53 protein-coding genes (2 of these 53 running past the window's edge) are annotated in these 56780 nt (G+C 71.9%); 14 read left to right on the top strand and 39 right to left on the bottom strand.

What is annotated here, in order from left to right; all coding sequences use genetic code 11:
* The 5 genes from ffh to ABZV93_RS14580 all read right to left on the bottom strand — a co-directional run.
* Positions 1–648, bottom strand: partial view of a signal recognition particle protein gene (gene ffh / locus ABZV93_RS14600; RefSeq protein WP_354935114.1) — the beginning only. It extends 975 nt beyond the left edge of the window; the window shows 648 of its 1623 coding nt (coding positions 1–648); it begins with the start codon at positions 646–648; the stop codon falls past the left edge of the window.
* 128 nt (positions 649–776) lie between these two features.
* Positions 777–3164 carry a [protein-PII] uridylyltransferase gene (locus ABZV93_RS14595; protein ID WP_354935112.1) on the bottom strand — a complete coding sequence of 796 codons (2388 nt, stop codon included), beginning with the start codon at positions 3162–3164 and terminating at the stop codon, positions 777–779.
* A gap of 34 nt (positions 3165–3198) precedes the next feature.
* Positions 3199–3537, bottom strand: coding sequence for a P-II family nitrogen regulator (locus tag ABZV93_RS14590; protein ID WP_092883188.1), 339 nt, complete (start codon positions 3535–3537; stop codon positions 3199–3201).
* On the bottom strand, positions 3534–4991 hold the full coding sequence (locus ABZV93_RS14585; RefSeq protein WP_354935109.1) for an ammonium transporter: 1458 nt from the start codon (positions 4989–4991) through the stop codon (positions 3534–3536). The genes ABZV93_RS14590 and ABZV93_RS14585 overlap by 4 nt, the downstream gene beginning before the upstream one ends.
* A 220-nt stretch (positions 4992–5211) precedes the next feature.
* A complete protein-coding gene (locus ABZV93_RS14580) occupies positions 5212–6663 on the bottom strand; it encodes an anthranilate synthase component I family protein (RefSeq protein WP_354935106.1) in 1452 nt (483 codons plus the stop codon).
* A 223-nt stretch (positions 6664–6886) separates the two neighbouring features.
* Here ABZV93_RS14580 and ABZV93_RS14575 point away from each other — a divergent pair, with 223 nt between their 5' ends.
* From ABZV93_RS14575 to ABZV93_RS14565, 3 genes are read left to right on the top strand one after another with little or no spacing between them, the layout of a single operon-like run.
* A complete protein-coding gene (locus ABZV93_RS14575; protein ID WP_354935103.1) occupies positions 6887–7636 on the top strand; it encodes a GAF and ANTAR domain-containing protein in 750 nt (249 codons plus the stop codon).
* An 11-nt stretch (positions 7637–7647) separates the two neighbouring features.
* Complete coding sequence (locus ABZV93_RS14570; protein WP_354935100.1) at positions 7648–8412, top strand: GAF and ANTAR domain-containing protein; 765 nt, start codon at positions 7648–7650, stop codon at positions 8410–8412.
* A 47-nt stretch (positions 8413–8459) separates the two neighbouring features.
* On the top strand, positions 8460–9179 hold the full coding sequence (locus ABZV93_RS14565) for a GAF and ANTAR domain-containing protein (protein ID WP_354935097.1): 720 nt from the start codon (positions 8460–8462) through the stop codon (positions 9177–9179).
* 30 nt (positions 9180–9209) lie between these two features.
* On the opposite strand, the gene trxA is transcribed toward ABZV93_RS14565, so the two are convergent.
* The 6 genes from trxA to ABZV93_RS14535 all read right to left on the bottom strand — a co-directional run bounded on the left by trxA (position 9210) and on the right by ABZV93_RS14535 (position 15993).
* On the bottom strand, positions 9210–9587 hold the full coding sequence (gene trxA / locus ABZV93_RS14560; protein WP_354935094.1) for a thioredoxin: 378 nt from the start codon (positions 9585–9587) through the stop codon (positions 9210–9212).
* The gene (locus ABZV93_RS14555; RefSeq protein ID WP_354935091.1) at positions 9578–9979 is read right to left on the bottom strand and encodes a MerR family transcriptional regulator; all 402 of its coding nucleotides are present in this window, start codon (positions 9977–9979) and stop codon (positions 9578–9580) included. The genes trxA and ABZV93_RS14555 overlap by 10 nt, the downstream gene beginning before the upstream one ends.
* Before the next feature lie 94 nt (positions 9980–10073).
* Positions 10074–11738 carry a gamma-glutamyltransferase gene (gene ggt / locus ABZV93_RS14550; protein WP_354935088.1) on the bottom strand — a complete coding sequence of 555 codons (1665 nt, stop codon included), beginning with the start codon at positions 11736–11738 and terminating at the stop codon, positions 10074–10076.
* Positions 11735–13549 (bottom strand): ABC transporter substrate-binding protein, encoded by a 1815-nt coding sequence (locus tag ABZV93_RS14545; RefSeq protein WP_354935085.1) that lies wholly within the window; start codon positions 13547–13549, stop codon positions 11735–11737. Before ABZV93_RS14545 ends, ggt begins: the two co-directional genes overlap by 4 nt.
* Before the next feature lie 102 nt (positions 13550–13651).
* On the bottom strand, positions 13652–14989 hold the full coding sequence (locus tag ABZV93_RS14540) for an aspartate aminotransferase family protein (protein ID WP_354935082.1): 1338 nt from the start codon (positions 14987–14989) through the stop codon (positions 13652–13654).
* Positions 14986–15993, bottom strand: coding sequence for an SDR family NAD(P)-dependent oxidoreductase (locus ABZV93_RS14535; protein WP_354935079.1), 1008 nt, complete (start codon positions 15991–15993; stop codon positions 14986–14988). The genes ABZV93_RS14540 and ABZV93_RS14535 overlap by 4 nt, the downstream gene beginning before the upstream one ends.
* A gap of 64 nt (positions 15994–16057) precedes the next feature.
* Between ABZV93_RS14535 and ABZV93_RS14530 the strand changes: the two genes are divergently transcribed.
* Complete coding sequence (locus ABZV93_RS14530) at positions 16058–16630, top strand: TetR/AcrR family transcriptional regulator (RefSeq protein ID WP_354935076.1); 573 nt, start codon at positions 16058–16060, stop codon at positions 16628–16630.
* A 22-nt stretch (positions 16631–16652) separates the two neighbouring features.
* On the opposite strand, the gene ABZV93_RS14525 is transcribed toward ABZV93_RS14530, so the two are convergent.
* The 4 genes from ABZV93_RS14525 to ABZV93_RS14510 are packed head-to-tail and all read right to left on the bottom strand — an operon-like array spanning position 16653 to position 20852.
* Positions 16653–17435 (bottom strand): GNAT family N-acetyltransferase, encoded by a 783-nt coding sequence (locus ABZV93_RS14525; protein WP_354935074.1) that lies wholly within the window; start codon positions 17433–17435, stop codon positions 16653–16655.
* 9 nt (positions 17436–17444) lie between these two features.
* Positions 17445–18632, bottom strand: a complete 1188-nt coding sequence (gene ftsY / locus ABZV93_RS14520) for a signal recognition particle-docking protein FtsY (protein WP_354935071.1) — start codon at positions 18630–18632, stop codon at positions 17445–17447.
* 50 nt (positions 18633–18682) lie between these two features.
* Positions 18683–20116, bottom strand: coding sequence for an ATP-binding protein (locus tag ABZV93_RS14515; RefSeq protein ID WP_354935068.1), 1434 nt, complete (start codon positions 20114–20116; stop codon positions 18683–18685).
* A 55-nt stretch (positions 20117–20171) separates the two neighbouring features.
* The gene (locus tag ABZV93_RS14510; RefSeq protein ID WP_354935065.1) at positions 20172–20852 is read right to left on the bottom strand and encodes a response regulator transcription factor; all 681 of its coding nucleotides are present in this window, start codon (positions 20850–20852) and stop codon (positions 20172–20174) included.
* Between the two features lie 189 nt (positions 20853–21041).
* Here ABZV93_RS14510 and ABZV93_RS14505 point away from each other — a divergent pair, with 189 nt between their 5' ends.
* From ABZV93_RS14505 to ABZV93_RS14495, 3 genes are read left to right on the top strand one after another with little or no spacing between them, the layout of a single operon-like run.
* Positions 21042–22202, top strand: coding sequence for a hypothetical protein (locus ABZV93_RS14505; RefSeq protein ID WP_354935062.1), 1161 nt, complete (start codon positions 21042–21044; stop codon positions 22200–22202).
* A gap of 34 nt (positions 22203–22236) precedes the next feature.
* The gene (locus ABZV93_RS14500; protein WP_354935059.1) at positions 22237–23226 is read left to right on the top strand and encodes an ABC transporter ATP-binding protein; all 990 of its coding nucleotides are present in this window, start codon (positions 22237–22239) and stop codon (positions 23224–23226) included.
* Positions 23213–24088, top strand: coding sequence for an ABC transporter permease (locus ABZV93_RS14495; RefSeq protein WP_354935056.1), 876 nt, complete (start codon positions 23213–23215; stop codon positions 24086–24088). The genes ABZV93_RS14500 and ABZV93_RS14495 overlap by 14 nt, the downstream gene beginning before the upstream one ends.
* Positions 24089–24111: 23 nt before the next feature.
* Here ABZV93_RS14495 and ABZV93_RS14490 read toward each other — a convergent pair whose 3' ends face one another.
* On the bottom strand, positions 24112–26142 hold the full coding sequence (locus tag ABZV93_RS14490; RefSeq protein WP_354935053.1) for an HNH endonuclease: 2031 nt from the start codon (positions 26140–26142) through the stop codon (positions 24112–24114).
* A gap of 192 nt (positions 26143–26334) precedes the next feature.
* On the opposite strand from ABZV93_RS14490, the gene ABZV93_RS14485 reads away from it, so the two are divergent.
* Positions 26335–27066 carry an alpha/beta hydrolase gene (locus ABZV93_RS14485; protein ID WP_354935050.1) on the top strand — a complete coding sequence of 244 codons (732 nt, stop codon included), beginning with the start codon at positions 26335–26337 and terminating at the stop codon, positions 27064–27066.
* Between the two features lie 27 nt (positions 27067–27093).
* Here ABZV93_RS14485 and ABZV93_RS14480 read toward each other — a convergent pair whose 3' ends face one another.
* From ABZV93_RS14480 to ABZV93_RS14465, 4 genes are all read right to left on the bottom strand, one after another.
* Positions 27094–28101, bottom strand: coding sequence for an adenylosuccinate synthetase (locus ABZV93_RS14480; RefSeq protein WP_354935047.1), 1008 nt, complete (start codon positions 28099–28101; stop codon positions 27094–27096).
* A gap of 108 nt (positions 28102–28209) precedes the next feature.
* The gene (locus ABZV93_RS14475) at positions 28210–29058 is read right to left on the bottom strand and encodes a helix-turn-helix domain-containing protein (RefSeq protein WP_354935044.1); all 849 of its coding nucleotides are present in this window, start codon (positions 29056–29058) and stop codon (positions 28210–28212) included.
* Between the two features lie 272 nt (positions 29059–29330).
* Positions 29331–29900, bottom strand: coding sequence for a methylated-DNA--[protein]-cysteine S-methyltransferase (locus ABZV93_RS14470; RefSeq protein ID WP_354935041.1), 570 nt, complete (start codon positions 29898–29900; stop codon positions 29331–29333).
* A gap of 173 nt (positions 29901–30073) precedes the next feature.
* Entirely contained in the window at positions 30074–31039 is a 966-nt protein-coding gene (locus tag ABZV93_RS14465; protein ID WP_354935038.1) for an LLM class F420-dependent oxidoreductase, read from the bottom strand.
* 176 nt (positions 31040–31215) lie between these two features.
* Between ABZV93_RS14465 and ABZV93_RS14460 the strand changes: the two genes are divergently transcribed.
* On the top strand, positions 31216–32103 hold the full coding sequence (locus ABZV93_RS14460) for a dihydrodipicolinate synthase family protein (protein ID WP_354935035.1): 888 nt from the start codon (positions 31216–31218) through the stop codon (positions 32101–32103).
* Here the strand turns inward: ABZV93_RS14460 and cydC are convergent.
* The 5 genes from cydC to ABZV93_RS14435 form a co-directional block, all read right to left on the bottom strand.
* Entirely contained in the window at positions 32090–33745 is a 1656-nt protein-coding gene (cydC, locus tag ABZV93_RS14455) for a thiol reductant ABC exporter subunit CydC (RefSeq protein WP_354935032.1), read from the bottom strand. The two genes, ABZV93_RS14460 and cydC, sit on opposite strands and share 14 nt — an antisense overlap.
* Positions 33746–33758: 13 nt before the next feature.
* Positions 33759–35501: a thiol reductant ABC exporter subunit CydD gene (gene cydD / locus ABZV93_RS14450; RefSeq protein WP_354935029.1), complete on the bottom strand. Its 1743-nt coding sequence runs from the start codon at positions 35499–35501 to the stop codon at positions 33759–33761.
* Positions 35498–36484, bottom strand: a complete 987-nt coding sequence (cydB, locus tag ABZV93_RS14445) for a cytochrome d ubiquinol oxidase subunit II (protein ID WP_354935028.1) — start codon at positions 36482–36484, stop codon at positions 35498–35500. Before cydB ends, cydD begins: the two co-directional genes overlap by 4 nt.
* A 41-nt stretch (positions 36485–36525) precedes the next feature.
* Positions 36526–37971 (bottom strand): cytochrome ubiquinol oxidase subunit I, encoded by a 1446-nt coding sequence (locus ABZV93_RS14440; protein ID WP_354935025.1) that lies wholly within the window; start codon positions 37969–37971, stop codon positions 36526–36528.
* Between the two features lie 106 nt (positions 37972–38077).
* Positions 38078–39199 (bottom strand): acyltransferase family protein, encoded by a 1122-nt coding sequence (locus tag ABZV93_RS14435; RefSeq protein WP_354935022.1) that lies wholly within the window; start codon positions 39197–39199, stop codon positions 38078–38080.
* Positions 39200–39338: 139 nt separating this feature from the next.
* On the opposite strand from ABZV93_RS14435, the gene ABZV93_RS14430 reads away from it, so the two are divergent.
* Both ABZV93_RS14430 and ABZV93_RS14425 read left to right on the top strand, forming a co-directional pair.
* Positions 39339–39743: a BlaI/MecI/CopY family transcriptional regulator gene (locus ABZV93_RS14430; RefSeq protein ID WP_354935019.1), complete on the top strand. Its 405-nt coding sequence runs from the start codon at positions 39339–39341 to the stop codon at positions 39741–39743.
* A gap of 2 nt (positions 39744–39745) precedes the next feature.
* The gene (locus ABZV93_RS14425; RefSeq protein WP_354935016.1) at positions 39746–40645 is read left to right on the top strand and encodes a M56 family metallopeptidase; all 900 of its coding nucleotides are present in this window, start codon (positions 39746–39748) and stop codon (positions 40643–40645) included.
* Positions 40646–40658: 13 nt separating this feature from the next.
* Here ABZV93_RS14425 and ABZV93_RS14420 read toward each other — a convergent pair whose 3' ends face one another.
* The 12 genes from ABZV93_RS14420 to recG all read right to left on the bottom strand — a co-directional run bounded on the left by ABZV93_RS14420 (position 40659) and on the right by recG (position 53432).
* Positions 40659–40847, bottom strand: a complete 189-nt coding sequence (locus ABZV93_RS14420; RefSeq protein WP_354935013.1) for a hypothetical protein — start codon at positions 40845–40847, stop codon at positions 40659–40661.
* Positions 40848–41041: 194 nt separating this feature from the next.
* Positions 41042–42139 carry an iron-siderophore ABC transporter substrate-binding protein gene (locus ABZV93_RS14415; RefSeq protein WP_354935010.1) on the bottom strand — a complete coding sequence of 366 codons (1098 nt, stop codon included), beginning with the start codon at positions 42137–42139 and terminating at the stop codon, positions 41042–41044.
* A 94-nt stretch (positions 42140–42233) separates the two neighbouring features.
* On the bottom strand, positions 42234–45794 hold the full coding sequence (smc, locus tag ABZV93_RS14410) for a chromosome segregation protein SMC (RefSeq protein ID WP_354935007.1): 3561 nt from the start codon (positions 45792–45794) through the stop codon (positions 42234–42236).
* Between the two features lie 280 nt (positions 45795–46074).
* Positions 46075–46272, bottom strand: a complete 198-nt coding sequence (locus ABZV93_RS14405; protein ID WP_354935004.1) for a hypothetical protein — start codon at positions 46270–46272, stop codon at positions 46075–46077.
* A 288-nt stretch (positions 46273–46560) separates the two neighbouring features.
* Complete coding sequence (gene mutM, locus ABZV93_RS14400) at positions 46561–47418, bottom strand: bifunctional DNA-formamidopyrimidine glycosylase/DNA-(apurinic or apyrimidinic site) lyase (protein WP_354935001.1); 858 nt, start codon at positions 47416–47418, stop codon at positions 46561–46563.
* Between the two features lie 15 nt (positions 47419–47433).
* Positions 47434–48198, bottom strand: a complete 765-nt coding sequence (rnc, locus tag ABZV93_RS14395) for a ribonuclease III (RefSeq protein WP_354934998.1) — start codon at positions 48196–48198, stop codon at positions 47434–47436.
* 16 nt (positions 48199–48214) lie between these two features.
* Positions 48215–48406, bottom strand: coding sequence for a 50S ribosomal protein L32 (gene rpmF, locus ABZV93_RS14390; protein ID WP_092656213.1), 192 nt, complete (start codon positions 48404–48406; stop codon positions 48215–48217).
* Positions 48407–48410: 4 nt separating this feature from the next.
* The gene (locus ABZV93_RS14385) at positions 48411–48968 is read right to left on the bottom strand and encodes a DUF177 domain-containing protein (RefSeq protein ID WP_354935660.1); all 558 of its coding nucleotides are present in this window, start codon (positions 48966–48968) and stop codon (positions 48411–48413) included.
* 244 nt (positions 48969–49212) lie between these two features.
* Positions 49213–49872, bottom strand: a complete 660-nt coding sequence (locus ABZV93_RS14380; protein ID WP_354934995.1) for a hypothetical protein — start codon at positions 49870–49872, stop codon at positions 49213–49215.
* 79 nt (positions 49873–49951) lie between these two features.
* Entirely contained in the window at positions 49952–50437 is a 486-nt protein-coding gene (gene coaD / locus ABZV93_RS14375) for a pantetheine-phosphate adenylyltransferase (protein WP_354934992.1), read from the bottom strand.
* Positions 50438–50507: 70 nt separating this feature from the next.
* Positions 50508–51116 (bottom strand): 16S rRNA (guanine(966)-N(2))-methyltransferase RsmD, encoded by a 609-nt coding sequence (gene rsmD, locus ABZV93_RS14370; protein ID WP_354934990.1) that lies wholly within the window; start codon positions 51114–51116, stop codon positions 50508–50510.
* A 114-nt stretch (positions 51117–51230) separates the two neighbouring features.
* On the bottom strand, positions 51231–53432 hold the full coding sequence (gene recG, locus ABZV93_RS14365; RefSeq protein ID WP_354935657.1) for an ATP-dependent DNA helicase RecG: 2202 nt from the start codon (positions 53430–53432) through the stop codon (positions 51231–51233).
* Between the two features lie 204 nt (positions 53433–53636).
* Here recG and rpmB point away from each other — a divergent pair, with 204 nt between their 5' ends.
* Positions 53637–53822, top strand: coding sequence for a 50S ribosomal protein L28 (rpmB, locus tag ABZV93_RS14360; protein WP_092656217.1), 186 nt, complete (start codon positions 53637–53639; stop codon positions 53820–53822).
* Between the two features lie 143 nt (positions 53823–53965).
* On the opposite strand, the gene ABZV93_RS14355 is transcribed toward rpmB, so the two are convergent.
* Positions 53966–54994 (bottom strand): thiamine-phosphate kinase, encoded by a 1029-nt coding sequence (locus ABZV93_RS14355; protein ID WP_354935654.1) that lies wholly within the window; start codon positions 54992–54994, stop codon positions 53966–53968.
* Between the two features lie 371 nt (positions 54995–55365).
* On the opposite strand from ABZV93_RS14355, the gene ABZV93_RS14350 reads away from it, so the two are divergent.
* Both ABZV93_RS14350 and ABZV93_RS14345 read left to right on the top strand, forming a co-directional pair.
* A complete protein-coding gene (locus tag ABZV93_RS14350) occupies positions 55366–55599 on the top strand; it encodes an Lrp/AsnC ligand binding domain-containing protein (RefSeq protein ID WP_092656218.1) in 234 nt (77 codons plus the stop codon).
* Between the two features lie 17 nt (positions 55600–55616).
* Entirely contained in the window at positions 55617–56072 is a 456-nt protein-coding gene (locus ABZV93_RS14345) for a DUF3515 domain-containing protein (protein ID WP_354934986.1), read from the top strand.
* 159 nt (positions 56073–56231) lie between these two features.
* On the opposite strand, the gene ABZV93_RS14340 is transcribed toward ABZV93_RS14345, so the two are convergent.
* Positions 56232–56780: the 3' portion of a D-alanine--D-alanine ligase family protein gene (locus tag ABZV93_RS14340; RefSeq protein WP_354935651.1), read on the bottom strand. Its footprint extends 546 nt past the window's final position; 549 of the gene's 1095 nt are visible here — the last part of the coding sequence; the start codon falls outside the window, past its right edge; the stop codon is at positions 56232–56234.

The following is a 56780-nucleotide window of genomic DNA, read 5'->3' as shown; positions in this document are numbered from 1 at the left end:
GGGCGAGACCGCGTCCCGGATGTCGGCGGCCTGCTGCATCATCTCGGCGTCGATGCCGAGCCGGCCCGCGGTGTCGACGATCACCACGTCGTAGAGCTTGGAGCGGGCGTGCTCGATGCTGCGCCGCGCGACGTCGACCGGGTCGCCCACGCCGCTGCCGGGCTCGGGTGCGAAGACCTCGACCCCGGCGCGCTGGCCGACGACCTGCAACTGCTCGACGGCGTTGGGGCGCTGCAGGTCGGCGGCGACCAGCAGCGGGGTGTGGCCCTGGCCCTTCAGCCAGAGGCCGAGCTTGCCCGCGAGCGTGGTCTTACCAGCACCCTGCAGACCGGCCAGCATGATGACGGTCGGCGGGGTCTTGGCGTACCGCAGCCGGCGGGTGTCGCCGCCGAGGATCTCGATGAGCTCCTCGTTGACGATCTTGATGACCTGCTCGGCCGGGTTGAGGGCCTGGTGGACCGCGGCTCCCCGCGCCCGCTCCTTGAGCTGCGCGATGAAGGCACGCACGACCGGCAGCGCGACGTCGGCCTCCAGCAGCGCGATCCGGATCTCCCGCGCACTGGTGTCGATGTCGTCGTCGGTGAGCCGGCCCTTGCCGCGGAGCCGCTTGAACGTCGCCTCGAGGCGATCCTGAAGGGTGGCGAACACGGTGGCAGTCTGGTCCTCGTTAGACGTGGTGGGGTCCTGGCCAGGGTAGCCGTCCGGGCGCCCGCGGTCGGCGGCGCCGGAGGTTTGGCGTCGATCTCACCCGGTTTCGGTAGGTCGCCCCCACTGTGTCACCGGTTGTTGCCGCTGTCATCCGGGCCGGGGTCCAGGGCCGTACGCACCGACTCGGCCACCCCCGCCGCCACGGACTCCTCCAGCGGCCCGCCCAGGGGCCGGGTCAGGTAGAAGACGTCCACCGCGTTGTCCGCCCAGGTGCTCACGTGTGCCGACCGGACCGAGCATCCGGTCGCGGCCACCGCCGCGCAGATCTGGTGGAACAACCCCGGCCGGTCATGTGCACGTACTTCCAGCACCGTGGCGGCGGCCGACGCGCCGGGCTCGACCCGCACGTCGGCCGGGCCGTGCGCCGACCGCGCGGCGTGCGCGTCGTCCATCCTGGCCACCCGCGGTGTCACCCGGTCGCGGCCGGACAGCGCGGCGTCCAGCCGTTCGCGCAGCACGGCGGGGTCGGGCGGCTCCCCCGCGACGATCCAGATCGACACGCCCACGTCGCCCGCTGCCTGGGCCTCGGTGTGAACGGACGCCGAGCGCACCGACAGCCGGGCCAGGGCCAGTACGCCCGCGACGGTGGCGAGGGAGCCGACCCGGCCGGGCGCGACGACGGTGATCCGGAACGGCTCCCCCTCGACTTCGGGCGGCTCCACCACGACACCGGGCACGTGTTCCCGGGCGAGCTCCCGCTGCCACTGGGCGAGCGGGCCCGGCGCCGGCACCTGGCCGCGTTCGAGGTGGCGGCGTACGTGGTCGACGAGCCGGCCGACCAGTGCGGCCCGCCACGGCGTCCACGCCGCCGAACCGGTGGCCCGGGCGTCCGCCTCGGTCAGCGCGGCCAGCAGGTCGAGGGTGTCCGCGTCGCCCACCACGGCGGTGACCTGCCGGATCGTGGTCGGGTCGTCGAGGTCGCGGCGGGTCGCGGTGTCGGCGAGGAGCAGGTGGTGGCGGACGAGCAGCACGAGCGTGGCGGTGTCGGCCTGGTCGAACCCCCACCTCGGGGCCAGCCGGGCGGCGATCTCCGCACCGAGAACGCTGTGGTCGCCGCGGTCGCCGCGGTCGCCGCGTCCGCCCTTGCCGAGGTCGTGCAGCAGCGCGCCGACCAGCAGCAGGTCCGGCCGGTAGACCCGGCGGACCAGCCTGGAGGCCTCCACACAGGTGTCCAGCAGGTGGCGGTCGACGGTGTGCCGGTGCACCGGGGAGTACTGCGGCGCGCACCGCACCCGGTCCCACTCCGGCACCAGGTCGTTCACCAGCCCGGCCTGGTCGCAGGTCTCCCACACCGCGAGCAGGTCCGGCCCGGTGCCGAGCAGCGCGGTGAACAACCGGCGGGCCTCCGCGGGCCACGGCGTCGGCAGCGTGCCGGGGGTGCTCCCCAGCCGGTCGGCGGTGTGGGGCGCCAGCAGCAGGCCGTGGTCGGCCGCCGCGTACGCCGCCCGCAGCGGCAGCAGCGGATCGCTGCCGAGGCGTGCCTCGGGGGCCAGTACGACCTCGCCGTCGACGGCGGCGACACCGGGTGCCAGCGGGGTGAGGGCGGGGCCGGGACGCGGGCGGATACGGCTGCCGCGCCGGCTCGATCGGCCGGCCAGGGCCCGTCCGGCCCGTCGCCAGGCGACGTCGGCGGTGTGGCTCATCGTGCGGCCGAGGTGGTAGACGTACCGCAGCAGGGCGTCCCGGTCGGGCAGCCCGCATCCGGCCGCCACGTCCGCCTGCAGGTCGGCGCGCAGCCGGTCGGTCGGCCGCCGGCCGCCGACCTCGTGCAGCACGTCGCGGACGTCGAGCAGGCCCGACCGCAGCCGGGCGACGTTCGCCTGCGGTACGTCCACCAGCCAGGTGGCGGCCAGCGCCCGCATGACGACACCGTCACGCAGCCCGCCGCGTGCCTCCTTCAGGTCCGGCTCCAGCAGGGCCGCGATCTCACCGACCCGGGCGGCGCGTTCGCGGCAGCTTCGCTCCAGCTCCGGAAGCCGGCGCGGCGCGGTCCGTCGCCATCCGGCGAGCAGCGTGGTCCGGAGCTGGATGGTCAGTGCGGCGTCGCCGGCCACGTGCCGGGCGTCCAGCAGGGACAGGGCGGTACGCAGGTCGCCGGCGGCCGCCTCGGAGGTCTCGGCGACGGTGCGCACGCTGTGGTCGAGGGCCACCCGGTCGTCCCACAGCGGATACCACAGGCGTTCGGCGATCGCGGCGACGTCGGGACAGCGGTCGTCGTACAGCAGGAGGACGTCGAGGTCGCTGGCGGCGGACAGTTCCTCCCGGCCGTAGCCGCCGAGCGCGACGACCGACACCCCGCCGGCGTTGGGCGGGGTGTCGAGGTCTTCGAGGGCGCCGGCGAGCAGCGACCGCAGCCGCTCGTCGGCCGCCCGGGTGCGTGCGGCCCGCGAGCGGCCGACCTGGGTCAGCCGCTCGCGGGCCGATGGCGCCAGCGAGGACGCGGGTGAAAGTGGCATCCGGCAGGTTCCCGTAGCGAGCCGCCGTGGGCCGCTACAGCGCCTCCGGCCCGTGCTCGCCGGTTCGTACCCGCACCACGGTCTCCACCGGGACGACCCACACCTTGCCGTCCCCGATCTTGCCGGTGTGTGCGCTCTTGGCCACGACGTCGACGATGTCGTCCACGTCGGCGTCGTCGACCACGATCTCCACCCGGACCTTGGGCACCAGGTCCACTTCGTACTCCGCGCCCCGGTAGACCTCGGTGTGTCCCTTCTGACGCCCGTACCCGCTCGCCTCGGTGACCGTCATGCCGGAGACTCCGAACGTCTCCAGGGCCGCGCGTACCTCGTCCAACCGGTGTGGCTTGATGACGGCGGTCACCAGCTTCATCGGGTCCAGCTCCCTTCCTTCTCCTCGGCCGGCGCGTCCGCCGGCCCGTCCTCTGCGTCCTGACCCGACTCCTCCGACGCCGGCTCCTCAGACCCCGACTCCTCCGACGCCGACTTCTCCGGCGCCGGCGACTCGACGACGCGGGCGCCGTGCTCGGTACGCGTCGTCGCGCTCCGGGAGAGGGCGTGGGTGCGTGAACCGCCGCCGATGGTGCTGAAGTCGTACGCGGTCTCCGCGTGCTCGGTGAGGTCGATGCCGCTCACCTCGTCATCCTCACTGATCCGGAAGCCCATCGTCTTGTCGATGACCTTCCCGATGACGTACGTCAGCCCGAAGGAGTACGCGAGCACCGCCACCGCCGCCACCGTCTGGCGCCACAACTGGTCGAACCCGCCCCCGTAGAACAGGCCGTTCACCCCGGCCGGCGCCGCCGCGGAGGCAACGAAGCCGATGATCAGCGTGCCCGCCAGGCCGCCGACGAGGTGGACGCCCACCACGTCGAGGGAGTCGTCGAAACCGAACTTCGTCTTCAGCCCGACGGCCAGCGCACACAGCACACCCGCGGCCAGGCCGACCAGGATCGCGCCCAGCGGCGTGACCGACGCACACGCCGGGGTGATCGCCACCAGACCGGCGACCGCACCGGACGCCGCGCCGAGGGTGGTGGGCTTGCCGTCCCGGATCTTCTCCACCAGGATCCAGGCGAGCAGGGCGGCGGCCGTGGCCACCTGGGTGTTGATGAACGCCACACCCGCGGTGCCGTTGGCCGACAGCGCCGACCCCGCGTTGAACCCGAACCATCCGAACCACAGCAGGCCCGCCCCCAGCAGGACCAGCGGAAGGTTGTGCGGCCGCATCGGGTCCCGGCGCCAGCCGACCCGGCGGCCGAGGACCAGTGCCAGCGCGAGACCCGCCGCGCCGGCGTTGATGTGCACGGCGGTGCCGCCGGCGAAGTCGAGCGCCTTCAGCTTGTCGGCGATCCAGCCGCCGTTGCCGTTGTCGAAGAAGAAGACCCAGTGGGCGACCGGGAAGTAGACGATGGTCGCCCACGCGACGATGAACACGATCCACGCGCTGAACTTCGTACGGTCGGCGATCGCACCGGAGATCAGCGCCACCGTGATGATGGCGAACATCGCCTGGAACGCCACGAACACCGTCGTCGGAATCGTGCCGGACAAGGACTTCTCGCCGATCAGGCCCTCCAGGCCGAAGTCGCCGAGCCCGCCGATCAGCCCCCCGCCGACGTCCTTGGAGAACGCCAGCGAGTAGCCGTAGAGCACCCAGAGAATGCTCACGACGCCGATCGCGGCGAAGTTCATCATGAGCATGTTGAGAACGCCCTTGGCCCGGACCATGCCGCCGTAGAACAGCGCCAGTCCGGGTGTCATCAGTAGTACAAGTGCGGCACTGGCCAACACCCATGCGGTGTCGCCGGCACTGAGCTGGGGCATCGCGTCTCCTCCTGTGGAGATCCGAAGCTGTGCGCTGGGGGGGCTTCGGGAGCCCGGCCGACCGGAGTCGGCAGCGGCAACGGCGCCGCCTTCGAGCGAGCTCACGAGGATGCGGCAAGACTTGTCGGGGCGTGTTTCGTGAGCGGGAGTGCGATGTTTCGGGCCGATGACGGAGCCGGGCGCGAGTGTGAATTCCGTGTGAACGTGGGGACGGATCCCCTCACTCCTCACATGGAGGTACGACCAGTGCGCGCAGCGGGACGGCGGCCTTGACCAGCATCTCGTCCCATTCGTCCGCCGGGTCCGAGTCCAGCACGATCGCCCCGCCCGCGCCGACGGTGAGCCGTCCGCGGTGGATCACGGCAGTCCGGATCACCACGCTCAGGTCGGCGGTGCCGGCCAGCCCGAAGTGGCCGAGCGCCCCGGAGTAGATGCCGCGCGCCCGGGTCTCCAGCCGGTCGAGGATGCGCATCGTGGACAGCTTCGGCGCACCGGTCATCGAGCCGGGCGGGAAACAGGCCCGGGCGGCGCGCACCGCGGTCACGTCGGCCCGCAGCCGGCCGCGCACCGTGGAGACGAGCTGGTGGACGGTGGCGTAGGACTCCACCGAGCAGAACGCGGGTACGCCGATGCTGCCCGGCTCGCACACCCGGCCCAGGTCGTTGCGGACGAGGTCCACGATCATCAGGTTCTCCGCCTGCGCCTTGGTACTCGCCGACAGCTCCTTGCGGGCCAGGTCGTCGGCCGCCGGGTCGTCGCCGCGGGGCGAGGTGCCCTTGATCGGCCGGGACTCGGCGTACCCCTGGGCGTCCACCCGAAGGAAGCGTTCCGGCGACGCGGACAGGACGTGGACGTCGTCCAGGCGCAGGTAGGCGGCGTACGGCGCGGGGTTGCGGCGGCGCAGCCGGCAGTACGCCTCGAAGGCTTCGGCCGTCTCACCCGCCCCGCCCGCGAAGGGCAGCTCCGCCGTGTCGGTGAGGCAGATCTCGTAGCTGTCACCGGCCCGCAGCCGGTCCAGGCAGTGCCGTACGTCGCGCAGGTAGGTCTCCCGCGGACGTGCCAGCCAGGGTTCGGGATCGGGCTCCGGGCCCCCGTCCAGCACCGCGTCGTTTGGCTTCTCCGGGGCACTCGAGGTGAGGCCCGCGAGCCTGGCGGCCGCGGTGTCCAGCCAGCATGCGGGAGTCTCCGCGGTGCCGAGCTCGACCACCCAGGCGCGTCCGGCGACGTGGTCCAGGGCGAGGTATCTCGTCGCCGCCAGCCAGTACGCGTCCGGCAGCTCCGACCGGTGCGGTGAGGGCGCACCGTCATGGGCCCTCAGTTCGTAGCCGAAGTAGCCGACGTAGCCGCAGGCGAGATCGGCGGGCAGCCCCGCCGGGACGTCGGTTCGCCGGTCGGCAAGCCGGCGTTCGAGCCGTTCGTAGATGGTGGTCGTACCCGGCGCGACCGACGGCGCCGGAACGCGGTCGGTGAGGATGTCGGCGTGCGGGCCGGCACACTCACCGAGGACGGAGTACCTCGCGGATCCGCCGGCCATCGGGCTGATCTCGCTCATGGCGCTCATGGCACTGTCCAGCCAGTAGGCGTAGCGACTGGCACCGAAGAGGGCGCGGAACGCCTGCTCGGCGTCCGGCATGGCCGGCAGCTCCCGGCAGCGCAGCACCCACCTCGTCACCCGGCTCAGCGTAGGCCGCCGGCACCGGGCCACTGTCAACCCGGCCTGGACAGCCGCGTCGACTCCCATGCCCAACCTCTGTCAATGCCGGGTTTCACCCGCTCGGCGTACCGGGAGACGATGTGCCCGTTCGGTGAGGCCCTGCTGCCCTGTTCGGCCGAACGATCACCGGCATAGCGTCGCTGGTGGAGTCGTCCGGAAGGCATGTCCTCGGGAAGACATGATGGCCGAGTACGAGGAGCTGGCCCGGGAGCTCAGCAGACTCGTGGCGCAGAACGGACCGCACGCGCCGCGGCGGATCTGCGAGGCCGTCGTGGCCTCGTCGCTGGCCGACGGCGCGGCGGTGACGTTGATCAGCGACCCGGATCGGCAGGAGCCGATCTGTGCCACCGACGAGATCGCCACCCGCCTGGACGAGCTGCAGTTCAGCCTCGCCGAGGGGCCCTGCCTGGACGCCCACAGTCTCGGCCACCCGGTGCTCGTGTCCGACATAGCCGATCCCGCGGACACCCGATGGCCGGGGTTCGCCGACGGGGCCCGTGCCACACACGCCCGGGCGCTGTACGCGCTGCCGATGCGGATCGGGGGCGCCAGGCTGGGGATCCTGGACCTGTACCGGCTGGCGCACGGGCCGCTGTCCCGGGACGAGCTGACGATCGCGCTGCGGGCCGCGGACGCGGCGACCTGGGCGGTGCTCAATCCCAGTGCCGGGGGCCGGACGGCTCCACCGGAGCTGCTGGAGGAACTCATCGGCGGAGGGCTGGCGCGGGCGGAGGTTCATCAGGCCACCGGGATGGTCGCCGTCCAGCTGAACGTTCCGGTCGCCACGGCGTTGGCACGGCTACGGGCCCACGCCTTCGCCGAGGACCGGCCGCTGATCGACGTGGCCCGCGACGTGGTGGCACGCAGGCTGGCCCTCGATCCGGGCGATGACACCGACCCCGAAATCGACACCGACACCGACCTGGGCTGACGGTGATCATCATGACGACCACACCCACCCGAGGCGAAGGACCCACCCGAGGCGAGAACGCCTTTCCGGTGCAGTTCGCGGACCTCACCGAATCACTGGTCCACGACTACGACCCGATCGAACTGCTCGACCGGGTGACGGCGATGTGCGTCGACCTGCTGCCGGTGCAGGCGGCCGGGGTGATGCTCGCCGACCAGTGGGGAGCGCTGGGCACCATCGCCTCGTCCAGTGAACAGATGCATCTGCTGGAACTGCTGCAGCTGCAGACCGACCACGGTCCCTGCCTGGAGTGCTTCCGCACCGGCGAGCCGCTCAACACCGTCGACCTCGGCGGGCCGGACGCGAGCAGGTGGCCGGAGTTCGCCGAGCGGGCCACCGCCGCCGGGTTCCGGGGGATCGCGGCCATGCCGATGCGGCTGCGCGGTGACCTGATCGGTGCGCTGAACCTGCTCAGCGAGCAACCGGTGCCGCTGTCGCCGTACCAGCACCGGGTCGGCCAGGCACTCGCCGACCTGGCCACGATCGCGGTCGTCCACGAACGCACCCTGCGCCGCCCGGAGCTTCCGGTCGAGCAGCGGCTCGCGGTGCTCAACCAGCGCGTGATCATCGAGCAGGCCACCGGCATGATCGCCCAGCACGGCGGCTACGACATGGCCGAGGCGTACGCCGTACTGCGCCGGCGCGCGCGGGAGACCGGCCGGCGCCTCACCGACCTGGCCACCGCCCTGGTCGAGGGACAGCTCGCCGTCTCCGAGGCCGACCCACCCGCGACGTAGTGACCGGGCCCGCGGCGGGCTCACCCGACAATCGAGGCAGGTGACACATGCCGCTGGACCGCCTGCGACTGATCGACGAGCTGGCCGCGATCGTGACCGACGCCGATCGGGTCACCGAACTCCCCCAGCGCGTGTGCGACACCGTCGTGGACCTGCTGCCGATCGACGGCGTGGGACTGTCCCTGATGAACTCCGGCATCGCCGGCGGCCGCACCCTGCTGGGCGCCAGCAACGACGTCGGCGCGGAGATCGAGGAGCTGCAGTACAGGCTGGGTGAGGGCCCTTGTGTGTCGGCGTTCCACGACAACCAACCGGTCCTGGTCCCGGACCTGCAGTCGGCGGAGGCGACCGTTCGCTGGCCGATGTTCACCCGCGAGATAGCACCCATGGGAGTGCGGGCGATCTTCGCCATGCCGCTGCGGGTCGGCACCGCAAGTCTGGGGGTGCTGGACTTCCATCGCGTCCACCCCGGTCCGTTGCTGGAGGTCATCGAGGCACTTCTGGTGGCCGACGCCGTGGCGGTCGTGCTGTTCAACTACCAGCTCCGGCAACAGCAGACGGACACCCTGCCCGACCTGTACGAACTGTCCCGGCTGCAGCACGAGTTGGTCCACCTCGCGATCGGGATGGTCTCCGGCCAGCTCGACATCCCCAACGAGCAGGCCATCGACCTGCTGCGTGCCTACGCCTACGAACACGGCGAACGCCTCAACGACGTCGCCGAGCAGGTCGTGGAACGCCGCCTGCGCCTGACCCTCGACACCTGAGGGGAGGGCCAGGCGCTCGGCCGCCGTGGGCTAGGCGGGTGAGAGCACGTCCTCCAGCTCGGTCAGCAGCCGCGCCTTCGAGCGCGCGCCGACCAGCGACTTCACCATCTCCCCGCCGCGGTAGACCTGCATCGTCGGTACGGCCATGACATGGGTGGCCATCCCGGTCTGCGGGTTCTCGTCGTAGTTGATCTTGACCACCCGGAGGCGGTCGGCGTACTCCCCGGCGATCTGCTCGAGCACCGGCCCGAGCATCCGGCACGGCCCGCACCAGGTCGCCCAGAACTCCACCAGCACGGGCAGATCACTGCCCAGCACCCGGTCGGCGAAGGTCGCGTCGGTGACCGCCTCGAGTTCCTTGCCGGCGGACGGGCAGGACGCGCGGGAGGGGTTGTCGTTCAGCAGCATGTCGAATCTCCAACGGTGTGGTCGATCTGGGCGGAGGCCCTCCGCTGCACGGCGGTCGCCAACTGCGCCTGGATCTGGTCGCGTACGGCGCCCAGCCGGGTGAGGCAGTCGTCGATCTCGGCGAGCTTGGCGCGGTAGACCTGCACGGAGTGGGGGCACACGTCGCCGGCCTCGTGCCCGGACCGCAGGCACTCCACGAACGGCCGCGTCTCCTCCAGCGAGAACCCGATCGCCAGCAGGGACCGGATCTCCTCGACGATCCGCCGGTCGGTGTCGCCGTAGTCGCGGTAGCCGTTCGCCGCCCGCCGGGCCGCCAGCAGCCCCTGCGACTCGTAGTACCGCAACGCCCGCGTGGTCGTGCCGGTTCGTTCGGCAAGCTCTCCGATGCGCATCTGGCCTCCTCGACCACCGAACCTAAACCTTGACGTCGGCGTCAACGCCAGCGCGCGGCCGGAGATTTCCGCGGCAGTTCGGCTCCTGCGGGGTCTAAAGGCCCAGGGCGGATCCTTCGGTACGCGGGTCACTGCCGCCGGTGAGCACACCGGTCACCGGGTCGCGGGCGATCACCTGGGCTCCGCTCTCCGCGCTCCAGTCGCCGCCGACCGCCACGTCGTGCCCGCGCTCGGCCAGCGCCGCGGCGTACTCCGCGCCGGCCCGGCCCTCCAGGGTCAGCGTGAACCTGCCGTCCTCCCCTGCCGACGGGGAGCTGATCCACAGCGGCTGCTCGACCGTCTGCTGCGGGTCCAAGCCGTGGTCGAGCAGCCCGGTGATCACCTGGAGGTTCCACTGGGGCTGGCGGTCACCGCCCGGCGTGCCGCCGACGACGCTCATCCGGCCCTGCTGGTCGGCGATCAGGTAGCAGTTGAGCGTGTGCATCGGCTTCTTGCCGGGCGCGAAGACGTTGGGCGAGGCCTCGTCGAGGGAGAACGCCTGGCAGCGGTTGTTGAGCAGGACCCCGGTGTCCCCGGCCACCAGGCCGCTGCCGAAGTTGGCCGCCACGGACTGGATCAACGAGACCATCATGCCGTCACGGTCGGTGACGCACAGGTAGGTGGTGTGGCCGGGATCGAACGCGCCGGCGGGCACGTCGTGGCGGGCCTGCCGCCCGATCAGGCCGGCCCGCTCGGTCGCCCAGTCCTTGGACAGCAGCCGCTCGGTCGGCGAGGCGACGAACGCCGCGTCGCCGCAGCAGTGGGCGTACCGATCGGCGAACGCCAGCTTGGTCGCCTCGACCAGGAGATGGGTACGTTCTGGTGAGGCGGCGCCCATGCCGGCGAGGTCGAAGTGTTCGGCGATGTTCAGCGCCTCCAGCATCACCAGCCCCTGGCTGGGCAGGCAGGTCTGGAACACCCGGTGGCCCCGGTACGTCGTGGACAGCGGAGCCGACACGTCGGTGTGGTGGTCCTTGAAGTCCGCCGCCGACAGTGCACCGCCGGCCTGCGCCATGAACGCGCCGATCCGCTCGGCGATCTCGCCCTGGTAGAAGACCTCGGGGCCGTTCGCGGCGACCTGCTCGAGGGTGCGCGCAAGGTCGGCCTGCGCGAGCACACTGCCCGGCACTGGCGGCCTGCCGTCGGGAAGGAACACCCGCGCCGAGGTCGGCGCAGCGGCCAGCAGGTCGGCGAACTTCGTGATGAAGCCCACCAGCACCGGCGAGACCGGATGCCCGTACGCATAGCCGATCGCGGGCCGGGCGAGGTCGGCGAACGTCCGGGTGCCGTGGCGCTCGAGCAACGTGAACCAGCCGTGCACCGCGCCGGGCACCGTCACCGACAGCGGGCCTCGCCCCGGCAGGTGGACCCCGTCGCCGGCGGCCCGCATCGACGCAGGACTCGCCGCACGGGGCGCGATTCCGCTGCCCTGGAAGGACGTCACGGTGCCATCGGGACCGGTCGCCGCGGGGTCGTGCACCAGCGCGAACAGGTCTCCGCCCAGCCCGCACATCTCCGGCATCACCACCGCCGCCACCAGCGCCGAGGCCACCGCGGCGTCCACGGCGTTGCCGCCGTCGGCGAGCACCCGCTGCCCGGTGCCGGTCACCAGCGGATGGGCCGAGGCCACCATCCCGCCCTCGGCGAACACCGGGGCGATCCGGCGGCGGGACCAGGGGAAGCCGGTGGTTTCCGTGGTCCCCGTGGTTTCCGTGCTCATCGTGCTCCCTTCTCGGGCCGGAGTCGTCCGGCGTACAGCAGCATGATCGTGAAGTTGTCGGCGTACGGCGAGTTCTGCAGCAGCGGGTCGCTGTCGGGCGGCCACGCGGTGACCCGGACCCCTTCCAGGGCAGGGTTGTTGCCGTGCCGTTCGAACAGCGGGATCATCGGCAGCAACTCGTTGAAGGCCAGGCCGAGAGTGGTGACGGTGGCCCGCTGCGCCGCCTCGTCGAGCCCCTCACCCGCCTGGATCACCAGCCGCTGCAGGTCCACGCGGCCGCGCACCTTCGTGGCCTGCCGCAACGCGAACCCCATCCCCCTGCCACCCTGGTTCGCCGCCACCGGGATGTTGTGGATGAACAGGTCCTGCACGAAGGCGAAGTGCGGATGCGGGTGCGCCGAGGTGCCCCACGACTGGATGGCCAGGGAGAAGTTGCCCTTGTCCACGTCGATCGGCTGCTGGGACTCGGTGACTCCGCGCGGGGTGACCCTGATGCCGAAGTCGGACAGCTGACGGGCGGCGTTCTCACCGGAGGCCGACCAGTCGGCGTACTCCGCGGGGAAGGTGATCTCGTACTCCGCGGGCTTTCCCTGCGGTGTCAACCACCGCTTGCCCTGACGGCGCCATCCCGCTCCGGTCAGCAGCCCGGCCGCCTTGTCCTGGTCGAACTCGTAGGGGTCCAGCCGATCGCGGTCGGCCGCGGACATCCACTGGGGTACGAGGTTGTCGGAGAACCCCGCCAGGTAACGCACGCCACGGCCGGACCTTGCCAACGACACCTTGCCGTTGAGGTCCCGGTCGATCGCGTGCGCGACCGCCCGCCGGGCCGCCGGGTCGGCGAACTCCCGCAGCCGCGCGAGGTTGAACAGCAGCGCGGGCCCGGAGTAGACCGGCGGCCGGATGATCCGGAAGCCCTTCCTGACAAGCTGCTTCTCGGTCGCCACCGGAAAGCCGTGGGTGGCGTAGTCGAGCCTCTTCGCGAGCACGACCGGAGTGATCGTGGTCGTCTCGCCGTTGTGGACGATCACCTTGTCGAAGGCGATCCTGTCCGCGGCGTACCCGTGGGGGTTCTTCACCAACGTCAGCTGGGCGTTGGTGATGGTGTCGTAGCTGTAGTCGAACGGGCCGGACACGACCGCACGTTCGGGCCGGAACGCCTGGAACTCCTCGTTCAACTGCTTGCCCTCGGGGGTGTCCAGGTCCTTGCCGGAGCCGAAGAGCCGCTGCGCGCGGCGCGCCCACGGACCGTAGGTGGCGTCCGCGTGCAGGTGCTGTCGGAGCACGTAGCGTTCCACCACGGTCGAGGGCTTCTTCATGGTGAGCACGACCGTGCGCTCGTCGGGCGCGCTGACGTCGTCGAGGTAGTCCCAGAGCGAGTTCCGCATGATCCGCAGGCACCAGAAGGTGGTCACCGCGTCCTTGCTGGTGATCGGCCTGCCGTCACTCCACTTCAGCCCGGACCGTAGCGTGCAGGTGAAGGTGCGGGCCGCCTCGTCGACGTGCCACTTCTCCAGCAGCATCGGTTCCCACTTCTGTTCCTTCCACCGGTACATCGCGCCCGGCGCGAGGATCAGGTCGAGGTAGAAGTGGTCACCGAGGATGGCATCGGTCACGCCGTCCATCAGGTTGAAGTGGCCCTTGGGCGGCACCTGGTACGCCGTACCGCCGTGGAACTCCGTGGGCGCACCGGCCGCACCCGGATCGCCGCCCTGCCGGCATCCGGCCAGCGCCCAGGCACCGGCACCGGCTCCCATCGCGGCCAGGACGTCCCGCCGGGTCAGCTGTGGAGCGCTCGAAAAGTGTGAGGGCATCTGCCGATTGTCCAGGCGGTACGCGACGGCTGGATAGCGTCGGGCAGCCCGCAGTCCTCGATAGGACAGGAGTTTCCGGATCCGGATGACCGGCGTGTTACATCAGACCAGTGCTTCGTACACTCGCCCGATCGCGTCGGAGGCGATCGCGAGGCCCTCCTCGGCCTCGTCCTCGGTGAGGGTGAGCGGCGGTCCGATCCGGACGACGTTCCCGTGCAGTCCACCCTTGCCGACCAGCAGCCCATCGCGCCGGCACTCCGCCAGCACCATCGTGGCGGCCCGCGGACTGGGCGCGTCGGTGCCCGGCTCGACCAGCTCCAGACCGATCATCAGGCCCTTGCCGCGTACGTCGCCGACGATGCTCGTACCGTCGGCCAGGGCCCGCAGCCCCGACATCAGCTTCGCGCCGAGCTTGGCGGCGTTGGCCTGCAGGTCGTGGGCGAGCAGGTAGTCCAGGGTGGCGTTCGCGGCGGCCATCGCCAGCGGGTTGCCGCCGAACGTCGACAGCCCGCTCGCGTTCAGCCCGTCCATCAGGTCCGCGCGGGCGACCACGCCGCCGATCGCCAGCCCGCCCGCGGCGCCCTTGGCGAACGTCAGCACGTCGGGCACCACGTCGTGTGCCTGGTAACCCCAGAAGTGCTCGCCCGTGCGGCCCCAGCCGGTCTGCACCTCGTCGGTGACGAAGTGGATGCCGTACTCGTCCAGCACCTGCTTCATCGCGCCGAACAGCCCGTCCGGCGGGGTGGCGAACCCGCCCACGCCCTGGATCGGCTCGGTGATCATGCAGGCGACGTCACCCGCGGTGGTGGTCTGGATGACGTCGCGCAGGTCCTCCACGCACGCCTCGATGTAGTCGGCGTCGGACAGATGGCGGAACGGGCTGCGGTAGCGGTAGCCGCCGTACACGTAGCTCACGTGCACCGGCGACAGCGAGCTCGTGCCCCAGCTGCGGTTGCCGGTGATCGCCACCGTCGCGAACGCCCGGCCGTGGTAGGAGTTGCGCAGCGCCAGCACCTGGTTGCTGCGCCGGGCGTGGGTGGTGAGCAGTAGCGCGGCCTCGTTGGCCTCGGTACCGGAGTTGACGAAGAACACCTTCGCGTCGGGGATGCCGGACAGCTCCGCGACCCGCTCGGCGTACTCCACCTGCGCCCGGCCGAGGTAGGCGGTGGAGGTGTGCACCACGCCGGTGTCGAGCTGGCGGCGGACGGCCTCGGTGATCTCGGGTACGCCGTAGCCGAGGGAGTTGCTCAGGATCCCGGCGAAGAAGTCCAGGTAGGTCCGGCCGTCGCCGCCGGTGATCCGCCGCCCCTGCCCGCCGACGATCTCCAGCGGGTCGTCGTAGTAGAGCGCCTGCCAGTTCGGCATCACCGCCCGGTGCCGGGCGAGCAGGTCGCCGCCCCGGTCGATGCTCCCGTCGCCGCCCCGGTCGGTGCTGGTCATCGCCACTCCTCCTGCGTCGGTGTGCTGACCCCAGCCTCGCACAGCAGGTCGGCCGAGACCTCCCAGAGGCTATCGGCGATGGCCGGATCGAGCGCCCATTCCTTGACGCCGTGGGGGTGCCGCGCGAGGTCGGCGTCGTTCGGCACGGTGTACGCCTCCTGCGCGTCGTCGAGGTAGTGCCCGCCGGAGTGCGCGAAGGCCGGGTGGACGGCCGCGACGATGCTGGTCGCGGCCCCCTGCCCCACCGTCTTGTAGGTGAAGACGCCGGCGGCCTCGGCCGCGTCCAGCGACTGCCGTTGTTGCGGGGTGAAGTTCCGTTGCAGCCCGGTGGCGACGCCGCCGGGGTTGACCGCGTTGGCGACGATCCCGTCCGGCCCCCATCGCCGGGTGGCCTCGACGGCGAACAGCGAGTTCGCCGTCTTCGACTGGGCGTAGGCGAGCTGCGGGTCGTAGTCGCGACGCTCGAAGTGCAGGTCACCGAAGTCGACCCCGGAACGCATGTGCGCGGTCGAGCTCACCGCGACGATCCGAGCCCCGTCCCGGTCCGAAGCCCCCAGGGCCAGCGCGCCGTGCAGGCCGGCAGCGAGCGCGAAGTGGCCGAGATGGTTGGTCGCGAACTGCAGCTCCCAACCCTCGCGAGTTCGCTCGAGGCCGCCGGTGACCACGCCGGCATTGTTGATCAGCAGGTGCAGCGGGCCGTGCCACGCGTCGGCGAACCGTACGACGGAAGTCGCCTCGGCCAGGTCGAGCCGAGCGACGTGGGGTCGGATTCCTCCGGTGGACGCAGCGATCGCGCCGGCGACAGCGTCGCCCGCGGTCGGGTTCCGGACGGCGAGGGTGACCTCCGCGCCGGCGGCGGCCAGCGCGCGAGCGGTCTCGGTCCCGATTCCGGAGGAACCTCCCGTCACGACGGCGCGGACCCCGGTCAGGTCGACGCCTGCCAGTACGTCGTCCGCGGTGCTGGCGGCGGTGAACGGGGTGGAGATGAGCGGGGACTGGGCCATGACCGCGACTATACACATTAGACCCAAGTTGTATAGCTAGACCATCGCTCCGTATGCTCGGCCCATGAGCAGCCCCGACGGCGGCCGCCCGTCCTCGGCACCCGGTGACACCGACCGGCGGACCACGGTCCTGGACGCCGCCCTGTCCACGTTCGCCCGGTTCGGTTACCGGAAGACTTCGATGGAGGAGGTGGCCCGGGCCGCGCGGATCTCCCGGCCGGGGCTCTACTTCCTGTTCGCCTCGAAGGAGGAGCTGTTCCGGGCCGCGGTCACCCAGGCCCTGGAGCGTGACCTCTCGGCGGTCGAGCGCGTCCTGGCCGACACCGAGCGACCCCTGACCGAGCGGCTCGTCGAGGCGTTCGACCAATGGGCGGGCCGCTACGTCGGCCCGCTGAGCCGCGACGTCACGGAGGTGATCGAGGCCAACCCCGAACTGCTCGGCGAGATCCTCCAGACCGCGCCACGACGGTTCGAGGAACTGGTCACCGCCGCGATCGCCGTGCGGACAGGACGGAAGGCGGCGGTCGGTATCGCCCGGACGATGATCAGCGCGTCGATCGGCCTCAAGCACCAGGCGCCGTCACGGGAGTTCTTCCTCGAACGCCTCAAGGTGGCCGTCGAGCTGCTGACCCGCTGAGCGGGCAGGCCGGGCGGTGCGGTCAGCGGTCGAGGTCGACGTAGATGTCCAGGCCGGCGACCTCGGTGAAGCCCAGCCGCGCGTAAAGCCGGGCCGCCTCCTCGGTCTCGGGGTTCAGGTGGGCGAGCGTCGCGCCGTCGCCGAACCCCCAGTCCAGGATGTCGGCGGTGAGCGCGGCGCCGATGCCGCGCCGCCGGGCACGCGGCAGGACGCCCACGCCGAAGACGCCGACGCTCTCCCCACCAGGGCCGCTGGTGCGGATGCCGGTGGCCACGCCGACCGGTTCGCCGCCGAGCAGGGCCAGCACGGACCGGAAGCCGTCCGCGCCGAGCTGTGGGCGTACCCAGGCGAGGTTCTGCTCCACCGGGTCGCCGAACGCCTCCGCGTCCACGGTGGCGAACAGTTCCGCCTTGCCGGGACCGGCCGGTGCGATGACGAGCCCGGACGGCGGCGCGGCGGGACGTTCGTACGCCGACGACACCAGCGCCATGCACCGCTTCCGGAACAGCCATCGCCCGTACGGCCAGGCGGTGCCCGCCGGCACCCGAACTCCCCATGGCACGCCACGGGGGGCGTACCACGCGCTCACCTGCGCCAGGTCGAACGTCGCCGGGTCGGTCACGTCGCCGTTGTTCCACTGCGGATACGGCAGTCCGGAGGCCATCACCGCACAGCCCGGCAGCCGCGCCGCGCCGCCGCCCCCGGCCACCCGGATCCGGCCCATCGCCTGCCAGGCGTCGGCGTGCGCCGCCCACACCCGTGCGTCCACCGGCAGGTCGGGCCGAATCGCCTCGTCGGCGGTCATCGCCGGTCGTCAGTCCGCGAGCAGCGCGTCGACGAACTCCTCCGGCACGAACGGCGCCAGGTCGTCAGCGCCCTCACCGAGGCCGACGAGCTTCACCGGCACGCCGAGCTCACGCTGGACGGCGATGATGATGCCGCCCTTGGCGGTGCTGTCCAGCTTGGTGAGCACGATGCCGGTGACGTCGACCACCTCGGAGAACACCCTGGCCTGGGTGAGGCCGTTCTGCCCGGTGGTGGCGTCGATGACCAGCAGCACCTCGCTCACCGGCGCCTGCTTCTCGATCACCCGCTTGACCTTGCCGAGCTCGTCCATCAGGCCGGTCTTGGTGTGCAGCCGGCCGGCGGTGTCGACGATCACCACGTCGGACTCCTGCTCGACCCCGGCCTTCACCGCGTCGAACGCCACACTTGCCGGGTCGCCGCCCTCGGGACCGCGCACGGTGGGTACGCCGACCCGCTCACCCCAGGTGGCCAGCTGGGCGACCGCGGCGGCACGGAAGGTGTCCGCCGCACCCAGGATGACGTCCTTGTCCTCGGCCACGAGTACCCGGGCGAGCTTGCCGCAGGTGGTCGTCTTGCCGGTGCCGTTGACGCCGACGACCAGCACCACGGCGGGGTTGGTGAGGGTCCGGTCGGCGTGCACCGAGCGGTCCATATCGGTGCCGACGAGGTGCAGCAACTCCGAGCGGAGGATCTCCCGCGCCTGCTCGGGGCTGGCGATGCCCTCGACCCGCACCCGGGTGCGCAGCCGCTCGACCAGCTCCTGGGTCGGCCCCACCCCGACGTCGGCGGACAGCAGGGAGTCCTCGATCTCCTCCCAGGTGTCCTCGTCGATGCGGTCCCGGGACAGCATCGCCAGCAGGCCCTTGCCGAGCGTGCTCTGCGAACGCGCCAGCCGGGAACGCAGCCGGACCAGGCGGCCCTGGGCGGGTTCGGGCCGCTCCACGGTGGGTGCGGGCGGCTCGACGAGATCGACTTCCTCGGTGGGCGGTGCGGGGGCGCCGGTGCCGCTCGGGCGCTCGGCGGTCGTGACCGGGCCCTCCGCCTCGGACTCCTCCTCCGCGGGCCGCGCGATGGTGCCGGTGCCCCGGTCGGCCTGCGGCGGCAGCTCACGGCGGCGGACCCTGGTGATCAGGAACGTTCCGGCGGCGCCGAGGGCGATGACTGCGATGACGATGGCTGCGACGACGTACTCCACGATCGTTCATCCTCCCAGACCGGGCCGGGAACCGCCGACGCCCGGGGCGGTCAGGGCTGGTCGGCCGCCGGAAGCCGTACCTCGGCCCGTACGCCGGGCCCCGCGTCGGCCAGCGTCACCGTGCCGCCGTGGAGGCGGGTCAGCTCCCGCACGATCGCCAGGCCCAGCCCGCTGCCGCCGTCGTCGCGGGCCCGGGCGTCGTCCAGCCGGGTGAACCGGTCGAACACCCGGTCCCGGTCCGCGGCCGCGATCCCCGGGCCGTCGTCGGCGACCGTGATCAGCACGCCCTCCCCCGGGCCGTCCACCGGGTCGTCCCCCGGCTCCTCCACCGTGACCAGCACCTGGGTGGCGGCGTGCCGGACGGCGTTGTCGGCGAGGTTGCCGATCAGCTGCCGCAGCGCGCCCGGCGTGCCGCGTACCCACCGGGCCCCGGGCGCGTCCACCCGGACCGGCACGCGCGCGTCGGCGTACCGGCCGGCCAGCTCCTTGGCCAGCGCGGCCACGTCCACCCGCTCGGCCGGCCGGGGCAGGGCGCCCTCGTCGGCGCGGGCCAGCAGCAACAGGTCGTTGGTCAGGTCGGCCAGCCGGTTCACGTCGGTGAGCAGGTCGGTGAGCAACTCCCCCGCCGAGCCGCCCGACGAGCCGCCCGACGACCCGCCCGACGGGCCGGACGAGTCCAGCCGGACGGCGACCTCCAGTTGGGTACGCATGCTGGCCAGCGGGCTGCGAAGCTCGTGCGCGGCGTCGGCGACGAACGCCCGCTGCCGACCGCGGGTCGACTCCAGTCGCCCGAGCATGTCGTTCAGCGTCACCGCGAGCCGGTGCACCTCGTCGTTGCCCGCGGGCACCGGCAGCCGCCGCGCCGAGCTCGTCCCGGTGATCTCCGCCGCGCCCCGCCGCAGCGCCTCCACCGGCGCGAGGGTCCAGCCGACCACCCGCCACGCGACCGCCGCCAGCAGCCCGACCAGGATCGGGAACGCCACCAGCAGGGTCCCCTTGACGACGCTGATCGACTCGGCCATCCCGCGTTCGGACACCGCGACCAGCACCGTCCGCTCGCCCGGCAGCGGTTCGCCGACCACCCGGACCGCACCGGTGATCCCCAGCTGTTCTCCGTCCACGGTCAGCCGGGCACCGCTGCGCGCCGACGCGAGGTCACCCGGGCGGAGCGCCGGCACCAGCCGGTCAGCCCCCGCCGACGCCGCCATCACCCGTCCCTGCCCGTCGACCACCTGCACGAACGCCACCCCGCCGCCGACCGGAATCGGGTCGGACAACCGACCGGCGTGGGCGAGCGCGGCGACGTCACGAGCGGTGCCGACCGCGCCCTCGTCCAGGTTGCGCTGCAGCGTGAACTCCAGCGTCCGGACCAGGATCAGGCCCCCCAGCGCGAGCCCGGCGGCCACCCCGACCGAGCCGATCAGGATCAGCCGGCCGCGCAGCGTCAGCCGGTGCCACCGGCCGGTCAGCCCGCTCGCGTTCACCGGTTCACCTCACGGTCGCCCCGGCTCACCGCGACTCACCGCGACTCACCGCGCCTCACCGCGACCCTGTGGTCGCAGCGTCGGCGGCCAGCCGGTAGCCCGCCCCCCGCACGGTCTCCAGCGCCGACCGGCCGATCTTGCGGCGGAGGTAGCCGACGTACACCTCGACGACGTTCGGGTCGGTGGCGTCGGTGGCGTCCCACACGTGGTCGAGCAGCTCGATCTTGGTCACCACGTCGCCGGGTCGCCGGATGAGGTACTCCAGCAACGCGAACTCCCGTGCGGTCAGCGTGATCTCCGTACCCGCCCGGGTCACCCGCCGGCTGGCCGGGTCGAGGGTGAGGTCACCGGCGGCGAGTACGGTCGGGCGTTCCGGGGCGCCGCGGCGGAGCAGGGCGCGCAGCCTGGCCACCAGTACGACGTAGGAGAACGGCTTGGTGAGGTAGTCGTCGGCGCCCGCGTCGAGCCCGTCGGCCTGGTCGTACTCGCCGTCCTTGGCCGACAGCATCAGCACCGGCACCCAGCGCTGGTCGGCGCGCAGCGCGCGTACGACGTCGTACCCGGACATGGAGGGCAGCATCACGTCCAGCACCACCACGTCGTACCCGCCGTGCAGCGCGCGGTCCAGCCCGTCGCGGCCGTCGGTGGCGAGGTCGACCACGAAACCCTCGGCGGTCAGGCCGCGCACCAGGGCACGGCCGAGCCGAGGTTCGTCCTCGACGAGCAGCAGTCGCACGCACACCAGCGTGACACGCGCCGAGCGGCCCGGGCGAGCGGGCGCGAACGGAATGTCTCGCGGGAGGGACCTCCTCTCGGACTTCTCCGGGTCGCACCCAGGGGTCTTCTCAGGGACCTTCTCAGCGTGCTCACAGGCGGCACCACGCAGGATGGAGGCCGACGTCCCTTCACTCCTTGAGGAGATCTCGTGAGGAGGCCCGGCTTGTTCCCGTCCCGCCCCGCCCTGCGCTGGCTGGCCCCGGTGGCCGTCCTGGCGCTGGTGCTCACCGCCGGCACGGCCGGCACCATGTTGCGGGCCGACGCGGCCGGCGCACTGCCGCCCCGGACCGCCGCCCAACTGCTCGTCGACCTGCAGAAGGCCGACCCCGCGCCGTTCTCCGGCACCGTCTCCCAGCAGTCCGACCTCGGACTTCCCAAGCTTCCCGCCCTGGACGGCGGAGGCGGCAGCTCCGACCTCAGCTCGCTCGTCAGCGGCAACCACACCTTGCGCGTGTGGTTCGACGGTCCGCAGCGGGTACGCCTGGCGCTGCTCGGCACGCTGGGCGAGTCCGATGTCGTACGCAACGGCTCCGACCTGTGGCTCTGGTCCAGCCAGGAGCGCTCGGCAACCCACCGCACGCTGCCGGCGAAGTCGGAGCACGCCGCTCCGGATCCGTCGAAGCTGCCCGCGGACCTGCCGAAGACGCCGCAGGAAGCCGCCGACCAGGCGCTGAAGGCGCTCGACCCGACCACGAAGGTCACCACCGACGGCACCGCGAAGGTGGCCGGCCGGTCGGCGTACCTGCTGATCCTCACCCCGCGCGACAGCTCCTCCCTGGTCGGCCAGGTCCGGCTGGCGATCGACGGCGCCCGGCACGTTCCGCTGCAGGTGCAGGTCTTCGCCAAGGGCGCGAGCGACCCGGCGTTCCAGGTCGGGTTCACCTCGATCAGCTTCACCCGGCCCAGCGCAGACCAGTTCCGGTTCACCCCGCCGCCCGGTACGAAGGTGACCGAAGCCGGGAAGGAGTCCGTCCGCAAGCACCACGAACGGAGTGCTCCGGCCCGGTCGGCGCAGGAGCCGCGGGTGGTCGGCAAGGGCTGGACCAGTGTGGTCGTGGCCACGATGCCGTCCGACCAGGCCGGGCGGCCCGGCGGCCAGCCCGATGGCCGGCCCGGTCAGCAGCCCAATGGCAAGCTCGGTGAGTTCGGCCAGGTGCTGAACGCCCTGCCGAAAGTCAGCGGCAGTTGGGGCAGCGGACGCGTCCTGAAGGGCTCGCTGTTCTCGGTGCTGGTCACCGACGACGGCCGGGTGCTGGCCGGTGCGGTGTCCCCGGACAGGCTGTACTCCGTCGCCGGCTCGACGAAGTGAACCGGACGTACGAGATGAACGAGGACGGGGCGCCGTGAGCGAGTCCGCGTCCACGGTGGTGCCCGCCGACCGGCACGGCGGGCACCACGAGGACACCCCGGCGATCCGTACGTACGGACTGCGCAAGAGGTTCCGGTCCGGTCAGGTCGCGGTCGACGACCTCGACCTGACCGTCCCCACCGGTGCCGTCTACGGCTTTCTCGGGCCGAACGGCTCGGGCAAGACGACCACGATCCGGATGCTGCTCGGCCTCGTCCGGCCGACCGCCGGCCGGCACGAGCTCCTCGGCCGGGCGATCCCCCGGGAGTCCGCCCAGGCACTCCCCCGGATCGGTGCGCTGGTCGAGGGTCCGGCGTTCCACCCCTACCTGTCCGGACGCGCCAACCTGCACCGGCTGGACGCCGCCGACCGTACGGCCGACCCGGCGACCGCACGGCGACGAGTTGACGCCGCCCTGGACCGGGTGGGACTGCTCGCGGCCGCCCGCAAGCGCTATCGCGCCTACTCCCTCGGCATGCGGCAGCGGCTGGGGCTGGCGGCCGTACTGCTCCAGCCGCGGGACCTGCTGATCCTCGACGAACCCACCAACGGCCTGGACCCGCAGGGCACCCGCGAGGTGCGCAACCTGGTCACCGACCTCGCGCGCGACGGCGCGACCGTCATGTTGTCCACGCACCTGCTGTCGGAGGTCGAGCAGATCTGTTCCCACGTGGGCGTCATGCACGTGGGGAAACTGCTGACCCAGGCACCGCTGGAACAGGTGCGGTCGAGCGCGCAGGCCCGGGTCCGGGTGGAGACCGAACGCCCCGACCTCGCCGAGGGGACGCTGCGCAGGTTCGGGTTGACAGGACTCGCGGTGGCCGGGACGAAGGTCAGCGCGCTGATCGGTGACGTGCCGCCGGAGAAGATCGTGCCCGTGCTGGTGGAGGACGGTGTGCCCGTACGCGCGTTCGGTGTGCAGACACCGGGGCTGGAGGACGTGTTCGTGTCACTGACCGGGGAGGGCTTCGATGTCAGCGGCTGAGCCGATCGTCGACCGGGCGAGCGCGCGGCCGCACCGCCGGGTGAGCCCGCGGTTCTTCTGGTCGGAGCTGACGCTGCTGTTCGGCCGCCGGCGCAACTGGGCGGGGATGGCGGTGCTCGCCGCCGTACCCCTCATCATCGCCATCTCGGTGAAGTTGTCCTCGCCGTCCTCCGGCGGTGGGGGCGAGGACGGCCCGAACTTCTTCGCCGGCATCACCTCCAACGGCCTGTTCGTGGCGCTCGCCGCACTCACGGTCGAGCTCCCGTTGTTCCTTCCGCTCGCGGTGTCGGCGATCGCCGGTGACGCGGTGGCCGGAGAGGCCAACCAGGGAACGTTGCGCGGCCTGCTCGCCGTACCGGTCGAACGCACCCGGCTGCTGGCGGTGAAGTACGCCGGCATCGTGGTGTTCGCGTTTGCCTGCACGCTGCTGGTCGCGGTCGTGGGCGCGGGTGCCGGGCTGATCCTGTTCGGCGGCGGGCCGATGCTGTTGCTGTCCGGTGTCCAGGTGGGGTTCGCCGACGGGCTGGGCCGGTTGCTGCTGGTGTGTGCCTACCTCGCCGTCTGCCTGTCCACGTTGGGCGCGATCGGGTTGTTCGTGTCCACGCTGACCGAACAGCCCATCGGGGCCACCATCGCCACGGTGATCCTCAGCCTCACCAGCCAGATCCTGGGCGTGATCCCCCAGCTGGACTGGCTGCATCCGTACCTCCCCACCCACTACTGGACCGGGTTCGGCGACCTGCTGCGCTCGCCGATCGCCACCGAGTCGGTGGCGCCGGGGCTGTGGCTCTCCCTCGCCTACATCGTGGTTTTCCTCGCCGCTGCGTGGGCGAGGTTCGCCGGCCGCGACGTGACCAGCTGAACCGGCGGCCCACTGGCAGGCGTTCAGAAGGGCGGGAGGTCGTCGTCGGCCGGCCGCGCTCCGGCGGTGGCTGTTGCGGGTTCGACCGGCACCACGGGGTCGGTGAGGGATGGTGCCCCGCTGCTGTAGCTGCGGCCGAAGGGGTCGGTGAGGGTGTGCTCTCCGGGCCCGGTCTGCTTCAGTTTCCAGTCTCGTTCCGTCTTGGCCTTGTGGTGGCGCGGGCACAGCGGTGCGATGTTGTCCACACCGGTCTCCCCGCCGTCGGCGTACTCGGTGTTGTGGTCCAGGTGACACGTCGCCGCGGGCCTGCGGCAGGTGGTCCACACACACCGCTGGTCGCGGGCATGCACCAACTCGGCCTGGAGTCCGCGCAGGAACCTCGCCGGCAGCGGATGCAAATGCAGTAACCGCCCCGTGACCGGATGACTGACCCCGACACTGAACCTGGCTTCGGGATTGGTGAGGTTGTTCGCCACCAACCGCTCGGCCACCTCGGTGATCACCGGTCCCCACCCGCCGAGCTCCCCGGGCCGGGTGGACAACCCCATCAGCGTGGTCAACGGCACGTTCAGCTGGATCTTGGCGCGCGTTCGGATCGGCCCCCAGCTCGGCTGCGTGGAAGACCAGGGCGGTGGTTCGGCTGGCGGTGTCGAGTTGTCCGGTGGCGGGTCGGGTGGAACTGGCTGCTCCGGCGGGTCGGCCGTCTCATCCAGTGGCCGATTCTGCCGCGGGATCTGCCCCGACGCAGAAGGTTTGGCGGGAGGAGCATCGCTGTCAGCGGTGGCCGAATCCTCCGCGGGCGCATCGCACTCCGTCGAGTTCTGCCCGGCTGCGTAGCGGTCTGCGGCGTTCTTCCCAGCTGCGTGGTGAGCGGCGGTGTCGTGGACCGGAACACCGTGCATCGCGGCCGCCCCGCACACGCTGCAGCTGGGGACCGGAGCCGGGGCACAGTCACCACACTCACACCAACTGTCGTGCAGGTCGTGGTCGGGGAACCGGTGAACGGCACACTGCCCCTTCCCGTCCTGATCGGTATCGCTCTGCGCCGGCTCGGTATTGGTCTCGGGCCGCACGTCATTTTGGGCCGGCGACTCATCCTCGAGCTGCTCCGTGTCGGCCTGCCCCTGCCGCGCACTGCCTCCGGCGGGGCACTGCTCTGGCTCGTCCTGCTCTGGCTCGTCATCTTCAGTCTCGGCTGGCGGCTGGTCCTGGTCGGCGTGGTCGTCGCCGGCCGTGGGTGCGGAGCAGCCGGTGATGTCGGCGGTGCCGGCGAGCAGGGAGTAGGCCACGTCTGCACGCAACTGGCTGAGGTTGCGGGGGTCGCCGCTGGACTTGACGGCCCGGGCGATGGCGTCGACGTAGCCGTACGCCTCCGCCGCTTGATCAGCGGACAGTCCGCGGATGGCGAGGTCGGCGACTCCGTCGACGGCGGGCCAGATCGCGACATTGCGCCCGGCCCTTGCGGCACGGTGGCGTTTGGTTGCTGCTTCGGGGTCGGCCTTGACCACCTCGGCCTCCACCTTCGCCCGCAACAACCCGCCACGAAGTTCCAGCACCTTGGGGAAGATCGCGTCCTCGATCGCGCCCCACAGATGCGGTTTGGCGTCGGTGATCCGGTCCACGAGAATGCGGACCTCAGCCAACTCCAACCGCCCCGACGCCAACGCCGCACGCACCCGGGGCAGCCGGGGAAGGGTGGTGGCCAGCGTCAGATACCAGTCGGCGTGATAGCCGGACCACCCCAGCAGAGCCTCCAGAACGACCTGGGTCATCGAGTCCAACTCGACACTGCGTTGCGCCGGCTCCTCAGGCATACCGGGGGCGGCGTGGGCCAACTCGTTCACATCGGACAGGCACTCGGCCTCAAGCCAGCCGATCAGCTTCCGACGCGCCCTGACCAGCTCTTCCAGCTCGAACCCGTTACACAGTCTGCGGTCCACCGAGGCAACCAGCACCGCAAGCCGCGGCCCAGCAGGCATGTCCGCCAACCCCGATGGCAGCACCCCCACGACCACCCGGGTCCCCACCCAGGTGGTCGTCGCCGAAGCACTCACCGCCATCGCTCATGTGTTCGATTCTACCGGACAAGATCAGCCGATTCCCGCAGGAAACCCCTTACCCACAGGGCAGATTGGACCCGTTCTCACCGATGCTCGGCGGTGAAGCGCCGTCGCGGCGTGGGTGGGCTCTCCAGTCGAGACATTGGCAGCTACCGGAGGCTGACCGGATTGACTAGCCTCGCCACCATGGTCGAGGACGGGACACTACGGGTCGGCGACATCGAGTTCGGGCTGAGCAAGACGGGTTCGGGACCTGCACTGCTGCTGTTACCCGGTGGTGGAGGCTGCGGCGACTACCTCGCACCGGTCGCGCGACAGGTCGACGCACTGGTCACCACCTACCGGGTCGAGCCGCGCGGCTGCGGCCGGTCCACGCACGACGGCAACTACGAGCTGTCCACGACACTGGGCGATCTGGAAGCCCTGCGGCACCTGCTCGGGATCGAGCGCTGGATCGTCGGAGGCCACTCCCATGGCGCCTTTCTGGCGCTGGCGTACGCGCTGGCACATCCCGAACGGACCACCGCCGTTCTCTACATCGCAGGCGCCGGCCTGCAGAACGACCGGTCCTGGCATGCGGCCTACGACGCCGGTCGTGACACCGGCGCGGATCGGGAGGTCCCGCAAGGCACCTACACCTGGAACCCGGAGTGCAACGCCGTCGCCAACGCCGACTACAAGCGGTACGTGCGCCGCTGTGGCCTGTGGCGCGACGTCGCGAACCTCCGGGTCCCCTTCCGTGCTGTGCATGGAGAAACGGACGTACGACCGGTGTGGCCCGTGGAACAGCTCGTCGCCGCGTTGCCGGACGCCCAGCTTCGGATCGTGTCCGGGGCGCCTCACGACCTGTGGTACACCCATCCGGACGAACTCGGCGCCGTCCTCCGCGACTATCTCGTCAAGCTCGGATTGACATGACAAGAGCCGTCGCCGTTGCCCGCAGGCTCAGCGGAGGTCGATCATGTCGCTGAGGCCGGGGCCGGTGTCCAGCAACACGACCGGTGCGCCGGTGTCGTGTTCGACCTCATCGATCAGCGCCCGGACCGGTGCGGTGATCGCCGCGGCGTCCCGGGCGCCGCGCATCGCTGGGTCCACGTGGTCGCAGAACGTCAACGCGATCTGCGTGGGCCCGTTGAGCATCGCGGCGTAGCTCAGGAGCTCCCGGTCCAGCCGGCCCGCCTTGCGCCGGGGCCGTCCGGTGACCACGCCGTACTCCGCGATGCCGCGCCGGAGCACCTCCTCCTCCGGCAGTTCGTACGGCAGGGGTCCCTCACCGACCCTGGTCGGCAACGCCTTGACCACCATCAGCACGTCCTGCACCAGCCGCCAGTTCAGGCCCACGTCGTCCATCGCCGCGGCGGCCGTGCAGTTGCCGGAGGTGGTGTAGGGGTACTCGTCGCTGAATCCCAACGACAGCATGGTTCCCTGCGACCCCTCCACCAGGACCAGGCCGTCGCGGGCCACATCGTTGACGTGCCGGGCGACGTCGGTGAGGTACGGCGCGAGAGCCGGCTCGTCGCGCGCCTGGCGGGCCCGGCGGAGTACGAAGTCGGCTCGGGCGGCGCCGTTGCCGGTGAGGGTCGAGCCGACCGTCGTTGCCAGGTGCGCGTCCGCGCGTTCGGCCTCGACGTGCTCGGGTTCGATGAGCGCGCAGCGCCCGTCGACGAGTGCCCGTCCGGTGAGGCCGAACCTCGCCACCTCCTCCGCCAGCACGGCCGGGTCGACGAGAACGCCGGACCCCACGGCCACGGTCGTGCCCGGGTTGATCCACCCGGTCGGAAGCTGCCGGGCACGAACGAGCGTGCCGTCGTCCAGGGTCACGCTCGCGCCGGCGTTGGTGCCGACACCCGCGCGTACTGCCAACGGCGCCTTGTCACGAACGGCGAGGTGCGCGCACACCTTGCCCTTGCCGGAGTCTCCCCACAACGCGTCCACGATGACGACCGCACCCATGTCAACCCATCCTTTACAGACGTTCGAGCACACGGATTCCCTGCACGGCAGGCTTCTGCGCGCCGTGCAGGAACTGATGTCCCACCGCCTCGATCAGGCGGTCCCGCACTACTCCGACGGGAGCAGCTCCTCCACCACCGGCGCGTCCGCGCCGAACCCGACCACCGACAGCAGCGCACTGGCCTGCTCGGCCGGGAGCAGCTTGGACCTCAGGTCGACCAGGTGCGGACCGAACGTCTCCTCCAGTTGCGGCCGGAGCTGGTCGTAGATGGCGGCGAGGTAGGCCTCGTCCCGGATGAGTTTCTCCACCACCCGCAGCAACGCGGGATGCTCGGTGTGCACCGCCGCTGCGGGCTCGTCCAGGGACGCGATGAGGGCCGTGGTGGAGTCCACGGCAAGGGTGAGCAGGTGACCGCCGACGGTCTTCGCGGGCGGCTCGTGGCGATAGACCTCGCCGAAGTCGACCGGCACGTCACCGAAGACGTTCACGACGACGTGACATCCGGATCGAGCGGCCGCGCGCAGCGGCTCGCCCAGCCAGTCCAGGTCGTCTGCCCACAGGCAAACCGCCACCCGGTCCCGGGCATCGGCGACGAGGGCGCCGGCGCGCTCGATCACCGACTCCCGGCCCTTCAGGCTCCAGAACGCGGTGGGCTGCGCCGGCCCGGACAGTGCGGCCAGATCGGCGACCAGCGCGTCGCACCGCCGGGCGGTCTCGTGCTTGATCCGCCCCAGCACCTGAGCCGGTGGCTGGGCGAGGAAGCGGGCGGGCCCGTCGCCGACCTGCTCCACCACGCCGCGTTCGGTCAGCGAGGCGAGCACCTGGTAGACGTTCGCGCGCTGCAGCCCGGCGAGTTTGGCGAGCTCGTAGCCGGTCGCCGACGGCTGCCGCAGCGCCGCGACGTAGACCCGGGCCTCCTGGGAGGAGAACCCCACCCGCATCAGTTCGTCGATCACGTGACGCGAGCCTAGAGGAGACGTAGTAGTGATCGCAACTACTACTTCGCGGCGCCGGCGCGGCGGCTTTCTCCTGGTGATGGTGGCGTGGAGGCGACTGCGGCCGGCGGCAGCACGGCTGGATGACCGGGGGGTTCACCGGCCTGTTTCCCGCCTCGGCCTTCGTCACCGTGGTCGAAGCGGGCCTCGTCGTGTCCGGCGTTCTGCTGATCGTGACCGGAGGATGAGCCGCCGGCGCCCGGCCTACTGACCCGCGGCGTCCGGTTCGCGGCTCAGGCGGCGCGCACCCGGCGTTCGAGGTCCAGCAGGAACTGCTTGCGCTCCAGCCCGCCGCCGTACCCGGTGAGGCTGCCGGTCGACCCCACCACCCGGTGGCAGGGCACGATGATTCCGATCGGGTTGCGGCCGTTGGCCAGCCCGACCGCCCTCGACGCCGCCGGCCGGCCGATCTCGCGGGCGAGTTCGCCGTAGCCACGGGTCTCGCCGTACGGGATGGACCGCAGCGCCGCCCACACCTGCTGCTGGAACGCCGTTCCCACCGGCGCGAGCGGAAGGTCGAACTCCCGGAGCCGGCCGGCGAAGTACGCCTCCAGTTGCGCGGTGACCTCCTCGAACCCGTCCGGGTCCGGGACACCGAACGTCTCCTGGCCGGGCCGATGGCGCTGGCCGGTCATGTAGAGGCCGGCGAGCACGCCGTCGGTGGCGACCAGCGTGAGCGGGCCGACAGGGCTGTCGACGACGGTGTGGGTACGCCGGTCGGCCCCCGGTGCCGCGGGACGGGCCGTCGCCGCGGAGATCGCCGCTCTCGTCGTCGTTGCCGTGGCGGTGGTGGAAGTACGCATGCCGTCAACCTAACCTGTCGCCGGAACCGATCCTGGCGGGAATCCGACATCGTGCTGAGGCTCGCGTACACCGTCAACGCGGCAAGGCCGAACGGGCCCGCTCCCTCCACGACGGAGGAAGCGGGCCCGTTCGAACGGTCACGGCGGATCGCGACGGATCGCCGCGGACCGACTCAGCTGAAGCGCGGGATGACCTCTGAGGCGAACCGCTGCATCGGCTCGTGGTCGTAGGCCACGCCGGGGATGTAGGTGATGAGGTAGTCGGAGCCGGCCTCGACCAGCGCCTCCACCTTCGCCGCGATCTCGTCGGCGGTGCCCACGACGTTGGCGTTGGCGAACTGCTCGTAGCTCTGCCGGCCACGGGCCTTGGCGGTCGCCTTCTCCGGGTCGGCGCCGGCCTCGATCGGGAACACGTTCAGACTGGTCGACTTGATGATCGAGTCGTAGTCGCGGCCCAGCTTGTCACAGTGCGCCCTGAGCACCGACGCCTTGTGCTTGAACGCCTCCGGGTCACCGCCACCGATGTTGGCCGCGTCGCCGTACTTTGCCACCAGCTTCAGCGTGACCTTCTCGCCACCGCCGCCGATCCAGAACGACGGGTGCGGCTTGCGTGCGCCCTTCGGCTCGTTGTACGGCTTGTCGATGGAGTAGTACTTGCCGTTGAAGACCGGCGCGTCCTCGGTCCACATCTTGTAGATGAGCTCGGTGGCCTCGCGGAACGCACCCATCCGGTCGCGCAGCTCCGGCCACTCGTAGCCGTAGGCCTTCCACTCGTGCTCGTACCACCCGGCGCCGATACCGGCGTAGAGGCGGCCGTGGCTCGCGACGTCGACCGTGGACGCGATCTTGGCGTACAGCGCCGGATGACGGTAGCCGTTGCAGCCGACCATCTGGCCCACGTTGACCCGCTGGGTGTCGCGCACCAGCGTCGAGGTGATGGTCCAGCACTCGAACGTGGTGTTCTGCGTGGGCTCTGGCACCGTGTGGAAGTGGTCGTAGACCCAGATCGAGTCCCATGGTCCCGCGTCGGCGGTCTTGGCGACGGCGGTCATGGCTTCGTACTGTTCGACCGGATCGGCGATCTCGGTCAGGTCCATCCGCCAGCCTTGGGGTACAAACACACCGAAACGCATCGTCATGCGTACTGTCCCTTCGTCGTGTCCGCTTACCGGACACCTCGGTTCGGACCTTACCGACAGCCGACGAACGGTCGGTGACGTGAGGGTGGCCTCGCGGCGGAGCGCGACCGGTATCGGACGCGAGGCCACGGACTCGACTGCGCACGATGACCCGACGACGACGGAACGGACACGCCATGCCCGACTCGCTGCCCGACTCGCTGCCCGGCCTTCGGGTGATCACCGCGGCGCCGACGCCGTTCGGCGCGGACCTGTCGCTCGACCTCGCGGGGGTCCGCACCCTGCTCACTCGCGTCGCGGCCGCCGGCGTGAACGGCGTGCTGGTCGCCGGTACGAACGGCGAGTTCGTCGCGTTGTCCGACGCCGAACGCCTTGCCGTCGTGGAGGCCGCGCTGGAGGTCTGGCCGAACGCCGACGACGTCTACGCCCACGTCGGGGCGGCGACGACGTACCAGGCCGTGGCTCTCACCCGGGCCGCGGTCCGGCTCGGCGCGCGCAGGCTCGCCGCGCTCACGCCCTACTACCATCCGGCGAGCAGACAGGTGGTGCTCGACCACTTCCGCTCCGTCGCCGACGCGGCCGGTGGCGTGCCGGTGTACGCCTACCTCTTCGAAAGCCTCACCCACACACGGGTGGACCTCGCTCTCCTGGCCGAACTGGCAACGATCCCAGGTCTGGCCGGAGTGAAGGTCAGCGGTCAGCCGGTCGACGTGGTGGCCGCGTACCGCGCGGCGGTGCCCGCGGGTTTCGCGGTCTACTCCGGTGCGGACATCGACCTGGCCCGCATCCATCGCATCGGTGGTACGGGCGTCGTCTCCGGTGTCTCCGCGGCGTTCCCGGCGCCGTTCCTGGAGCTGGCGGCCGCGGTGCGGGCCGGTGACGAGGAGACCGAGAAGCGCGCGCAAGCCGAGGTTGACACGGTGGTGCACGCGCTGTCAGGCGGAGTGGCGAGCCTGAAGGCCGCGATGGACCTGCTGGGGCTGCCGGCCGGCCCGGTGCGGGTCGGCGTCGACCCGCCGTCCGCGCAGGAGTACGACCACATCCGGCGGCTCACCGAACGCTGAGGACAGGTCCCGGATCCAGCGCGGGTGCCAGCTCCAGCACCTCGTCCACCAGGTCGAAGGGCACCGCGCGGTGGGTGACCAGGACCACCGTGCGCTCGCCCGCGGCGGCGAGCAGGTCGCGGGTGAGCGCGGTGGCGTCCGGCTCGGCGAGGTGCTCGGTGGGCTCGTCGAACACCACCACCGGCGTACCGGCCAGCAGGCACCGGGCCAGCGCCAGCCGTTGGCGTTCGCCGCCGGACAGGCGTTCGCCGTGTTCGCCGACCCGGGTGTGGATGCCGGCTGGGAACGATTCCAGCCGGTCCAGCAGGCGCGCCCGCCGCAGCGCGTCGCGTACGTCGGTGTCGTCGGCACCGGGCCTGGCCAGCCGGACGTTCTCGGCGAGGGTGGTGTCGAAGATGTGCGCGTCCTGGGCGCACAGACTGACCACGGTGCGCACGTCGTCGGTGGCGAACCGGCGTACGTCCACACCGTCCAGGCGGATCTCGCCCCCGCCCGGCTCGACGAACCGCACCAGCGCCTGCGCGAGCGTGCTCTTGCCGCATCCGCTCGGCCCGACCACGGCGATCCGCCGGCCGGGAGGCAGGTCCAGGTTGACACCGGTGAACACCCATGGCGCGTCCGGCGACCAGCGCACCGCGAGGCCGTTCACCCGCAGGTGATGCGGGCCCGGCGGGAGGGGCAGCGGCCGGTCGGGCTCGGCGACCGGCTCCGGCGCGGACCGCAGTTGGGTCAACCGGGCGAGCGCCGGCCGGGCACGCGCGGCGCCGAGTGCCGCCGCCGGGATGGGGGCGAACACGTCGGCCAGTGCCAGTGGGACCAGCGCCACCACGGCCAGCAGCACCGGGTCCAGCCGCCCCCCGGCCATCGCGGGCACGCCCGCCGCCAGGCCCACCCAGCAGGCTGCACCGACCGCCAGTACCAGCCCGGCGGAGCCGAACCCGGCGCTCCAGGCCGACCGGCGTTCGGCCCGCCGAAGCCGGTCGCTGCTGGCACGCACGTCGTCCAGCACCTGGCCGGTCGCACCGTAGGCCAGCAGATCCGGTGCACCGTCGAGGAGTTCGGAGGTGGCGGCGGCCAGCCGGCCGCGCTCGGGGGCGACCGCACGCTCGGCCGCGCGGCCGGAGCGGGCCACCAGCCACGGCACGCCGACCAGCGCCAGTCCCACCGCCACCGCGGTCGCCACCCCGGCGGCCGGAAGGACCAGCCCGAGGAACACCGCCGTCGCGGCCCCGGTGACCCCGGCCGCCGTCGCCGGCAGTGCCACCCGCAGGATCACGTCCAGCACCGCGTCCACGTCGGCGACCAGGCGGGCCAGCAGGTCACCGGAACGGAACGCCGCCAGCCCGCCGGGTGCCAGGCGTTCCAGCCGGCGGTAGGCGTCGGCCCGGACGTCGCCCAGCAGCCGGTACGCCGAGTCGTGCGCGAGCAGTCGTTCGACGTAGCGGAGCACCCCGCGACCGAGCCCGAACGCGCGCACGGCCACGATCGCGACCATCAGCACCAGCACCGGCGGATGCTGGGCGGCCCGGGAGATCAGCCATGCCGACGTGGCCAGCAGGGCGACGCCGCTGGCCGCCGCCGCGTCACCCGCGGCTGCGGCGAGGAGGAGCCGCACCCACGTCCTGCCGGTCGTCCTGGTCATGCGAGTGTCCTGGTCATGCGAGCACTCCGGTGGAGGGGCGACCGGCGGGGCGACCGGCGGGGCGACCGGCGGGGCGACCGGGCCGGGAGGTGGGGGTCGGTCGCAGAGGTACCTCCACGACCCGGTCGGCCAGTGGGAGGAGCGCCGGACGGTGCGTGACCACGACCGTGGTGACGCCGTACGTCCGCAGCCGGGCGAGTTCGGCTCGCACCCGCTCCTCGGTTCCGGGGTCGAGCCCCGCGGTGGGTTCGTCCAGCAACAGCAGGCAGCCGTGGCCGGACGCCAGCCGGCGCTCCACCCGGGCCAGCGCACGGGCGAGTGCGACCCGGCGGATCTGCCCGGCGGACAGGCCGGCGCCGCGTTCCCCCACCGGGCGGTCGGGGTCCAGGTCGCCGGCACCGGCACGGGCCAGGGCGGCGGCGACCTGTGCCCGGTCGGCGTCGGGGTCGCCGATCCGGACGTTGCCGGCGATCGTGCCGGCCAGCAGGTAAGGGCGTTGGGGTACCCAGGCGACGCCGGCCCGCCAGGCGACCGGGTCGACGCGGGCCAGGTCCCGGCCAGCGGCGAGCACCTGCCCGGACGCCGGGAACACGAAGCCGAGCAGCCCGGCCAGCAAGGTGGACTTGCCCGCGCCGCTCGGCCCGGTGACCACCACCGTCTCCCCCGGCAGCACCGTCATCGTCAACCTGGCAAGGGCCGGCGCGTCGCGGTCGGGGTAGCGGATCTCCAGGTCTCGCACCGTCAAGGCGACCTTGCCCGGGTCGACCCGGGAGTCGCCGCGGTCGGGCAGTGGCGTCTCCAGCACCCGGAACGCCTCCTCCGCAGCGGCGAGCCCGTCGGCGCTGGCGTGGAAGTGCGTACCCACCATCCGCAACGGGAGGTACGCCTCCGGTGCCAGCACCAGGACGAGCACCGCGGTCCGCAGGTCCAGCTCACCCTCCACCAGCCGAAGCCCGATCCCGACCGCGACCAGCGCCACCGACAGGGTGGCCAGCAGTTCGAGGACGAGCGCGGACAGGAACGCGATCCGCAAAGTAGCCAGCGACTCCCGCCGGTGCTCGTCCGACACCTCGCGCAGGGCCCGGGCCTGTGCCTTCGCCCGGCCGAACAGTTTCAGGGTCGGCAGGCCCGCGACGACGTCGGCGAAGTGGTGCGCCAGTACGGCGAGGGCCCGCCACCGTCGCCTGGTCCGCGCCCTGGTGGCAAGCCCCACCAGGACCATGAAGACCGGGATCAACGGCAGCGTGAGCGCCACGATCACCGCGGACAGCGGGTCGGCGGTGAACAGGCACACCACGACTGCGGCCGGGACGATGGTGGCAAGCACGACTTGCGGCAGGTAGCGCGCGAAGTAGCCGTCGAGGGCGTCCAGTCCGGAGGTCACCAGCGTGGTCAGTGCGGCCCGGCGTTCGGTGCCCAGCCAGGATGGTCCGAGCTCGGCGACGTGCTCGGTGATCCGCCGGCGCAAGGTCGCCTTGACGGCGGCCGAGGAGCGCTGGGCGGCCACCTCCTGCGCCCAGGCAAGTCCGGCCCGGGCCGCGATCACCAGTCCCAGCAGGGCAAGGGCCCACTCGTACTCCGTCTCCACGCCACCGAACACCCCGCTGATCACGTCGGCCAGCACGGTGGCCTGGAGGATCACCAGGCCGGCGGTCACCGCGCCGATTCCCGCGGTCAGCCCGACGTACACCGCGCTGGCCCGGGCGTACCGCAGCAGTCTCGGGTCCAGCGGACGCACCGTCGACGACGCGCTCATCCGGCCACCCGCTTGCGGAAGACCCAGTACGACCAGCCCTGGTAGGCGAGCACGGCCGGCAGGGTCACCAGCCCGGCGATGGTGAGGATGCGCAGCCCGTACGCCGGTGAAGCCTCGGTCAGCACCGTCAGGTCGTGCGCCCGGCCGAGCGTGGACGGCATCAGCGTCGGGAACACCGAGCAGAAGATCGCCACCACGGTCGCACCGACCGCTGCCGTCGTGCCGGCGAACGCCCAGCCGTCGTGGCGCAGCACCACTCCGGCGACCACGCCCAGGGTAGCCACCGCACCCACCAGGTCGACCCACCCGGACAGCCCGCCGGCAGGACCGGCCCGCAGCGCGGTCCACAGCCAGAAGCCGCCGCCGAGCAGGACGGCCGGAAGACTTGTCGCGGCGAGCGCCCGGCTCGCGCGGGCGCGCAGTTCGCCGGTCGTACGTAGCCGCAGGAACGCCGCACCGTGCAGCAGGCACAGGGCGAGCAGCGCGCACCCACCCAGCAGGGCGTACGGATGCAGCAGCGCGCCGAGGCCATCGACGAGCACACCGCGCCCGTCCAGAGGGAGGCCACGCGCCGCGCCGGCCAGCGCGGCGCCCCACGCCAACGGCGGGACGGCCGAGCCGACCGCGACGCCCAGGTCGCACCGGCGGCGCCAGCGGTCGTCGTCGTGCTTGCCGCGGAACTCCAGCGCGATGCCACGCAGGATCAGCGCGACGAGGATCGCCACCAGCGGAAGGTAGTAGACGCTGGTCAGGGTGGCGTACCACCCGGGGAAGGCGGCGAACATCGCACCGCCGGCCACCACCAGCCACACCTCGTTGCCGTCCCAGACCGGAGCGATCGTGGACAGCAGCCGGCCCCGCTCGGCGTCGTCGCGACCGAGCAGGCGGGCGAGCACGCCGACTCCGAAGTCGAAGCCCTCCAGGACGAAGTAGAGCGTCCAGAAGAAGACGATCAAACCGAACCACAGCGTCGGCAGGTCCATCGTTACGCTCCCTGTTCTTTCGGCAGACCGTCAGCGGGTCGTCAGTAGGCGAAGGTGGTCGGGCGGTCGGCATCCTCGCCGTCCCGGTCGCCGGCGTCGCGTCCGGGACGTGCGGCATCCGCGCCGTCGCCCGGTGGCAGGTCGGGCACCTGCCGCGCGACCCGCCGCAACAGACCCAGCTCCACCACGGCCAGGACGCCGTACACGACGGTGAACACGGCCAGCGACACGGCCACCTGCCAGGCAGCGGTGCCCGGCGAGACCCCGTCCGCGGTCTGGAACAGCCCGTACGCAAGCCACGGTTGACGGCCGCCCTCGGTGAACAGCCAGCCGAAACTGTTCGCCAGCAGGGGCAGGAACGGCACCGTCAGCGCGACCCGGGGAACCCAGCGGTTGGCGAGCAGGCCCGGCCGGCGCAGCACCAGCAGCCCGACCAGGGCGAGGAACGCCGCGAGCAGCCCGAAGCCCATCATCAGCCGGAAGCTCCAGTAGGTCACCGGCACGTTCGGCACGTAGTCGCCGGGCCCGAACGCCGCGACCGCCTTCTGCTGCAGCTGGTTGACGCCCTCCACCTTGCCGGTGAAGCTTCCGGTGGCCAGGAACGACAGCAGGTCGGGAAACCTGAAGCTCCACAGCTCACGACGCCCGTCCGCGGTCCCGAGAGTCAGCAGCGAGAAGCCCGCGGGCTGCTCGGTGTCGAACAGCCCCTCGGCCGCGGCCACCTTCATCGGTTGCAGCTGGGTCATCAGCTTCATCATCGAGTCGCCGGTGACGACCACGCCCAGGGCAGCCGCGGCCACCACGCTCGATCCCACCTTGGCGGCAGTACGAAACGCCGCCCGGGCGGCCTCGGTCGTGCGCGGGCGGGCCAGGTGCCCGAACGCCACGCCCGCCACGAGCGCGCCGCCGGTGAGCAGGCACGCGGCCGCGGTGTGCAGCCCGGCCTGGATCGCGACCGGGTTGGTCAGCAGGGCGGTGAAGTCGGTGAGTTCGGCCCGTCCGGTCGCCGGGTCGATCCGGTAGCCGACGGGATGCTGCATCCAGGCGTTCACACTCAGGATGACGTACGCCGAGATCTGGGTGCCGATGGCGACCAGCCAGATGCAACCGAGGTGCACCACCCGCGGCAGCCGGTCCCACCCGAACACCCACAGGCCGAGGAACGTCGACTCCAGGAAGAAGGCGAGCAGTCCCTCGATGGCCAGCGGCACACCGAAGATGTCGCCGACGAACCGCGAGTAGGCGCTCCAGTTCATCCCGAACTGGAACTCCTGGATCAGCCCGGTCACGATGCCGACCGCGAAGTTGACGATGAAGATCTTGCCGAAGAGCTTCGTCAACGTCAGGTAGCGCCGGGCCCTGGTGACGAACCACGCCGTCTGCAGACCGGCCACGATCGCCGACAGGCCGATCGACAGCGGAACGAAGAGAAAGTGGTAGACGGTGGTGATGCCGAACTGCCACCGCGCGAGGTCGACTGCACCCATGCCTGAATACTACTTCTTGTAGTACGACAGAGCGTCGTAACCTTGCTCACACCGGGCCGGTGTGCGGTGACGCCGAATGCAGTGCCCTGTCCGAGAACGCGGCGCCCTATCCGAGCTCGCGGGGACGCGACCGGAACGCCCAGGCCAGCTTGGGCTCCACGGCCCACCTGGTCGCCGCCCGCACGGGCGGCGTGGACAGCAGTCCGGCAAGCAGCATCCCGGCCACCGCGACGGCCAGGACGCCGAGAGTGGTGTGCAGGGCGGGGTGGTCGTACCACCCGAGGTAGTCGGCCACCTTCACCGGAACGCCGTGCAGAAGGTAGACGTAGAGCGTGATCGCACCCAGGGCGGTGAACCACGTCCTCCTCGAGGGCACGAGCGCGAGGAAGGCCGCGGACAGGGCCGTGGCGCACACCAGCATCCCCACCCGCATGGCCGTACCCGTGAGGTTGTCCACCCCGAGGTACTCGTTGCTGCGCCGCCAGAACACCCACTCCACGCTCATCCGGGTCTGCGCCCAGTACGCGACCACCAGGCCGCCGGCCAGCACCGGAACGGCCAGGATCCGCACCCAGCGCCGCCGAAGATATGCGAAGTGCTCCGGCTTCAGCATCATCCCCAGCACGAAGAACGGCAGCAGGCTGAGGATCCGTCCGGTTTCCAGTACGCCCGGAAGCTCCTGCAGCCCGGCCGCCAGCGAGATCAGCACCGCCACCGCCAGCGGCCAGCGGATCCGCAGCCAGACAGGCGTCGACAGCCGCCAGGCGAACAACGCCAGCAGGAACCACACCAGGAAGTACGGGTCGAGCAAGGTCGGGTTGACATCGTGGCCGCCGACGAACCGGCCGATCGCCATGTACACGATCTGGAACAGGACGTACGGCACCAGCAACTGGGTGATGAGCTTGCGGGCCTTGTTCTTCGAGTACGGGAAGCGCCGGGAGAAGTAGCCGGAGACGATGATGAACACCGGCATGTGGAACATGTACAGGAAGAGGTAGAGCGCCTTCCCCACCGGCACGTCACGCAGCGCCTCCATCGCGTGACCGGCCACCACCAGCACGATGGCGATGTACTTCGCGTTGTCGAAGAACGGGTCGCGCGTCTTCGCCGCCCGGGTGGTCTCCTCGGGCCTGGGCTCCGTGGCGGCGCCGCCGGTGACGGCACCGTCGGCGGACGGTCGCACCGGGTCGGGCGAGGGGGTTCCGGGTTCAGCGGCAGAGGTCACCACCGGCGGGACGATACCTACCGGCCCGGCCGGCGACCAAACCGGCGGCCGCGCCGGCGGCGGCGCGCGTGATCGAAACCACAGCGCCCGCGCCGGCCAAGACCTCCCGAGTACGACACAGCGTCGTAGAATCGCGGGCATGGCGCGGTTGGGAAACCTCGAACGCGAGGTCATGGAACACGTCTGGTCGGCCACCGAGCCGGTCACGGTGCGCGAGGTCCACGAGGCGCTCGCGGTCGAACGTGACCTGGCCTACACCACGGTGATGACGGTGCTGGACCGGCTGGCGAAGAAGGGTGTCGTGCTCAGGGTCCGCGACGGCCGTGCCTACCGCTACCAGGCGGCCGCGGGCAAGGACCAGTTGGTCGCCGACCTGATGCGCGAGGCGCTCGACGGCGCCGGCAGCGGCGCCAACCGGGCCGCCGCCCTCGTCCGGTTCGTCGACCAGGCGTCCCCGGAGGAGGCGGCCGCCCTGCGCGAGGCTCTCGCCGAGGTGGACGCACTCGCCGCCCGGCCCTCCCGCCGACGGACCCCCCGGAGCTGACCATGACGCCGGTCGTCCTGGGTGCGCTGGCGCTGCTTCTCACCTGGCCCGTGCCCGAACTCCTCGGCCGCGCCCGGTGGCCCTCGCTGGTGCCACGTGCCGCGCTGGTGCTGTGGCAGGCGCTGGCACTGGCCGCCGTCCTCGCCGCTCTCGGTGCCGGCCTGAGCCTGGGCACCGACGTCCTGTTGCGCCCCGGCCAGGGCGCCGCACAGACCGCCCTGCAGCTTGTGGTGACGCTGCTCACCGTGGTGGTGGCGATCAGGCTGGCGTGGGCGACCCTGCTGGTCGCGATCCGCACCCGGGCCCGGCGCCGCCACCACCGGATGGTGGTCGACCTGGTGGGTACGCCGGGCGAGCGCCTCGGGGAAGAGTTCGGCATCCGGGTGCTCGCCGAGGCCACGCCGTTCGCGTACTGCCTGCCGGGGGTGCGGTGCTCGCGCGTCGTGGTGTCCTCCGGTGCCCTGGACCAGCTCGCCCCCGAGGAACTGGAGGCGGTGCTCGCGCACGAACGCGCGCACCTGCGAGCTCGCCACGACCTGGTGCTGGAGGCGTTCACCGCGCTGCGGCAGGCGTTTCCGCGGTCGGTACGCAGCCGCACGGCGTTCGACCGCGCACACCTGCTGGTGGAGATGCTCGCCGACGACGCCGCCCGGCGCCGGGTTGGTGCTCCCCCGGTCGCCCGCGCGCTGGTGACGCTGGCGTCCACCCCAGCCGCACCGGCCGGCGGACTGGCCGCGGGTGGCACCGGGACGCTGGCCCGGGTGCGCCGGCTGGCCCAGCCCGGCGAGCCCCACCGGGCCCTCGCCACCGCCACCTACCTCGCGGCGGCCGCGCTGGTGGTCGTGCCGACGCTCACCCTGGCCGTGCCGTGGCTGGCCCGACTGGTCGAACACCTGGCCTGAGGCACGCGTTCGGTCAGGCGGCGTCCTCGTACTGTCCGTTCAGGCCGGAACGGTCAGGATGGAGGAGATGTCCGTCCTGGTAGTGGTTGGCGTCCTCTTCGGGCGTGGGTGTGCTCGGAGTACGGGCGAAGACCGCGACGAGCGCCATGACTACCAGCGCCAGCGTGGTTATCGCCAGCAGCGAGCCGATGAGAGCAATCACATGGTGAGAGTCCCCTCCCCCGGTCCGACGAAAACCCTTCCGCCCGACCGAAATCCGGTTCGGGCACGACGGAATCCTCAGCAGGGGTGGGTGAGATCCCTTACGTGGTTGACGAATCGGCCGATCCGCCCGGCATGCACCACTCGCGGGCGGCGGATCCTTGCGTCAGAGAAGGAGAAATCCGGCATCCGCTGTCAGGTCAGCGCACGCGTGAGCGCGTCGGCGCAGGCCCGGGTTGACAGTGGACCGCCGAAGAACCACGTCCTCGCCCCGAGCCGGTGCACCCGGCCCTCGGCCGCGAAGGCCAGCCCCCGCCAGTCCGGCCCGTCGGTCATGGCGCCGGTGAAGATGTCGTTGCGCGGGTCGGCCAGGTAGAGGAAGTCCGCCGAGGACACCTGGCCGAGGTCGGCCGGACCGACCGTCGACAGGCCGTACTGGTCCGGCTCCCCCCGCCAGTCGTTCTGCAGGCCCAGCCGGTTCACCAGATCACCTGCCAGCGAGGTCCGGCCGAACATCCGGATCGTGGGCACACCCTCCGCGGAGTAACCCTGGGCGAGCGCCACCGGCAGGTTCGCCGCACCCGCGGCGGCCAGCTTCAACCGGTTCCGTGCGATCGCCTCGTCCAGCCCGCGCAGGACCCAGGCGGCCTGGTCGTCACGGCCGACCGCCCGGGCCACCGCCACGAACGTCGTCCGCATCTCGTCCCAGGCGGACATGTCGGACCGGTACGGGTCGAACACCAGCACCGGCGCAATGCGGCGCATCTGCGCCACCAGGGCGTTGGTCTCGTCCTTGCCGATCAGGATGAGGTCGGGCCGCAGGGCCCGTACGACCGTCGGGTCGGGCTGCTGGCGCGGCCCGACCTCGACCGTGGTGCGGTCCAGCCGGGGACCCCCACCGACCCAGGCCGCGTAGCCGGCCCTGTCCGCCACGCCGACCGGACGGACACCGACCGCCAGCAGGTCCTCGGCGTACGTCCAGTCCAGCGCCACCACCCGGCGGGCGGGTGCCTTCAGCCGCACCGCACCGTTCACGTCGGAGACGGTCACCGGTTTCGGCGCGGCAACCCGGGCCGCCCGAGCAGCCCGGGCACGCGCGGCCGCGGACGCCGGGCTCGCGGAGGCGCTCACGGTCGCGGACACACTCGGAGTCGCCGAGGGACCCGAGGAAGTCGAGATGCCCGGTGCCGGCGACCCCCCACCGGAACAGGCCACCAGTCCGGCGGCGGGCAGTACGGCGAGCAGTACGCCGGCCAGGGCGGCGCGGACACGTCGTACGGAAGCGGGACTCACCGGGCTCGCCTCTTTCGGTAGTGCCACCGGTCGGGACTCACCGATTCGCTTACCCGCCGACGAAGATCACCGACCGGCTCCGGGCTGACCGGCCCTACGCGGACTCCGCCTCGCGCATCCGCTGACTGATCACCGCCGACACGCCGTCGCCGCGCATCGACACGCCGTACAGCGCGTCCGCGACCTCCATCGTTCGCTTCTGGTGGGTGACGACGAGCAGCTGGCTGTTCTCCCGCAGCTCCTCGTAGATCTCCAGCAGCCGGCCGAGGTTGGTGTCGTCCAGCGCCGCCTCCACCTCGTCGAGGAGGTAGAACGGGCTGGGCCGGGCCTTGAACAACGCGACCAGGAACGCCACCGCGACCAGCGAGCGTTCGCCGCCGGACAGCAGCGAGAGGCGCTTGACCTTCTTGCCCGGCGGGCGGGCCTCGACCTCGATGCCGGTGGTGAGCATGTCGTCGGGGTTGGTCAGGACGAGTCGCCCGTCCCCACCCGGGAAGAGCCGGTCGAACACCTGCTCGAACTGCTTCTCCACGTCGCGGTAGGCGGCGGTGAACACCTGCTCGACGCGCTCGTCGACCTCCCGGACGATCTCCATCAGGTCCTTGCGGGTGGCGCGGAGGTCCTCCAGCTGGCGGGACAGGAACGTGTGGCGTTCCTCCATCGCCGCGAACTCCTCCAGCGCGAGCGGGTTGACCTTTCCCAGCAGGTTCAGCTGCCGCTCGGCGGCCTTGAGCCGCTTGGTCTGCTCGGCCCGGTCGTAGGGCCGCGGCTCACCCTGCGCCTCCTCACCCGGTGCGGGCTGGGACGGCGGGACGGGCACCTCCGGGCCGTACTCGCGGGCGAGGGTCTCCGGGTCGACGCCGAGCTCCTCGATGGCGCGGGTCTCCAGCTGCTCGATCCGCAGCCGCTGCTCGGCCCGCGCCATCTCGTCGCGGTGCACCGAGTCGGTCAGCTCGTCCAGCTCCCCGGCCAGGGCGCGGACCTTCTGCCGGACGGTGTTGATCTGCGCCTCGCGGGCGGTGCGGGCCTGCTCGGCCTCCTGGCGCTCCCGCCCGGCCTCGGCCAGCGAGCCGTCCAGGCGGGTGAGGACCTGTCGTACGGCGGAAAGAACGGCGGTGGCGACCTGGGCCTCGCGGGCACGGCGTTCGCGGCGCACCCGGGCGCGTTCGCGGGCCGCGCGCTCCTCGCGGGCCGCCCGCTCGAGGGAGTCTGCCCGGCCGGACATCGCCCGGCCGCGTTCCTCGGCGGTACGGAGCCCGAGGCGGGCCTCCATCTCACGCTGACGGGCGTCGCGGCACACCTCGGCGAGCCGGTCGCGTTCGTCGGTGGAGGGCTCCTCGTCCGGGCTGTCCTCGGCGGTGGACAGCCGCTCCTGCAGCTCGCCCAGCCCGCTCTGGTCGCGGACGACGGCCTGCCGGGCCTCCTCGATGGCGGTGCCGAGCCGCTCGGCCTCTGCCTGCGCCGACCGGGCCGCCGAGCCGAGCTGGCCCAGGCGTTCGGCTACAGCGGCGAGCTCGGCGTCGGACTCGTGCAGCCGGCCGAGCGCCTGCTCCGCGGTGGCGGCGGCGGCCTTGCGGCGCTCCTCCGCCTCGGTGCGCTCGGCCCGCAGCCGCTCGGCGCGGGCGCTCGCCTCGCGCAGTCGCTCGGTGGCGTCGTCGACGGCGGCCTGGACCTCCAGCAGGCTGGGCTGGGCCGACGAACCGCCGTACGCGGTGTGGGCGCCCAGCAGGTCGCCCTCGCGGGTCACGGCCATCACGTCCGGCTGGTCGGCGACCAGCGCCCGGGCCGCCGCGAGGTCGTCGACCACGGCGACCCTGGCCAGCAGCCGGACCAGTGCGGGAAGCACCTGCGCCGGCGCGCTGGCCACGTCGACGGCGTAGCGGGCACCCGGAGGCAGCGCCGGCCAGTCCGACGGCGCGCCCTCGGCGCCCGGTCCGGCACCGCCGACCAGCAGCCCGGCCCGGCCCAGATCCTCGGTACGCAGGTGGTGCAGCGCGGCCACGGCCGAGTCGACCGACTCCACCGCCACCGCGTCGGCAGCCCGGCCCAGCGCGCCGGCGACGGCCGCCTCGTAGCCGGGCTCCACCGACAGCAGGGCGGCGACCGAGCCGAGCTGTCCGGACACGCGTTCGGTGGCGGCGAGCAGCTCGGCGGCGCCGTCCTTGCGGGCCAGGCCCAGCTCCAGCGCCTCCTTGCGGGCGGCCAGCGCGGCCCGCTCGCGTTCGGCCTCCTGCTGGTCCTGGCGCAGCGTCACGAGTTGTTCCTCGAGCGCCTCCAGGGCGGCCTGGGCGGTTTCGTACTCCGCGTCCAGACCGCGTTCGCCGGCGTCCAGGCTCGCCACCTGGCTCTCCACCGCGACGAACTCCTCCTGCGCCTGCTCCGCGCGCTCGCTCGCCTCGGCGCGGGCGGCGGTGAGCCGCTCCACCTCGGCCTCGCGGGCCTCCAGCCGGCTGCGGACGGAGTTGACCTGGCCGGTGAGCCGGGCCAGGCCCTCGCGCCGGTCGGCGGCGGCCCGGGACAGCGCGGCGATCCGGCGTTCCTCCTCCGCCAGCGCGCGCTCTGAGGCCTGCCGGTGTCCGACCGCCTGGTCCAGCGCCTCGCGGTGGGACTCGGTCTCCGCGGCGATTGCCTCCTCCTCGGCCCGCACCCGGCGGGCCTCCTCCTCCAGCTGATCGGGGTCGCGCCCGGGGCGTTCCTCCTCGCGGGCCTCGGCGAGATGGCGGCTGCGTTCGGCGGCCAGTCCGGCGGTGCCGCCCAGCCGTTCCTTCAGGCTGGACAGGCGGTACCACGTCTCCTGTGCCCGGGCCACCCGCGGCGCGTCGGCCCGCAGGCTCTCCTCCAGCTCGGCCTCCTGCGCCTGGGCGACGCTCAGCTCGCGCTCGACAGCGGCGCGGCGCTCGCGTACGGCGGACTCGTCGGCCACCTCCTGGGCGAGCGTCGTGGTGAGCTGGACGAGATCGTCGGCGAGCAGCCGCAACCGGGCGTCGCGCGCGTCGGCCTGGATCACCGCGGCCTTGCGGGCCGCCTCGGCCTGTTTGCCCAACGGCCGCAGCGCACGCCGGATCTCGGACAGAAGGTCCTGCAGCCGGGTGAGGTTTCCCTCGGTGGCGTCCAGCTTCCGCAGCGCCTTCTCCTTGCGCTTGCGGTGCTTGAGGACGCCGGCCGCCTCCTCGACGAAGCCGCGCCGGTCCTCCGGGGTCGCGTGCAGGATCGAGTCGAGCCGGCCCTGTCCGACGATGACGTGCATCTCCCGGCCGATGCCGGAGTCGGAGAGGAGTTCCTGGACGTCGAGGAGCCGGGAGGTGCGGCCGTTGATGCTGTACTCCGAGCCGCCGTTGCGGAACATCATCCGGCTGATGGTGACCTCGGCGTAGTCGATCGGCAGAGCGCCGTCGCTGTTGTCGATGGTGAGGATCACCTCGGCCCGGCCCAGCGGGGCCCGCCCGGACGTGCCGGCGAAGATGACGTCCTCCATCTTGCCGCCGCGCAGGCTCTTGACCCCCTGCTCACCCATCACCCAGGCGATCGCGTCCACGACGTTGCTCTTGCCCGAGCCGTTCGGGCCGACCACGCAGGTGATGCCGGGCTCGAAGTGCAGGGTCGTCGAGGACGCGAACGACTTGAACCCACGGAGCGTCAGGCTCTTGAGGTACAACGCGCGCTCTCCTCGGTGCTTCCGGGGCCGGCCGGGACTCGATCGTCCGGGACGCCGGCCTTTGCGTGGTCTGGGCACTGTTCCGGGTGTGGCGGCCGTAGGGGCCGGTGGGGACCTGCGCCCGACGATACCGGGGGCGAGTGCCGGAGCCGTTCGCGACGCGGCCGGGAAAACGTCGTCGGAAACGTTCCAGGCACAACAAAACGGGACGCCTCAGATGAGGCGTCCCGTTCCATCTCGGTCCTTCGAGGCTGGTCCACTCAGTGAGACCGGATCTCCCTCAGGTCAACGCGGGCTCGTGCCTGGCGTCGATGGTGAGCAGTTGGTCTTCGTGCACCAATGCGGAGAGGGAGTCGTTTTCTGCCTGAAGACGCATGACATGCGCCTCCAGCTCCGATACTCGCTTTTGCAGACGTCGCACCTCGGAGACCAGACGGGGGTCGGGGCCACCAACGTGGCCGAGGAGCGCTTTCGCCATATGGGGTCCTCCACGCTGAGTGACCTAAGGTTTGGGTCGCAATGTCGCAGCACTCAAGTGGGGCAGGGAGCGCGGCGGTGTTTCTAGAATCTCACCAGAGGGCCATGCCGTCAAGGTGACCGCACCGCGACCCACTGTAGTCAAGTGATCGCACTCCCCACTTGTCGGGCAATATCGCCCTCGGACGGCGAGCCGGCCGAAGTGGTGGCATCTTGTGCATGACAGCTCAGATCCCTTGCATACAAGGAAAACCGCCTCGAGTATCTGCGGCGCTGATTGTCCGGCGTATCACCATCGGCCGCGACGCGGACGGGGCTGGCACTTCGGGCACGTGAAGGATGACCGATTCATGAAGGGATCCCGCCGCACGGCGTTTCCGCAACGTTCACAGGGCTCGCCTTCCCTGCCGTACACAGAAAGCGAACGCGCGAAGTAACCGCTTTCACCGTTGACGTTGATGTACATGCTGTCGAACGACGTGCCACCGGCGGCCAGAGCGGCGTTCATCACCGTGCGGACTTCTGCCAACAGCGTCCGCGCCTCCGCCCGGCGCAGCGTGTCGGTCGCCCGGGCGTAGTGCAGCCGGGCCCGCCACAACGCCTCGTCGGCGTAGATGTTGCCCACGCCCGAGATCAGCCGCTGGTCGAGCAAGGCGCGCTTGACACCGGTACGCCGGCGGCGCAGCGCGGCGACGAACTCGTCGTCGGCGAACTCGGGATCGATCGGATCCCGGGCGATGTGTGAGATCTCGGCCGGCAGCTCCGCGCCGCCGGGACTGATCGACAGGCCGCCGAACATCCGCTGGTCGACGAACCGCAGCTCCCACGTCGGCTGGTCGGTGAACGTGAATCTCACCCGCAGATGGGGTTCGTCCGGGCGCTCGGTGGGTACGACGACGAACTGGCCGCTCATTCCCAGATGAGCCAGCAAGGCGTCACTGCTGTCCAGCGGAAGCCACAGATACTTCCCGCGCCGCCGGGCCCCCACGATGCGGTGCCCGAGGAGCTGGTCGGCGAAGTCCTGAGGGCCGGCCAGGTGCCGGCGTACCGGCCGGGGATGACCGACCGCCACAGTGGCGATCGCGTGCCCGACGACCAGCTTCTCGATCCCCGCGCGGACGACCTCGACCTCGGGCAACTCCGGCATGCCCGGTCCCCTCGCTCAGGCCGGAGCGGCACCCGCGGTGCCGCCGGCCGACCGGTCGGCGGAGCCGTCGGTGCTCTCACCCAGCATGGTGCGGATCGCCGTCCAGGCCGCCTCGGCAGCCTGCTGCTCGGCTTCCTTCTTGCTGCGGCCGGTGCCGACGCCGTAGTCGGTGCCACCGACCACCACGTGGGCGGTGAACACCTTCTCGTGGTCGGGGCCGCGTTCCTCCACGACGTACTCCGGCACGCCCAGCGAGGCACGTGCCGTGAGCTCCTGCAGGCTGGTCTTCCAGTCCAGACCGGCGCCCAGCCGGGCCGACGCCTCCAGCAGCGGGTCGAAAAGCCGGTGGACGAACTCCTGCGCCAGCGGGAACCCGCCGGCGAGGTAGACCGCGCCGATGACCGCCTCGACCGCGTCGCCCAGGATCGACGACTTGTCCCGGCCGCCGGTGGTCTCCTCACCGCGGCCGAGACGGAGGTACTTGCCCAGGTCGAGCCGGCGGGCGACGTCGGCGAGTGCCCGCATGTTGACCACCGCCGCCCGCAGCTTCGCGAGCTGTCCCTCGGACAGGTCGGGATGCGTGCGGAACAGCGCGTCGGTGATCACCAGGCCGAGCACCGCGTCGCCCAGGAACTCCAGGCGCTCGTTGGTCGGCAGGCCGCCGTTCTCGTAGGCGTACGACCGGTGCGTCAGCGCGCGTTCGAGCAACGCGTCGTCCAGCACCAGACCAAGCTTGGTGTTCAGCTCGGCGTACGCCACTGTCCCCCCGAGGCGATCCACTGACTCAGACCGAAACTCAGACGTCGAGAACCTGACGGCGCCCCGCACGAGGACCGTACTGTCCACACTGCGGGCACGCACGGTGCGGCAGGTGCGAGGCCCGGCACGCGGGGTTGGCGCACACGACCAGCTGCGGGGCCGACGCCTTCCACTGCGCCCGCCGGCTGCGGGTGTTGCTCCGCGAAACCCTCCGCTTGGGAACGGCCACGCCACTACTCCTTTACCTCGGGCCGTCGGGGCGAACCCGCGACCTCGTCCGTGTCGTTCTGGTCGTCCGGCACGACCGTGGCCAGCGCCGCCCATCGAGGGTCGATCGCCGCCTCGTGCTGGTGGTCAGGGTCGTCTGCCAGGCGCGCGCCGCACTGCGGACACAACCCCGGACAGTCGTCACTGCACACCGGTTGGTACGGCAACGCGAGCACAACCGCGTCACGCACCACCGGCTCGAGGTCGAGCAGGTCGCCCTCGAGCCGACTGGCCTCGTCTTCCTCGATCTCGCTCTCCGGGAAGGCGTACAGCTCCTGGAAGTCGACGTCGAGCTGTTGCTCGAGCGGCTCCAGGCAGCGCACGCACTCACCGGTCAGCAGCACCCGCGCCGTGCCGGACGCGAGCACCCCCTCCATCACCGACTCCAGCCGCAGAGCGAGCTCAATGTCGGAGCCTTCGGAGACGCCGAGGACGTCGATGCCGAGTCCAGCCGGTGCGGGCACCGAACGCTGGAGCTTACGTTGTGCCCCCGGGCGGCGGCCGAGCTCGCGAGTGTCGAACACGAGCGGCGCCTGAGGGTCGACGGTGCTCAAGGCGTCCTTGCTTTCTGGGTCGCAGGGCTGGATTCGGCCTCGATCGAGACCGGCTATCGAGGGTACCCGATGGGACGGTGATGCACTCAACGCGGCCCGGGCGCTCGCTCCCCGTGTCCGTCCGGGGAGCGTACGGGACGCGGGACGCCCACCGGGGCGAACCCGGACCAAGCGGGGCGTACTACCCGAAAGGTACTACCCGAAACGGGCGGGATCAGTCCGCTCGCTCACCGGGCAGCGGGGGCCCGTCAGGGTCGCCGCCGGCGAAGGAGTCGTCCAGGCCGCTGCGGTCGCGCAGCCGCTCCCGGCCGCGGGTCACCGAGTCCAGCGTCCTGCGCAGGGACTGCTCGAACTTGCCGAGCTTGGCCTCGACGTACTCGTCGACCTCCGCGGGCGACTTCGGGCCGTCGCCGCCCCGGCGGGCGTTCGGGTCCCGGCCGCGCAGCTCCTCCCGGCCTAGGGCCACCGAGGTCAGCGTCTTCTGCAGGGCGATCTCGAACCCGGCCAGCTTGCCGTCGATGTAGTCGTCGACCTCACGGCGCAGCCCCTCCGCCTCCTCCTGAGCCTTGGCGGTCAGCTCGTCGGCGGCGGCGCGGGCCTCGCGATGGATGTCGGTGCGTTCGACGAGCTCGGCACGCTCGCGGCGGGCCTCCGCGACCAGCCGGTCGGCCTCGGCCCGCCCCTCGGCGACGATCGCGTCCCGCTCGGCGGCCACCTTGCGGGCCGTCTCGAACTCCTCCGGGAACATCCGCTGCGCCTCGTCGAGCCCGGCGAGCAACTCCGTCCGGTTGACCAGGCACGACGCGGACAGCGGCACCGACCGGGCGCTCTGCACCATCCGGCGGAGCTCGTCGAGCTTGTGCTGCACGTCCACGATCTGTCCTTTCCGATGCGGCCCCTGCCGAGTCGGCGACGGGGATTCGGGCGACGTCGCCCTTCGGCCCGGGGGCCGGCTAGGCCTGGGTTTCACCGAGCCGAGCGGTGAGCCGGCTCAGGACGTGCTCGGGCACCAGACCCGAGACGTCGCCACCGTACGTCGCGACCTCCTTGACCAGACTCGACGAGAGGAAAGAGTACTCGGGACTGGTGGGGACGAAGACGGTCTCGACGCCGGTGAGCCGGAGGTTCATCTGCGCCATCTGCAGCTCGTAGTCGAAGTCGCCGACGGCCCGCAGCCCCTTCACGATCGCCTGGATGCCGTGCTCGCGGCAGAAGTCGACCAGCAGCCCGTCGAACACGGCGACACGCACCTCGGCGAGGTCCTTGGTGACCTCCCGGATCAGCTCGACCCGCTCGTCCACGCTGAACAACCCCGCCTTGCGCGGGTTGGCGCCGACCGCGACGACCAGGTCGTCGAAGAGCCGGGCCGCGCGCACGATGATGTCCAGGTGACCGTTGGTCACCGGATCGAACGACCCCGGACACACCGCGCGGTGCACTGGCGCCTCCCCTGCCCTGTTGCCGTGCTGTGGCCGTCTGTTGCTGCCCCGTCGCCGTCGTCGAGAGGTGCTACCCCTCGGCGGCACCGTCCCCGTCGATGGTGCCCTCCCCGCCCGCGGCGTGACCGTACCAAAGAGCCGTGTCGCCGTACTTCCGCATGCGGTCGGCGGAAAACCCGGGCGGCCACGGAAACGCGGCGGACCGTGCGGACCGCTCCACCACGACCACCGCGTCGGGAGCAAGCCAGCCGTTGCCGGCGAGGTCACGCAGGACGGCGGCCACCGCGGCGTCGGACAGGGAGTACGGCGGGTCGACGTAGACCACCTCGAACGCCTCCGGCTCCGGTGGCGGGGCGCCGACGACGCGTTCGACCCGGCCGACCAGCAGGTTGCCCCCGGGCAGGCCCACCTTGCGGAGGTTGTCCCGGATCACCCCGACCGCTCGCCGGGCCACCTCGACCAGCACAACGGCGGACGCACCGCGGGAGAGCGCCTCGATCCCGACGGCGCCGCTGCCGGCGTACAGGTCCAGGAACCGCAGTCCCTCCAGCGAGCCCAGCTCGGAGCTGAGCGAGGCGAACAGCGACTCGCGTACGCGATCCGAGGTCGGCCGGGTGTCCTTCCCGTCGGGCACGCTCAGCCGGCGCCCGCGGGCCTCTCCTGCGACGATGCGGCTCATCGCCGCCATCCTCTCGCACGCCGGGCACCGCCCCGGGATCAGCCCGCCCCACCCGGCGGGCCGGACGGTCCGGCGAGGCCGGGGCCGTCGCGCGACGCCGGGCCGGTCAGCGGCTCAGGTCTTCTCGAGGTAGTCGGCTCGGTCGTCGTCGTACAGCGCCGCCACCGCCTCCGCCAGCGCCGGCTCACCGCGCAGCCCGGGGTCGGTAGCGACGACCTCGGCGGCGTCGGTGCGGGCCTGGGCGATCACCTTCTCGTCCCGGATCACGGCGAGCATCCGCAGGCTCGACCGCCGGCCTGACTGGTCGGCGCCGAGGACGTCCCCCTCCCGGCGGTGCTCGAGGTCGATCCGGCTGAGCTCGAACCCGTCGGTGGTCGAGGCCACCGCGTCCATCCGGGCTCGCGCCGGTGACCCTTCGGCCGCTCCGGTCACCAGCAGGCACAACCCGGGGTGGCCGCCGCGGCCGACCCGGCCCCTCAGCTGGTGCAGTTGGGAGACCCCGAACCAGTCGGCGTCCATCACCACCATCGTGGACGCGTTGGGTACGTCGACACCGACCTCGATCACCGTGGTGGCGACGAGGACGTCGATCTCGCCCGCGGCGAATCTGCGCATCACCGCGTCCTTGGCGTCCGAGGGCTGCCGGCCGTGCAGCAGCTCGACCCGCAGCCCGGCGAGCGGCCCCTCGGCCAGCTCGGCGGCCAGCGCCACCACCGCGGTCATCTCCCGCGTGCCGTCGGCCTCGGCGTCGACCGGACGGTCGGAGGTGTCGGTGTCCTCGCCACCGGCGCCACCCGCGCCCTCGTCGTCGCCGATCCGCGGGCAGACGACGTACACCTGCCGCCCGGCCCCGACCTCCTGGCGCACCCGGCGCCACACGTGGTCGATCCAGTCGGGCTTCTCCGCCAGCGGGACGACGTTGGTCTGGATCGGCGCGCGTCCGCTCGGCAGCTCGCTGAGCGTGGAGACCTCCAGGTCGCCGAACACGGTCATGGCGACCGTGCGCGGGATCGGGGTCGCGGTCATCACCAGCACGTGCGGCGGAACACCGCCGGCCTTCCCGGTGAGCGCGGCGCGTTGCTCGACGCCGAACCGGTGCTGCTCGTCGACCACCACCAGCCCGAGATCGGCGAACTGCACCTTGTCCTCCAGCAGCGCATGCGTACCCACGACCACCCCCGCCTCGCCGGAGGCCACCTCCAGCAGCGCCTTGCGGCGGGCGGCGGTGCCCTGCCCACCGGTCAGCAGCGCCACCCGGGTGCCGTCGTCGGCACCGCCGATGAACCCGCGCTCGGCGAGAGGGCCGAGCAGGGCCGTGATGGAGCGGTAGTGCTGCTGGGCGAGCACCTCGGTGGGCGCGAGCAGCGCCGCCTGGCCACCCGCGTCGACCACGGTGAGCATGGCCCGCAGCGCGCAGACCGTCTTGCCGCTGCCCACCTCACCCTGCAGGAGCCGCTGCATCGGGTGGTCGCGGGCCAGGTCGGCCTCGATGTCGGCCCCGACCGCGCGCTGGCCGTCGGTGAGCGCGAACGGCAGCCTGGCCTCGAACGCCGCGCGCAGGCCGCCCTCCTCGGCGACCCGGGGACGCGCGGCCAGCTGCCGGGCGGCCGACCGGCGCCGGGCCAGCTCGGTCTGCAGGACGAACGCCTCCTCGAACCGGAACCGCTTCCGGGCGGCCTCGACGTCGGCGAAGGACTCCGGCCGGTGCACGGCCTCGAACGCCTCCCGCAGGCCGAGCAGGCCGCGGCGCTCGCGCACCCGCGCGGGTATCGGGTCGGGCACCTCGCCCAGCGCGTCCAGCACGCTGCGCACGATCTGGGCGATGCTCCAGGTCGCGGCCTTGGCGGTGGAGGGGTAGATCGGCATCAGCGCACCGGTGAACTCCTCCACGATCGACTCGGCGTCGAAGAAGTCACCGCCCCGGTCGCCGAACAGTACGAAGTGGGGGTGGCTGAGCTGCATGGCGCCGTGGTAGGAGTCGACCTTGCCGGCGAAGAGTCCGCGCATCCCCTGCTGCAGCTGGTTGGCCCGCCACCTCTGGTTGAAGAAGGTCAGTTTCAGCTCGCCCGAACCGTCGGTCACCACGACCTCGACGAGGTTGCCCCGGCGGTTCTTCATCGACCGGGACGTCACCGACTTGATCTCGGCCTGGACGGTGACCTCCTCGCCCTTGCTGAGCCCACGGAGGTTGGTGAGCTCACCCCGCTGGACGTAGCGCCGGGGGTAATGTCGCAGCAGATCACCGAGGGTCGCGAGCTCCAGCCGATCGCGCATCGCCTTCAGCACTTCGGCCTTCGCGAACCCCGACAACGGCATGCCCAGCTCGGCCTTCTCCGGAAGCCGCAGGAGCTTCGCCATCACACCTCCACGGTCGTTGCCGTCGAGGCTAGCGGGCGGCACCCCCACCGGGCCGGTTGGCGCTTTCGTGTGGGCGTCGGATACTCTCGACCGGTTGCCCCGCGCGCTTGGCGTGTGCTGGGCAGCGGTCCATGTCCTCATTTTTGCTCGGGAGAGTCTCCGGTGGCTGCCGTCTGCGACGTATGTGGCAAGGGGCCCGGCTTCGGCAACAACGTGTCGCACTCGAAGCGGCGCACCCGTCGACGCTTCGACCCCAACATCCAGCGGGTTCGTGCGACCGTCCACGGCACCCCGAAGCGGGTCAATGTCTGCACTTCCTGCCTCAAGGCGGGCAAGGTCACTCGTTGATCCGGGCCCCACTCGCGTGGGGCCGCGCCGAACGCCGTACCACAACCTGAATCGTACGAAGATCGACTGACTGTCGTGGCCGGTCACCCCCTCGGGGGTGGCCGGCCACGTGGCGTGTCCGGGGCCGGGTCTGCGGCCCGGCCTCAGCGGAAGTGGTCGTGGCCGGTCGGGCCGTCGTACTCCTCGCCGTTCACGGTCACGAACAGCTCGCCGGCTTCCTTCTGCCGCCCCTCGTCCTGCGCCGCCAGCACCCGGCCGACGACCCGCCACCGCTCGGGGAGGTCGGCGTCCGGGCCGAACGTCGCGGCCAGCGCGTGGTCCTCGCCGCCGGTGAGGACGAACGCCAGCGGGTCGGCGTTGATCGCCGCCGCCACCGCACGGAGCGGGTCGGCGACCTCCAGGGTCGCGGTGTCCACGTCGATGCGCACCCCGCTCGCCCGGGCCACGTGCCCGAGGTCGGCGAGCAGTCCGTCGCTCACGTCGATCAGTGCGCTCGCCCCCAGCGCGGCCGCCTCCGGGCCCGCGTCGTACGGAGGCTCCGGCCGGCGGTGCGCCTCCACGACCACCCGCGGCGACCGGAAGCCGCGGCCCAGGACGGTGAGCCCCGCCGCGGACCAGCCGAGCCGCCCGCACACGGCGACCACGTCGCCGGGCCGGGCACCGGACCGGGTCAGCGCCGCGCGTCCCTGAAGGGTGCCGAGCGCGGTGATCGAGACGACGATCGGTCCCGACGCCACCACGTCGCCGCCGGCCACCGACGCCCCCGCCGCGGTCGTCTCGTCCCGGAGCCCGTCGGCGAAGTCCAGCGCCCACTGCGCCGGCAGGTCCGGCGGTGCACCGAAGCTCACCAGCAGCGCGGTGGGTACCGCGCCCATGGCCGCGACGTCGGCGAGGTTCTGCGCCGCCGCCTTGCGGCCCACGTCGTACGCCGGCGACCAGTCGCGGCGGAAGTGCCGCCCCTCCACCAGCATGTCGGTGGTGGCGACCACGCGGTTGTCCGGAGCCGAGATCACGGCCGCGTCGTCACCGGGGCCCAGCAGGACGTCCGGGCCGGTCGGGAGGCGCGCGCTCATCGCCGCGATGAGCCCGAACTCCCCCAGCTCCGCCACGGTGCCGCCGGCACCCTCGGCGCCGCCGGCCGGTCGTCGAGAGCCCGCCTGAGTTCCCCTGATCTGCGTCACCTGCGCCGCTCCTGACCTCGCGTCGTTGATGTCAGCCCTCATCGTGCCGTGTCCCATCCCGGCGGGAACCGGCACGGTGCACCCTTGGCGGCGCACCCTTGGCGGCGCACCCTGCCGAGCACCTCCGCCGCGCGCCCTTGTCGACGGGCCGCTCGGGGGTAGCGTCTGAAACATCCCTCAGGTTTGCCGCCGAGCGGCGTCGCGGCGAGGATCGCGGGCCGGCGGCTGGCAGGGTGGGGGCGCGCGGAGCGGCCGCCTCGCGGTACCGTGCTCACTCACTTGACCGACCTTGGAGCATCACCACCGAGACGATCGTGCGAACGACCGCGAGGTGAGGCCCTCCAGCCCGAGAGGACGTATCGATGGTTCAGGCCTACATCCTCATCCAGACCGAGGTCGGCAGGGCGGCCGAGGTCGCCGAGGAGATCTCGCACATCACCGGCGTCACTCTCGCCGAGGACGTCACCGGTCCGTACGACGTGATCGTCCGGGCCGAGGCCCACAACGTCGACGAGCTCGGCCGGCTCGTCGTCGCCCAGGTGCAGGGGATCAACGGCATCACCCGCACCCTCACCTGCCCGGTGGTCCACATCTGATCCGGCCACCGTCCCGGTTGCTCGCGTCGTTCGCCGCACTCACCGCGCTCTGCCTGCTCGCGGCCGGCTGCGGCGAACCGACCGTGCGTGTCGAGCCGCCGCACCCGACCGGTACTGCCGAAGCCGCCTGCCGAAGGCTTTTCACCGCCCTGCCCACGAAGGTGCTGGGCGAGTCGGCGCGCGTGGTGCAGCCGTCCTCCGGCAACGCCGCGGCGTGGGGCGATCCGCCGATCCTGCTGCGCTGCGGCGTGGACCGCCCGGCGAAGCTGCGGGCCGCCTCGGAGTGCCTGGTGATCGACGGCGTCGGGTGGTTCTCCGAACGCGCCACCCGGGGCTACATCTTCACCACCGTCGGCCGGGACGCCTACGTCGAGGTGTCGGTGCCGACGGCGTACCAACCGCCGTCGAACGCACTGGTGGACGTCGCGGAGGCCGTCCGGAAGGCGGTCCCCGCCCGTAAGTCCTGCGTGTGACCCAACAGCGGCCCGCGGCGAATCCCTCAGGTACACCGCAGGGATCCCCCGACGCGGTGGCCGTGCGTCAGGGGACCCCTCGTCCTCAGCTCGCCCGAGGCGCTGCGTACGTCCCGGGCGAAGCCGGGCCCATCGCGAGCCGCCGGGTCGGCGGTGGGGTCAGCGCAGGCCGGTCGGTCTGCGCAGAGCGAGCTGGATCAGATGGTCGCACAGGGCGGCGTAGTCGACCCCGCTGGCGGCCCACATCCGCGGGAACATGGAGTACGGCGTGAACCCCGGCATGGTGTTGATCTCGTTCAGCAGGAGTGTGCCGTCGCCCCGGAGGAAGAAGTCGACCCGGGCCAGGCCCTCGGCGCCCAGCGCCTCGAACGCCCGCACCGCGATGTCCTGCACCTGCCGGGTGGACTTCTCGTCCAGGGGCGCCGGCAGCGCCAGGTCGACGTGCCGCTCGTCGTCGAGGTACTTCGCCTCGAAGTCGTAGAACTCGTACTCCGTGCCGTACCGGATCTCCGCGACAGCGCTGGCCCGCGGCGGGCCGCCGTCGAGGCTCTCGAGCACGCCGCACTCGATCTCCCGGGCACCCTCGACCGCTGCCTCCACGAGCACCTTGGGGTCGTGCGCCGCGGCCTTCTCCACCGCCTCGCCGAGGTCCTGCGGACGGCTCACCTTGGTGATGCCGATGCTTGAGCCGCCGCGGGTGGGCTTGAC

It is taken from the genome of Actinopolymorpha sp. NPDC004070, from assembly GCF_040610475.1.
Lineage (GTDB): Bacteria > Actinomycetota > Actinomycetes > Propionibacteriales > Actinopolymorphaceae > Actinopolymorpha.
The sequence above is the reverse complement of the archived record's forward strand: the minus strand, read 5'-3'. Positions and strand labels throughout refer to the sequence as shown.

Coding starts and splice junctions, on each gene's coding strand:
- ABZV93_RS14595 (WP_354935112.1), bottom strand. CDS start 3,164: ATGCCACTTTCACCCGCGTCCTCGCTGGCGCCATCGGCCCGCGAGCGG.
- ABZV93_RS14590 (WP_092883188.1), bottom strand. CDS start 3,537: ATGAAGCTGGTGACCGCCGTCATCAAGCCACACCGGTTGGACGAGGTA.
- ABZV93_RS14585 (WP_354935109.1), bottom strand. CDS start 4,991: ATGCCCCAGCTCAGTGCCGGCGACACCGCATGGGTGTTGGCCAGTGCC.
- ABZV93_RS14575 (WP_354935103.1), top strand. CDS start 6,887: ATGGCCGAGTACGAGGAGCTGGCCCGGGAGCTCAGCAGACTCGTGGCG.
- ABZV93_RS14570 (WP_354935100.1), top strand. CDS start 7,648: ATGACGACCACACCCACCCGAGGCGAAGGACCCACCCGAGGCGAGAAC.
- ABZV93_RS14565 (WP_354935097.1), top strand. CDS start 8,460: ATGCCGCTGGACCGCCTGCGACTGATCGACGAGCTGGCCGCGATCGTG.
- trxA (WP_354935094.1), bottom strand. CDS start 9,587: ATGCTGCTGAACGACAACCCCTCCCGCGCGTCCTGCCCGTCCGCCGGC.
- ABZV93_RS14555 (WP_354935091.1), bottom strand. CDS start 9,979: ATGCGCATCGGAGAGCTTGCCGAACGAACCGGCACGACCACGCGGGCG.
- ggt (WP_354935088.1), bottom strand. CDS start 11,738: ATGAGCACGGAAACCACGGGGACCACGGAAACCACCGGCTTCCCCTGG.
- ABZV93_RS14545 (WP_354935085.1), bottom strand. CDS start 13,549: ATGCCCTCACACTTTTCGAGCGCTCCACAGCTGACCCGGCGGGACGTC.
- ABZV93_RS14540 (WP_354935082.1), bottom strand. CDS start 14,989: ATGACCAGCACCGACCGGGGCGGCGACGGGAGCATCGACCGGGGCGGC.
- ABZV93_RS14535 (WP_354935079.1), bottom strand. CDS start 15,993: ATGGCCCAGTCCCCGCTCATCTCCACCCCGTTCACCGCCGCCAGCACC.
- ABZV93_RS14530 (WP_354935076.1), top strand. CDS start 16,058: ATGAGCAGCCCCGACGGCGGCCGCCCGTCCTCGGCACCCGGTGACACC.
- ABZV93_RS14525 (WP_354935074.1), bottom strand. CDS start 17,435: ATGACCGCCGACGAGGCGATTCGGCCCGACCTGCCGGTGGACGCACGG.
- ABZV93_RS14495 (WP_354935056.1), top strand. CDS start 23,213: ATGTCAGCGGCTGAGCCGATCGTCGACCGGGCGAGCGCGCGGCCGCAC.
- ABZV93_RS14485 (WP_354935050.1), top strand. CDS start 26,335: ATGGTCGAGGACGGGACACTACGGGTCGGCGACATCGAGTTCGGGCTG.
- ABZV93_RS14480 (WP_354935047.1), bottom strand. CDS start 28,101: ATGGGTGCGGTCGTCATCGTGGACGCGTTGTGGGGAGACTCCGGCAAG.
- ABZV93_RS14470 (WP_354935041.1), bottom strand. CDS start 29,900: ATGCGTACTTCCACCACCGCCACGGCAACGACGACGAGAGCGGCGATC.
- ABZV93_RS14465 (WP_354935038.1), bottom strand. CDS start 31,039: ATGACGATGCGTTTCGGTGTGTTTGTACCCCAAGGCTGGCGGATGGAC.
- ABZV93_RS14460 (WP_354935035.1), top strand. CDS start 31,216: ATGCCCGACTCGCTGCCCGACTCGCTGCCCGGCCTTCGGGTGATCACC.
- cydC (WP_354935032.1), bottom strand. CDS start 33,745: ATGACCAGGACGACCGGCAGGACGTGGGTGCGGCTCCTCCTCGCCGCA.
- cydD (WP_354935029.1), bottom strand. CDS start 35,501: ATGAGCGCGTCGTCGACGGTGCGTCCGCTGGACCCGAGACTGCTGCGG.
- cydB (WP_354935028.1), bottom strand. CDS start 36,484: ATGGACCTGCCGACGCTGTGGTTCGGTTTGATCGTCTTCTTCTGGACG.
- ABZV93_RS14440 (WP_354935025.1), bottom strand. CDS start 37,971: ATGGGTGCAGTCGACCTCGCGCGGTGGCAGTTCGGCATCACCACCGTC.
- ABZV93_RS14430 (WP_354935019.1), top strand. CDS start 39,339: ATGGCGCGGTTGGGAAACCTCGAACGCGAGGTCATGGAACACGTCTGG.
- ABZV93_RS14425 (WP_354935016.1), top strand. CDS start 39,746: ATGACGCCGGTCGTCCTGGGTGCGCTGGCGCTGCTTCTCACCTGGCCC.
- ABZV93_RS14405 (WP_354935004.1), bottom strand. CDS start 46,272: ATGGCGAAAGCGCTCCTCGGCCACGTTGGTGGCCCCGACCCCCGTCTG.
- mutM (WP_354935001.1), bottom strand. CDS start 47,418: ATGCCGGAGTTGCCCGAGGTCGAGGTCGTCCGCGCGGGGATCGAGAAG.
- rsmD (WP_354934990.1), bottom strand. CDS start 51,116: ATGAGCCGCATCGTCGCAGGAGAGGCCCGCGGGCGCCGGCTGAGCGTG.
- recG (WP_354935657.1), bottom strand. CDS start 53,432: ATGCCGTTGTCGGGGTTCGCGAAGGCCGAAGTGCTGAAGGCGATGCGC.
- ABZV93_RS14350 (WP_092656218.1), top strand. CDS start 55,366: ATGGTTCAGGCCTACATCCTCATCCAGACCGAGGTCGGCAGGGCGGCC.